The organism is Micromonospora sp. NPDC050200, assembly GCF_040656135.1.
Taxonomy (GTDB): Bacteria; Actinomycetota; Actinomycetes; order Mycobacteriales; family Micromonosporaceae; genus Micromonospora.
Genome location: NZ_JBFALG010000049.1, coordinates 1 through 50,356, shown reverse-complemented (window position 1 = coordinate 50,356; position 50,356 = coordinate 1). Strand labels below are relative to the sequence as shown.

The 50,356-nt window shown below is 72.5% G+C and carries 48 protein-coding genes and 2 pseudogenes; 25 read left to right on the top strand and 25 right to left on the bottom strand.

Going from position 1 to position 50,356, the window contains the following annotated elements; genetic code table 11:
• On the top strand, positions 1-432 hold a 432-nt coding region (locus AB0I41_RS26420; protein ID WP_357112798.1), incomplete at its 5' end, for an IS30 family transposase.
• 16 nt (positions 433-448) lie between these two features.
• On the opposite strand, the pseudogene AB0I41_RS26415 reads toward AB0I41_RS26420, so the two are convergent.
• From AB0I41_RS26415 to AB0I41_RS26400, 4 genes and pseudogenes are all read right to left on the bottom strand, one after another.
• A pseudogene (locus tag AB0I41_RS26415) lies at positions 449-1,072 on the bottom strand (FAD-dependent monooxygenase); the annotation flags it as partial.
• A 284-nt stretch (positions 1,073-1,356) separates the two neighbouring features.
• The gene (locus AB0I41_RS26410; protein ID WP_357112795.1) at positions 1,357-1,749 is read right to left on the bottom strand and encodes a hypothetical protein; all 393 of its coding nucleotides are present in this window, start codon (positions 1,747-1,749) and stop codon (positions 1,357-1,359) included.
• 52 nt (positions 1,750-1,801) lie between these two features.
• The gene (locus tag AB0I41_RS26405; RefSeq protein WP_357112792.1) at positions 1,802-3,133 is read right to left on the bottom strand and encodes a hypothetical protein; all 1,332 of its coding nucleotides are present in this window, start codon (positions 3,131-3,133) and stop codon (positions 1,802-1,804) included.
• Positions 3,130-3,873, bottom strand: coding sequence for a TnsA-like heteromeric transposase endonuclease subunit (locus AB0I41_RS26400; RefSeq protein WP_357112789.1), 744 nt, complete (start codon positions 3,871-3,873; stop codon positions 3,130-3,132). Before AB0I41_RS26400 ends, AB0I41_RS26405 begins: the two co-directional genes overlap by 4 nt.
• Positions 3,874-4,096: 223 nt before the next feature.
• Here AB0I41_RS26400 and AB0I41_RS26395 point away from each other — a divergent pair, with 223 nt between their 5' ends.
• Positions 4,097-4,879: a transposase family protein gene (locus AB0I41_RS26395; RefSeq protein WP_357112786.1), complete on the top strand. Its 783-nt coding sequence runs from the start codon at positions 4,097-4,099 to the stop codon at positions 4,877-4,879.
• Between the two features lie 14 nt (positions 4,880-4,893).
• On the opposite strand, the gene AB0I41_RS26390 is transcribed toward AB0I41_RS26395, so the two are convergent.
• A complete protein-coding gene (locus tag AB0I41_RS26390) occupies positions 4,894-6,162 on the bottom strand; it encodes a pectin acetylesterase-family hydrolase (protein ID WP_357112783.1) in 1,269 nt (422 codons plus the stop codon).
• A gap of 100 nt (positions 6,163-6,262) precedes the next feature.
• Here AB0I41_RS26390 and AB0I41_RS26385 point away from each other — a divergent pair.
• A pseudogene (locus tag AB0I41_RS26385) lies at positions 6,263-6,946 on the top strand (transposase family protein); the annotation flags it as partial.
• Between the two features lie 348 nt (positions 6,947-7,294).
• Here the strand turns inward: AB0I41_RS26385 and AB0I41_RS26380 are convergent.
• Positions 7,295-8,080: an alpha/beta hydrolase gene (locus tag AB0I41_RS26380; RefSeq protein ID WP_357112781.1), complete on the bottom strand. Its 786-nt coding sequence runs from the start codon at positions 8,078-8,080 to the stop codon at positions 7,295-7,297.
• Positions 8,081-8,291: 211 nt separating this feature from the next.
• Positions 8,292-9,362, bottom strand: a complete 1,071-nt coding sequence (locus tag AB0I41_RS26375; RefSeq protein WP_357112778.1) for a CapA family protein — start codon at positions 9,360-9,362, stop codon at positions 8,292-8,294.
• Positions 9,363-9,455: 93 nt separating this feature from the next.
• Between AB0I41_RS26375 and AB0I41_RS26370 the strand changes: the two genes are divergently transcribed.
• The 3 genes from AB0I41_RS26370 to AB0I41_RS26360 all read left to right on the top strand — a co-directional run bounded on the left by AB0I41_RS26370 (position 9,456) and on the right by AB0I41_RS26360 (position 11,785).
• Positions 9,456-10,283, top strand: coding sequence for a hypothetical protein (locus tag AB0I41_RS26370; protein WP_357112776.1), 828 nt, complete (start codon positions 9,456-9,458; stop codon positions 10,281-10,283).
• A 96-nt stretch (positions 10,284-10,379) separates the two neighbouring features.
• Positions 10,380-11,357 carry an ornithine cyclodeaminase family protein gene (locus AB0I41_RS26365; RefSeq protein WP_357112774.1) on the top strand — a complete coding sequence of 326 codons (978 nt, stop codon included), beginning with the start codon at positions 10,380-10,382 and terminating at the stop codon, positions 11,355-11,357.
• The gene (locus AB0I41_RS26360) at positions 11,354-11,785 is read left to right on the top strand and encodes a hypothetical protein (protein ID WP_357112771.1); all 432 of its coding nucleotides are present in this window, start codon (positions 11,354-11,356) and stop codon (positions 11,783-11,785) included. Before AB0I41_RS26365 ends, AB0I41_RS26360 begins: the two co-directional genes overlap by 4 nt.
• Here AB0I41_RS26360 and AB0I41_RS26355 read toward each other — a convergent pair.
• The 4 genes from AB0I41_RS26355 to AB0I41_RS26340 all read right to left on the bottom strand — a co-directional run bounded on the left by AB0I41_RS26355 (position 11,705) and on the right by AB0I41_RS26340 (position 15,712).
• Positions 11,705-12,646, bottom strand: coding sequence for a sensor histidine kinase (locus AB0I41_RS26355; protein WP_357112769.1), 942 nt, complete (start codon positions 12,644-12,646; stop codon positions 11,705-11,707). The genes AB0I41_RS26360 and AB0I41_RS26355 overlap by 81 nt on opposite strands.
• Complete coding sequence (locus tag AB0I41_RS26350) at positions 12,643-12,924, bottom strand: hypothetical protein (protein ID WP_357112766.1); 282 nt, start codon at positions 12,922-12,924, stop codon at positions 12,643-12,645. Before AB0I41_RS26350 ends, AB0I41_RS26355 begins: the two co-directional genes overlap by 4 nt.
• A complete protein-coding gene (locus tag AB0I41_RS26345; protein WP_357112764.1) occupies positions 12,921-14,153 on the bottom strand; it encodes a GAF domain-containing SpoIIE family protein phosphatase in 1,233 nt (410 codons plus the stop codon). The genes AB0I41_RS26350 and AB0I41_RS26345 overlap by 4 nt, the downstream gene beginning before the upstream one ends.
• Positions 14,154-14,494: 341 nt before the next feature.
• Complete coding sequence (locus tag AB0I41_RS26340) at positions 14,495-15,712, bottom strand: S8 family serine peptidase (protein ID WP_357112762.1); 1,218 nt, start codon at positions 15,710-15,712, stop codon at positions 14,495-14,497.
• Between the two features lie 290 nt (positions 15,713-16,002).
• On the opposite strand from AB0I41_RS26340, the gene shbA reads away from it, so the two are divergent.
• Both shbA and AB0I41_RS26330 read left to right on the top strand, forming a co-directional pair.
• Entirely contained in the window at positions 16,003-16,575 is a 573-nt protein-coding gene (gene shbA / locus AB0I41_RS26335; protein ID WP_357112759.1) for an RNA polymerase sigma factor ShbA, read from the top strand.
• On the top strand, positions 16,572-17,711 hold the full coding sequence (locus tag AB0I41_RS26330; RefSeq protein ID WP_357112757.1) for an anti-sigma-D factor RsdA: 1,140 nt from the start codon (positions 16,572-16,574) through the stop codon (positions 17,709-17,711). Before shbA ends, AB0I41_RS26330 begins: the two co-directional genes overlap by 4 nt.
• Positions 17,712-17,812: 101 nt before the next feature.
• On the opposite strand, the gene AB0I41_RS26325 is transcribed toward AB0I41_RS26330, so the two are convergent.
• A complete protein-coding gene (locus tag AB0I41_RS26325) occupies positions 17,813-18,964 on the bottom strand; it encodes a hypothetical protein (RefSeq protein WP_357112754.1) in 1,152 nt (383 codons plus the stop codon).
• Positions 18,965-19,362: 398 nt separating this feature from the next.
• Here AB0I41_RS26325 and pip point away from each other — a divergent pair, with 398 nt between their 5' ends.
• A complete protein-coding gene (gene pip, locus AB0I41_RS26320) occupies positions 19,363-20,376 on the top strand; it encodes a prolyl aminopeptidase (RefSeq protein ID WP_357112752.1) in 1,014 nt (337 codons plus the stop codon).
• A gap of 24 nt (positions 20,377-20,400) precedes the next feature.
• On the opposite strand, the gene AB0I41_RS26315 is transcribed toward pip, so the two are convergent.
• Both AB0I41_RS26315 and AB0I41_RS26310 read right to left on the bottom strand, forming a co-directional pair.
• Positions 20,401-21,087 (bottom strand): CatB-related O-acetyltransferase, encoded by a 687-nt coding sequence (locus AB0I41_RS26315; protein WP_357112749.1) that lies wholly within the window; start codon positions 21,085-21,087, stop codon positions 20,401-20,403.
• A 43-nt stretch (positions 21,088-21,130) separates the two neighbouring features.
• A complete protein-coding gene (locus tag AB0I41_RS26310; protein WP_357112746.1) occupies positions 21,131-22,468 on the bottom strand; it encodes a serine hydrolase domain-containing protein in 1,338 nt (445 codons plus the stop codon).
• A gap of 187 nt (positions 22,469-22,655) precedes the next feature.
• Between AB0I41_RS26310 and AB0I41_RS26305 the strand changes: the two genes are divergently transcribed.
• Positions 22,656-22,835 carry a hypothetical protein gene (locus tag AB0I41_RS26305; RefSeq protein WP_357112744.1) on the top strand — a complete coding sequence of 60 codons (180 nt, stop codon included), beginning with the start codon at positions 22,656-22,658 and terminating at the stop codon, positions 22,833-22,835.
• Positions 22,836-22,847: 12 nt separating this feature from the next.
• Here AB0I41_RS26305 and AB0I41_RS26300 read toward each other — a convergent pair whose 3' ends face one another.
• The 5 genes from AB0I41_RS26300 to ccsA are packed head-to-tail and all read right to left on the bottom strand — an operon-like array spanning position 22,848 to position 27,438.
• Positions 22,848-23,801: a cytochrome c-type biogenesis protein gene (locus AB0I41_RS26300; RefSeq protein ID WP_357112741.1), complete on the bottom strand. Its 954-nt coding sequence runs from the start codon at positions 23,799-23,801 to the stop codon at positions 22,848-22,850.
• A complete protein-coding gene (locus tag AB0I41_RS26295) occupies positions 23,798-24,349 on the bottom strand; it encodes a TlpA disulfide reductase family protein (RefSeq protein ID WP_357112739.1) in 552 nt (183 codons plus the stop codon). Before AB0I41_RS26295 ends, AB0I41_RS26300 begins: the two co-directional genes overlap by 4 nt.
• A complete protein-coding gene (locus AB0I41_RS26290; RefSeq protein ID WP_357112736.1) occupies positions 24,346-26,274 on the bottom strand; it encodes a cytochrome c-type biogenesis CcmF C-terminal domain-containing protein in 1,929 nt (642 codons plus the stop codon). The genes AB0I41_RS26295 and AB0I41_RS26290 overlap by 4 nt, the downstream gene beginning before the upstream one ends.
• Complete coding sequence (locus AB0I41_RS26285; RefSeq protein ID WP_357112735.1) at positions 26,264-26,674, bottom strand: cytochrome c maturation protein CcmE; 411 nt, start codon at positions 26,672-26,674, stop codon at positions 26,264-26,266. The genes AB0I41_RS26290 and AB0I41_RS26285 overlap by 11 nt, the downstream gene beginning before the upstream one ends.
• The gene (gene ccsA, locus AB0I41_RS26280; protein WP_357112732.1) at positions 26,671-27,438 is read right to left on the bottom strand and encodes a cytochrome c biogenesis protein CcsA; all 768 of its coding nucleotides are present in this window, start codon (positions 27,436-27,438) and stop codon (positions 26,671-26,673) included. Before ccsA ends, AB0I41_RS26285 begins: the two co-directional genes overlap by 4 nt.
• 130 nt (positions 27,439-27,568) lie before the next feature.
• On the opposite strand from ccsA, the gene coxB reads away from it, so the two are divergent.
• From coxB to AB0I41_RS26215, 13 genes are all read left to right on the top strand, one after another.
• Complete coding sequence (gene coxB / locus AB0I41_RS26275) at positions 27,569-28,615, top strand: cytochrome c oxidase subunit II (RefSeq protein ID WP_357112729.1); 1,047 nt, start codon at positions 27,569-27,571, stop codon at positions 28,613-28,615.
• A 16-nt stretch (positions 28,616-28,631) separates the two neighbouring features.
• Positions 28,632-30,560, top strand: coding sequence for a cytochrome c oxidase subunit I (gene ctaD, locus AB0I41_RS26270; protein ID WP_357112726.1), 1,929 nt, complete (start codon positions 28,632-28,634; stop codon positions 30,558-30,560).
• 114 nt (positions 30,561-30,674) lie between these two features.
• Positions 30,675-31,301, top strand: coding sequence for a heme-copper oxidase subunit III (locus tag AB0I41_RS26265; protein ID WP_357112723.1), 627 nt, complete (start codon positions 30,675-30,677; stop codon positions 31,299-31,301).
• A complete protein-coding gene (locus AB0I41_RS26260) occupies positions 31,301-31,696 on the top strand; it encodes a hypothetical protein (RefSeq protein WP_357112721.1) in 396 nt (131 codons plus the stop codon). The genes AB0I41_RS26265 and AB0I41_RS26260 overlap by 1 nt, the downstream gene beginning before the upstream one ends.
• Positions 31,693-32,580 carry a cytochrome c oxidase assembly protein gene (locus AB0I41_RS26255; RefSeq protein WP_357112718.1) on the top strand — a complete coding sequence of 296 codons (888 nt, stop codon included), beginning with the start codon at positions 31,693-31,695 and terminating at the stop codon, positions 32,578-32,580. Before AB0I41_RS26260 ends, AB0I41_RS26255 begins: the two co-directional genes overlap by 4 nt.
• Positions 32,580-32,966 carry a c-type cytochrome gene (locus AB0I41_RS26250; protein ID WP_357112716.1) on the top strand — a complete coding sequence of 129 codons (387 nt, stop codon included), beginning with the start codon at positions 32,580-32,582 and terminating at the stop codon, positions 32,964-32,966. Before AB0I41_RS26255 ends, AB0I41_RS26250 begins: the two co-directional genes overlap by 1 nt.
• An 18-nt stretch (positions 32,967-32,984) precedes the next feature.
• Entirely contained in the window at positions 32,985-33,800 is an 816-nt protein-coding gene (locus AB0I41_RS26245) for a c-type cytochrome (RefSeq protein ID WP_357112713.1), read from the top strand.
• A complete protein-coding gene (locus tag AB0I41_RS26240) occupies positions 33,797-34,666 on the top strand; it encodes a Rieske (2Fe-2S) protein (protein WP_357112710.1) in 870 nt (289 codons plus the stop codon). Before AB0I41_RS26245 ends, AB0I41_RS26240 begins: the two co-directional genes overlap by 4 nt.
• On the top strand, positions 34,663-36,423 hold the full coding sequence (locus AB0I41_RS26235) for a cytochrome bc complex cytochrome b subunit (RefSeq protein WP_357112708.1): 1,761 nt from the start codon (positions 34,663-34,665) through the stop codon (positions 36,421-36,423). Before AB0I41_RS26240 ends, AB0I41_RS26235 begins: the two co-directional genes overlap by 4 nt.
• A gap of 303 nt (positions 36,424-36,726) precedes the next feature.
• On the top strand, positions 36,727-38,496 hold the full coding sequence (locus AB0I41_RS26230) for a thiamine pyrophosphate-dependent enzyme (RefSeq protein ID WP_357112705.1): 1,770 nt from the start codon (positions 36,727-36,729) through the stop codon (positions 38,494-38,496).
• On the top strand, positions 38,493-41,624 hold the full coding sequence (locus AB0I41_RS26225; protein ID WP_357112702.1) for an FAD-binding and (Fe-S)-binding domain-containing protein: 3,132 nt from the start codon (positions 38,493-38,495) through the stop codon (positions 41,622-41,624). The genes AB0I41_RS26230 and AB0I41_RS26225 overlap by 4 nt, the downstream gene beginning before the upstream one ends.
• Positions 41,625-41,629: 5 nt before the next feature.
• Entirely contained in the window at positions 41,630-42,709 is a 1,080-nt protein-coding gene (locus AB0I41_RS26220; RefSeq protein ID WP_357112699.1) for an enolase C-terminal domain-like protein, read from the top strand.
• Between the two features lie 139 nt (positions 42,710-42,848).
• Positions 42,849-43,289: a PPC domain-containing DNA-binding protein gene (locus tag AB0I41_RS26215; protein WP_357112697.1), complete on the top strand. Its 441-nt coding sequence runs from the start codon at positions 42,849-42,851 to the stop codon at positions 43,287-43,289.
• Positions 43,290-43,298: 9 nt separating this feature from the next.
• On the opposite strand, the gene AB0I41_RS26210 is transcribed toward AB0I41_RS26215, so the two are convergent.
• On the bottom strand, positions 43,299-45,071 hold the full coding sequence (locus tag AB0I41_RS26210; RefSeq protein WP_357112694.1) for a glycoside hydrolase family 15 protein: 1,773 nt from the start codon (positions 45,069-45,071) through the stop codon (positions 43,299-43,301).
• Between the two features lie 556 nt (positions 45,072-45,627).
• Positions 45,628-45,837 (bottom strand): hypothetical protein, encoded by a 210-nt coding sequence (locus tag AB0I41_RS26205; RefSeq protein ID WP_357112691.1) that lies wholly within the window; start codon positions 45,835-45,837, stop codon positions 45,628-45,630.
• A gap of 315 nt (positions 45,838-46,152) precedes the next feature.
• Between AB0I41_RS26205 and AB0I41_RS26200 the strand changes: the two genes are divergently transcribed.
• Positions 46,153-46,884: an FkbM family methyltransferase gene (locus tag AB0I41_RS26200; RefSeq protein ID WP_357112800.1), complete on the top strand. Its 732-nt coding sequence runs from the start codon at positions 46,153-46,155 to the stop codon at positions 46,882-46,884.
• 52 nt (positions 46,885-46,936) lie between these two features.
• Here the strand turns inward: AB0I41_RS26200 and AB0I41_RS26195 are convergent, their stop codons facing one another.
• The 4 genes from AB0I41_RS26195 to AB0I41_RS26180 are packed head-to-tail and all read right to left on the bottom strand — an operon-like array spanning position 46,937 to position 49,956.
• On the bottom strand, positions 46,937-47,563 hold the full coding sequence (locus AB0I41_RS26195) for a response regulator transcription factor (protein WP_357112688.1): 627 nt from the start codon (positions 47,561-47,563) through the stop codon (positions 46,937-46,939).
• Positions 47,560-48,837 carry a histidine kinase gene (locus tag AB0I41_RS26190; RefSeq protein ID WP_357112685.1) on the bottom strand — a complete coding sequence of 426 codons (1,278 nt, stop codon included), beginning with the start codon at positions 48,835-48,837 and terminating at the stop codon, positions 47,560-47,562. Before AB0I41_RS26190 ends, AB0I41_RS26195 begins: the two co-directional genes overlap by 4 nt.
• 10 nt (positions 48,838-48,847) lie before the next feature.
• Entirely contained in the window at positions 48,848-49,030 is a 183-nt protein-coding gene (locus tag AB0I41_RS26185; RefSeq protein ID WP_357112683.1) for an abscisic acid-deficient protein Aba4 family protein, read from the bottom strand.
• Entirely contained in the window at positions 49,027-49,956 is a 930-nt protein-coding gene (locus tag AB0I41_RS26180; RefSeq protein WP_357112680.1) for a hypothetical protein, read from the bottom strand. Before AB0I41_RS26180 ends, AB0I41_RS26185 begins: the two co-directional genes overlap by 4 nt.
• 14 nt (positions 49,957-49,970) lie before the next feature.
• Between AB0I41_RS26180 and AB0I41_RS26175 the strand changes: the two genes are divergently transcribed.
• Complete coding sequence (locus tag AB0I41_RS26175; RefSeq protein WP_357112677.1) at positions 49,971-50,339, top strand: hypothetical protein; 369 nt, start codon at positions 49,971-49,973, stop codon at positions 50,337-50,339.
• Positions 50,340-50,356: the final 17 nt, after the last annotated feature.

Genomic DNA, 50,356 nt, shown 5'->3' with positions numbered 1-50,356 from the left:
GCAGGTCAGAGCGCGGTGGCGACGCTGGTCGAGCGGACCTCGCGGTTCGTGGTCCTGGTCCCGCTGACCGGCCGGGACGCGTTGACCGTCGGCGATGCGATCATCGCCGCCGCCGGGACCCTCCCGCCGCAACTGGCCCGGTCACTGACCTGGGACTGCGGGTCAGAGATGGCCGGCCACGCCCGGATCACCGCCGCCGGGCTGCCGGTGTACTTCGCCCGCCCGCACTCACCCTGGCAACGCGGCAGCAACGAGAACGCCAACCGGATCCTGCGCGAGTACTTCCCCAAGGGCGTCCCCATCACCTCCGACCCCAAATATCTGGCCATGGTGGCTTCCGAGATCAACGACCGACCCCGTAAGATCCACGACTGGAAGAAGCCCTCCGAGATATTCACCGAACTCGTCGAGGCAAATGCTTCCACCGACTGAACTCGCCGACCTCTTCGCCGAAGGGCCGGAGCCAGAATGGCTGATGGGTCTCGCGGATTTCGGTCACCTTGGCGGTGATCTCCTCCTGTGGCACGCCCACTTCCATCTCGCCCATCAGCGTCTCGGTCCGCGAGGGCTCGCCGGGGAAGCCGACACCGAGCAGTTTGCGCACCGTACTGCGCCCGCCGTCACAGCCGATGAGATAGCGCGAACGCAGCTGTTCCCCGTCGGCCAGCTCGACGGTCACACCGTCGTCGTCCTGCTCGAAGTCGGCCACCGCACAACCGCGCCGGACCTGCGCACCCAGTTCGATCGCATGTTCTTCGAGCAGATGTTCGATGACCGGCTGCGGGATGCCCAGCAGATAGGCGTGCGCGGAATCCAGGCCCTTGGGCGCGGGTTTGGGGATGGCGGCGAAGAAGCCGCCAGCCGGACGCTGTCTTCCGTGTTCGCGAATGCGATCCAGCAGTCCGCGCATTGCCATCAGCTCGAGACTGCGAATATGCAGACCGACGATGCGGACGAACGACTTGGGCTCGGTTTCCTTCTCCAGGACGAGTACCCGCACGTCGTGCAGCCGCAGTTCGGCGGCCAGCATCGCACCAGTCGGCCCGCACCCGGCAATGATCACGTCGAACATGAGGGGCGCGCGATCGGCGCCGGAGGCCGGCGAACAGAGTCCGGAGACGTCGCCCACGGTGAAGTCGCGCTCGACCATATCGTTCGACGACGGCTCGGCGGTGAACTGCGGAGAGTGCATAGGTGTTGCCTTTCGGGAGTGCCTTGTTGGCGAGGCGCTCCCGGCGACACCTACATCAATCGCCCGACCGTGACGGGAAGGGGGAGCACCCACATCGATACAACGTTCATGGGTCTCACCTCCTCAGGTGGTGTCACGTCAACTGCAAGCTACAAGCCCGGGCATCATCCCGTCCAGTCCTTTCCCCGCCACGTGATCACGACTCCAAACGGGCCCGTGCGGCGGCGATGCTGATCAGGGTTTGCCATCACCAGGCCATGGCTGTTCTTTCCCCTTCGTGCGGTTGGCTTCTTCCGGGTCAGCTTTTCGATGAGCGGGCCGGTGGCGGGGATGTCTCCGGCGCGGAGCGCGGCATAGATGCTCCGGTCGGGCTCGCTGCTGTTTTGCCAGCGCCAGCTGGGCAGGTCGTCTGTTCCGGCCCATGGGAAGAGCGGGTGGTGCCGGCGCAGGAGCTGCCCAGGTTCGGGGTGGTCGAGGTAGCGGGCGGCGTGGATGAGGAAGACCATCGGCGTCGGGTCGCCGGTGCTGCCGCGCGGTGTGAGCAGCAGCTGCGGCATGCGGGCGAACAAACTGGCGAGCGCGATGGTCTCCGGGTAACGGACGACCTGGTCATCGACTCGGGGCAGCAGCTCGCTGCGCTCGCGCCATCGCAGGACGATGTGGTCGGACTCGCCTCGGCGCCGTGGCCAGCTCCGCCACCCGATCGAGCGGAACGACCGCTCGACGATGCCCTTGTCGGTCGGGGTGCCCGGCCCGGACCGGCTCGACCGTGATGCCCAGCCGGGAGCAGGCGCGCACGAACGTCTCGGAGACGAACACCGCCCCGCGATCGGTCACGATCGTCTCCGCGACGATCACCGGCCGGGCCGCGGCGTGTTCCAGCCGCGCGTCCAGCGCCAGCATCCGCGCGTGCGGGATCCGCGAGCGGGCCATCGACAGCGCCTCGGCCCAGCCCGGCCGCATCGGCTCCGGGCCCAGCATCTTCGCCAGCAGCAGCGCCGCGTCGACGGCCTTGGTGCCCTGCGGGCGCAGCACCGCGGCGCAGATCGAGCGGGTCGCGACGTCCAGCACCACCGTCAGCTCCACCCGGCCGGGCACCCCGTCGTCCAGCAGGGCCATCACGTCCAACGGCGACGTGTCGATCTGCGCCAGCTCGCCCGGGCGCACCGCGACCGTGCGCGTGAACGGGCGCTCCGACCGGTTCGCCTGCGTGCGGCGCGTGGTCGCCTCCCCGAAGGTGTGCCGGCCAGCATCCATCCCGGCGAGCAGCCGGTAGAACGTCGCCGGCGACGGCATCGGCACCACCCCGACGCCGTGCCGCTCGGCAAGCAGCTGCTCGACGCGGCGCCGCAACCGGGAGCGGGTACCGGTCGACTCGCCGGTCTCGGCGTCCATGACCGCCGCCACCGCGGCGACCACCCGATCATCGACGCGCCCATACGGGCTCGCCGCCCGGGTGCCCCGGTGATCGACCAGACCCCACAAGCCCTGCTCGCGATAGCGCAACCGCATCCGTTTGACCGTGACCGCGCTGGTCGGCTGCCCGGCCGTACTCAACTCCGCAGCCTTCGCCGTGTCCCGCTCGGCCAGGGTGTGCCGGGCCGGATCGTAGGGCTCGCGCGGCCGGGCACCTTGCGGCGCGCCCGGCGGCAGGCCGGTCTGCGCCTCCACCACGTGCCGCTCCCACTGCCGGGCCCGCTCGATCACCGTGGCCCGCAGCGCCTCCAGCAGCCCGAGCGGATCCAGCCGCGCCGGCGGGACGCTGGCCTCCAGCAGCTCGAAGCCCGGCGCCGCGAGCACATGCGTCAGCAGCAGCACCTGCTCGCTCCCGGCGTCGTCGACCAGCCGCACCCGGACACCGTCAATCCCGCCAACACTCACCGCCCGGCCCTCGAACAGCACCCGGTCGCCGACGCGCAGCGCCGCCCGCCCGCCGCTCACCGGTCCGCCGCCGTCACCAGCGATGCCTCCGACAACGGCACCGCCAGATCGACGCCCAGCCAGCCGCACCACAGCAGGTGGAACACCGTCGGCAGGGTAGCCAGCGCATCACCCAACCGCTCGGCGCCGTCCATCAACGGCAGCGGATCGGCGAACACCACGCCCGCGGCCGCCGGGCGCAGACAGCGCGGATGCCGATACCCGGCCAGCCACCGCACGCTCGCCATCAGCACCGCATCCGGCTCGTGCACCAGCCGGTACTCCCAGCCGGCCTCGGCGCACGCCCGCCTGGTTGTCGCGAACACCGCGGCGTCCTTGGGCCGTACGCGCGTGGCCGGGCGCACGTCGATCACCACCCCGGTGCCATCCGCCAGCCGCGCGAAGAAGTCCGGCGCGTGTGAACGCCGCCGGCCCGCGTCGTCGTCCAACAGCAGCCAGAACGGTTGCGACGAGATCGCCACCACCACCGGGTCGAAGTCCAGCAGCGTCAAGTGATTGCGCTCCAGCCACGACTCGAAACCGACAAGGGCGCCCGTCGTGGCCGGCCACCACAGGCCGGTGTTGTTGCGCTGCCCCCGGTACACCGGGAACGACCGCACCGGCGGCACCGCCTCGAACGCCACCGCGGCCGCCGCCACCAGGCCGTCGTGCCGCTCCTGCCCGTCCGCGCCGACGTACCCGACCGCGAACCCCGACAACGACGCTGGCGCCAAGCCGCGCACCGCCACCAGACCGCCCAACCCATCATCCCCGGCCCCAAGATCCGGCACAGGCTATCGACGGCCCTCGACAAGCCCGCGGGCCGGGCGGATCAGAACCAGTGAGACGGATCAGGTACGGAGCCCTTTTCATCGTGATCATGCTGGTCAGGGCGGGTGCGAGTACCCCGGAGATCGATGACGGCGAGGCTCCAGGTAGGACAGCAGTCGACCAAGATCCGATGCCCCGACCGGGAGCCTCGCCGTGCTGTCTTACCCCGCCACGATCCCGCTGTCCAGCCGAACCCTGAACCACCTCGCCGAGCTTGTCCGTAACCACCGCCGGCAGCGTCGATCCCGGTGGCGGCGCCTGGCCCCAGGCCGGCAAGCCCTACTCACCCTCGCTCACCTGCGCAACGGCGACACCTACGCCCGCCTCGGAGCCGGGTTCGGCATCGGCGTCGCCACCGCCTGGCGGTACGTCCGCGAAGCTGTCGACCTGCTCGCCGCAGCCGCCGACGATCTGGCTACTGCGATGGACCGCATCCGCAAGCTGGCGTACGCGATCCTCGACGGCACGCTGATCCCGATCGACCGGGTCGCCGACCAGAAGCCCTACTACTCGGGGAAACATAGGCGGCACGGCGTGAACGTGCAGGTCATTGCGGATGCATCAGGTCGCCTAGTCTGGGCATCGGCCGTGCTGCCCGGTACCACCCATGACCTGAGCGCCGCCCGCGTTCAAGGCATCATCGACGCGCTGAGCAGCGCCGACGTGATGACGTTCGCGGACAAGGGCTACCAGGGAGCCGGCGGGAGCGTGCGCACGCCGTTCAAGCGCCACCGGTACCGGCCGAAGCTGTCCCGCCGGCAGAAGGCCGTCAACCGCGGACACGCCCGTATCCGCGCCCGCGGGGAGCGCGCCATCGCCACGCTCAAGTGCTGGAAAGTCCTGACCAAGCTGCGCTGCTGTCCCCGCCGCGCGACCGCGATCGTGCAGGCCATCCTCGTCCTGCACCGCGTCGAGGCCAGCCGCTACTCAGGATGAAAAGGGCTCAATGGTCAGCCACGGCCGACATCGGCTGCGGGCTTCCCGGCGACCAGCCCGGCGACCCAGTCTGACAGAGCCACGCCATCCACATTCTCGGTGTAGAAATCCTCGTTGTCCACGACCATGTGGTCGTCACCGGGTTCCGTGTACGTGTGCAGGGTTACGCCGGCCTTCTCGATCTGCGCCTCGGTGGTCCGCAGCAGCGTCGCGACGTCGTCGGACGGGGTGCCGGCGAGCTTGAGGTGGAACTTTTGATTCTCGTCCTGCAAGTGGTCGATGCGGGCGAAGACGATGTCGGGGTGGCGCTCGGCGGTCGCGATGAAGAACCCCGGCATGCTCGGGTCGGCGGGGAGGGCCTTCGCGTTCCATGCCTTGCCGGTCAGGACCTTGTTCATCTGGGGTACGTCGGGGTACGAGCCCGACGAGTCCGAGATCGACGTGACGTGTGCCGTGGGCAGGCGATCGGCCACCAGGCCCGCGTAGAGCGGGGCGGACACCGAGCCGGCGCTGCCGCCGATTACGACCACGTCGGTGGCCTGCGGGAAGGACTTGACCAACTGGGCGAGGGCGGCGGTGCCGTTGGCGTACCCGTAATGATGGATGGTCAACCCGGGGGCGTACGTCGTGTCGGCGTCGCCGAGATGCACGTCCGCCGTGCAGTACGGGACGTACACGAACGAGTAACCGGCGAACGGGTTGCGCGCGTTCTTGGCGTCGAAGATGCCGCCCTGGTCCGGCGGCTCGACTGTGGTCTGGTAGTGGTTGCCGCTGTCCTTCGCGCACGTCGCGGCCGACCAGCACGCCCCGCCCCCGTCCAGGAAGAGCACCACCTTCTTCGGGTCGCCGGTCCGGACGTAGAAGTTGTACTTCGACCCGTCAGCGCACTCGCAGTCGCCGCCCGGCGTCTTCGTCTCCCAGCCCGCCGCGGCGGCGTCGTCGCCGTCGGCGTGCGGTGCGGCGTTCGGCCCGGCCGTGCCGAGGAAGTGCTGGCAGGCGTCGCGCGCCGCGTTCACCTTGGAGTCCGACTGGGCGGGCATGCCGAGCGAGATGCCGCCGTCGGGCTGGACCGTCGGGTCGGGCCAGTCGGTGATGCCCTGCTCACGCATGCAGGCGGAGAACTTCTTCGCGTCTGCGAGCGCCGCCGCCTGGTCAGGGGCGCCGGCAGAGGCGGTGGCGACGGCGTTGGTCGAGGTCGGCGCGTCGTCGCAGGCGGCGGCGGACACCGCCACGCCCACGGCAAGCAGCACGGCGATCCCTCGACGGCTCAGGCATCCAGTCATGGAACAGAGGTTAGGCAGACCCCCTCGGCGGCACATCGCTCACCGGATGTATTCTCCGGCCCGCGTCATCCCTCCGATGTAGTCCGCGCGGCTTGGCCGGCGCTGGCGCAGGCTGCCCGCGCACCAGCAGGCGCTGATGGCCTTGGCCCACCTGCGCAACGGCGACACCCTCACCCGCCTCGCGGCCGGCTTCGAGGCGTCGGTCACCACCGTGTGGCGGTACCTGCGCGAGGCCGCCGATCTGCCCGCCGCCTGCGCCAACGACCTCGCCGCCGCGATGCGCCGCGCCGTCCGGCTGGCGTACGCCATCCTCGACGGCACGCTGATTCCCATCGACCGGGTCGCCAACCAGCGGCCCTACTACTCCGGCAAACACAAGCGCCACGGCGTGAACGTGCAGGTCCTCGCCGATGCCGCCGGAAGGCTGGCCTGGGCATCGCCCACACTGCCCGGCTCGGTCCACGACCTGACCGCCGCTCGCACCCACGTCCTGATCGACGCCCTGACCAGCGCTGACGTGCTGACCTTCGCGGACAAGGGCTACCAGGATGCCCGCGGCACCGTCTGGACCCCGTTCAAACGCCGCCGCACCCGCCTGTCCCGCCGGCAGAAGTCCGTCAACCGGCACCACGCCAAGATCCGAGCCCTCGGCGAACGTGCCGTCTTCACCCTCAAGACCTGGAAAATCCTGACCAACCTACGCTGCTGCCCCCGCCGGGCCACCCCGATCGTGCAGGCCATCCTCGCCCTTCAAGCCGCCGAAGACGCCCGCTACCCACGATGAAAATGGCTCACGGATCAAGTCCAGTGAGAAGAGATCAGCTCCACTGAGAACCAACAACCCAGACGCTTCGCAGCCTTCGACAGTCGAAGAAATTCCACATGATCATTCTATGATCACTAAAGGATTCTCAATCAAATTGGTCAGCCTGATCAGCGGCGCCGCCAGTGGATCGGCAGACGCTTCACGCCGCGCTGGAAGTTCGAGCGCAGGTAGGCGGGTGCGCCCGCGTACGTGACGCTCGCGGTGCGGGCGAGCAGCGCCTCGAACAGCGCACGTAGCTGGCTAGCAGGTCGTACGGGACGCCGTCGACGTAGGTGCGGGGATCGACCAGGGACGCCGGATCGACGTTCACTGCCCGAGAAACTCCTCGAGCACCGTGGCCAGCCGTACCGGGGTCTCGTACATCGCGTAGTGCCCCGCGTTGGCGAGCACCTCGAGCCGTGCGTTGGGGTAGTGGCGCATCCAGGTCTCGCGCATCGTGTCGGCGCCCAGCGCCGGATCGTGCTCGCCGACGACGGCGAGCGCCGGTACCGGGTTGCCCTTCACGTCGTCAGTGAAGTCGGTACGCGCCCAGGCGGTGAGGTAGGCGCCGAACGCCTCCCGGGTGGAGTGCTCGAGGGAGAACCGCACCATCTCGTCCAGCCAGCGGCCGGACAGCCGATTGCCGGTGGTGAGGTCGATGATGGCGCGCCGGTTGTCCGGGTTGGCGGCCGCACCGTCGAACAGCGCCCAGCCCTGCAGGTCGAAGGGCACCCCGCCGGCCGGGACCGGGCTGATGCCGACGAGGCGTTCCACCCGCCCGGGGGCGTCGGCGAGTACCCGTTGGGCGGCGCTGCCGCCCATGGAGTGCCCGACCACCGAGAACGTGTCCCAGCCTAGGGAGTCGGCGAGGTCCAGGGCGTCGCGGGAGATCTCGGCGATGCTGTGCTCGCCCGTAACCCCGGTGCGCGCGCCGTACCCGCGGTAGTCCAGGAACGCCCAGGTGAAGCGCTCGGCGTCGATCAGTTCCGGCAGCCAGCCCCAGCCCTGTGACGACCCGAACCACCCGTGCAGGGCCAGCACCTTGCGCGGCCCGTGACCGACGCTGACCGGACTGGTGCCGGAGTCACCGGCGCTGATCTGGCTGATCGTCATGACGGCGACCCCTTCCGCTGTCGCGGCGCTGCCCTGCGAAGTGAACGAACCTGAACACCAACGAGGTGAACGCTGGCGATGTGGAAGCGACCGTAGCCTGCGCGCGGACCGAACGGAAGAGTGGCCGTCGGCCGTGACAGCTTCGGCCGGCGGGCATGAAGGTCCATCAACCCGGCCGCGGGCAATGCCTTCCGTGTTACGAGAACGTCCTTCAGTCGGTGGGGGACGCGGCGAGGCCGGTGCAGCTACGCAGATTCGCGTACTCGCGGAGGATGCGGGCCGCGTCCTCCCCTCCGGCGAGCTGGGGCTGGCCGGTGCGCCGGGAGATCAGCGCCGGCATCAGCTCCGTCCCCACGATCTTCGAACCGTGCAGGGTCACCCGCAGCACGCCCGTGTCGTTGCTGTAGGCGTCGTCCCGCCACCACAGAAAGTTGCCCAGTCCGTACTGGACGAAGGTCCCGCCGATCCAGCCGTCACCGAGCATCAGATGGGCATGGGTGCCGACAATGATGTCAGCGCCCGCCTCGGCCATCTCACCGGCGAACCCACGCGCCTCGTCCGGTGGGCACGCGTTGCCCTCCGTGCCCCAATGGACGTAGACGACGACCACGTCGGCCTGCTGCCGCGCGGTGCGCACCGCTGCGACCGCGCGGGGCAGGTCCCTCGTCATGCCGATGCCGGCCCGGGTGTCCGTGGCCTTCCACTCCGACCACAGCTCGTCGACCTGGCTGAAGGCGAGGAACGCGATTCTCGTACCGTTGATTCGGGTGATCCACGGCGCGTACGCCGCCGCCGCATCGACGCCCGCTCCGACGGCCGGCACCCCGGCGGCCTTCGCCGCCTCCACGGTGTCGGCCAGGCCCACCCGCCCATAGTCCAACGCGTGATTGTTCGCAATCGACACGACATCGACCCCGGCCGCCTTCACCGCGTCGTACGTGCTCGCCGGCGCCCGGAAGTGGAACTCTTTTGGCTCCGGAGTGCCACGCGTGGTGACCGCGGTCTCCAGGTTGACCATCGCGAGGTCCGCGGTGGACAGCGCCGACGAGATCGACCCGAACGCGGTCGCCGGGTTGTCCAGCAGGCCAGCGGTACGGTCGGCGAAGTGCACGTCACCCGCGAAGGCCAACGTGATCTCGGCCGGTCCGGCCGGCGACGAGGGCGCTGCCACCGAGGCGGAACGGGCGGGCGCACCGGCCGGCGGGGTCGGCCCGGTACGGCATCCGGTCGCCGTCAGGGTCAGGGTCGCCGCCAGCGCGACGAGGGATCGTGCCCACTTCACCTCCGGCAGCGTACGGCGTATGGCCTGGTCCTGGGCCTACTTGGCGGAGTTGGTCAGCACGTTGTCCGTCACGTGACGTCCATGATCCGGGCCATGACGTCACCGGCCGGCTTCGGTCAGCTCGGCGAGCGACGGTTCGCGTTGGCCGGCGGCCGGTTCGGGTACGCGGGGCGGATGGCGGAGCTGCTTGAGGACGGGGACATCTACTTCCTCTACCGACCGCGGGTGGGGGAGAGGCACGTGGACTCTCTCGATGAGGTGCAGCGGTTGTTGGTGGTGATGCACCCGTGGCAGGGGCGGCACCTGCGACTACTGGTGGTGGGGCGCAAACGTCTGCCCGGCATCGATGAGCACGACCGCTTCTGGGCGTTCGTCGACGAGGTGGTGGATCGGCCTGAGCAGCTGCACAAGACCCTGCAGGCGCGCAGGTACCGGACGAGGACCCGCGACGAACGGGAGCAGCCCCCGGCGAGGCCTGTGGCGGAGGGCGCGTACGTGATCGCCCGGCACGACGACCACACCCATCTGGCGTACGAGCTCGAACTGCCGTTGCGTCCCGGCCCGGCCCAGCACGAACTGGACATCGAGTCGGAGGCGAGCTACATCGTCACGGTGAAGAACCCGCAGGCACCATCCCCGCCCGGGGTCGGGCTGCGCGGGTCCCGGAAGGTGAAGCTGCCCGCGGCGCTGCAGGGCAAATTCCACGGCCGACGGTTCGCTCCGCTCGACCCACCCGGATTCCTCGACCACCCCGGCACCGAGATTGTGCTCGTCGGCGCGGCCCACGACGCCTCCGAGGAGTTGCGCATCGACCTGGACGCCGAGGTCGAACGAGCCGAGCAGAGCACCATCTTCGGGGATCTGCGAATCGGGCGCCGGGAGCGTCCGGTCGCCCCGCTCTTCGAGGGTGAATGGGCCTGAGCCCCTCCACTACGGGGGTGAGGTAGCAGACCGGGCCCGCTGCGACGCCTCTAGCCTGCAGGGGTCCTCTTCATCCGTCCGCTGCCGGAGGCCACCATGACCGATCCGACCTTTCCGGCTGCGTCCTTCGCCGGTATGCGTCTGATCTCCGAGGATGCCGTTGCGGAGACCTCGATCCGGGTCGCGGTGGACGCCCTGGAAGCTGCTCTTCGTGATGGGCTCGACCCGGAGCGGGAAACGCCCCGCTCGCGGATGAGCACGCAGGCCGGCGAACTGCTGATCATGCCCGCCATCCGGGGCGGCTACTCGGGCTGCAAGCTGCTCAGCAGCACCCCCGACAACACCCGCCGCGGCCTGCCGCTCATCCAGGGAGTCTTCGTTCTCTTCGAGGGCCCGGGGCAGCGCCCGGCGGCGCTCATCGACGGCACCGCCCTGACCAACCTGCGCACCCCCGCGGTGTCCGCACTCGCGGTGCGCCACCTGCTACCCGGCACGACTGGCGACCCGCTGCGGCTCACGGTGTTCGGCACCGGCCCCCAGGCGCGTGCCCACGTCGAGGCGATGCTCGCCCTGCACGAGATCAGCGAAGTCTCCCTGGTGGGCAGGATCAGCCCGCGGCGCGACCGGCTCGCCGCGCGGTTCGACGGGACCGGCGTTCCGGTCCGGGTGTGCGATCCAGGCTCGTCCAACGAGGCGGTGATGCGGGCGGACGTCATCTGCTGCTGCACCAGTGCCTCGACGCCGCTCTTCGACGGCGCCCTGGTCAAGGACGACGCCGTCGTCGTCGCGATCGGTTCGCACTCGCCGGGCAGGCGCGAGGTCGACGACCGGCTCGTCGCCCGCTCTCGGGTTGTCGTCGAGTCGCTTGCGAACACCCGTCAGGAGGCGGGTGACATCGTCATACCGTTGGCTGCCGGCGTCGTCCGCGAGGAGGACTTGTGCCCGCTGCGCGACGTGGTGACCGGTCGAACGCAGTTGCCCGGCGGGGGACCACGGCTGTTCAAGGGGACCGGCATGCCATGGCAGGATCTGGTCGTCGGCGTCGAGATCTACCGGACCCACCTCGCTCGGTGATCCCCGACGGGTTCCGCGACAGCGGCCTCGTCGCCCCTGACCCGGCCCGAGCCGCCGCTGATCAGGCCGTGGGCGCCTCCTGTCCGGGCCGCAAGCCCACCGACGCCACGCTCATCGACCCGGCTGCGGCCTTCGGGGCGGTGCTCGCCGCCGACCTCGACGCGGAACTGGCCGAGCGGGTGGCCTGGCGCAACGCCGCCGACCTCCTCGGCCTCGACGTGTTCTCTCCGGTGCTGCTGATCTGGAGTTGTGGCGGCTGCGATGTGCCTCGGTCCGGCCGAACCGACAGCGGGGACCTGCGCGCGGAGTCCGACGACGCCTCCGCTCTCCCTGCCGTCCGGCGGGCGTCAGCGGTGCATGTGAAGGCGGATCGTGGTGGCACCGGGCCTGGTGTGGATGCGTACGAGATCGCAGAGTTGGTTGACTAGGACGAGTCCTCGGCTGCCGGGCTGCCGCGGCGGCACGGGAATCCGCCCGGCGAGCGGGTTCGTGATGTGCCCGGTGTCGGTGAGCTGGCAGATCAGCCGCGTCGGGTCGGTCCAGACCGCGAGGGTGCCGCCGGCGGCCGTGTGTTTGACCGTGTTCGCAGCCAGTTCGTTGACCGCCAGGGTCAGGTCGGAGGCGCGGTCCGGGGTCAGGCCGGCCGCGATGGCCTCGGCGGTCACAACCCGGCGGATGGTCGGGAGGGCAGGTAGGTCGATGGTGATGGTGGTCGCGTGGGCGGGCGGGTCCTGCAGCGGCAGGTTGAACCCGGCGGCAACCGCGACTGGGTCGCCGTAATGCGGGCTCCTCCGCACCACGCCGCCCGTCTGCAGGATCGGATGGGTGCGGTGGGCGTCCTCGAGCCAGCTCCGGTCCAGGCGACTGGTGTCGTAGGGGCAGAGGATGGTGGCCCGCCGGCCGGCGAACGCCGCGTTGATCAGGGCCTCGTGCTGGGCGCAAGCGGGGTATTCCGTCGCGGTACGGCCGGCCCAGATGGGTTCGCCGATGATGCGTACCCGCATGCCGGGGTGGGCGGCGGCGAAGGCGAGCAGGACGCCTGGAATGATCCGCCCGGGGTTGCGCCCGGCAACGCTCATGTCGTGCAGTTGGACCCTGTCCGCGTCGATGCCGAGCGCGGTGCGGATGTGGTCGAGGTTGCCCCGGGGTACGGCCGCCATGACCGGCTCATCGGCGGCCAGGCCGGCTTGGATGAACGGCACCGTGCCGGCCAGGTACTCCTCGCGGTCGGCGTAGAAGAGGGCGGGATGAACAAACCCGTCAGTGGTGGTGGCGACGGAGATACTCATGCGGCGGCCTCCGAGGTGCGTGGTACGGCCGCGTCGCCGGGCCACAGCAGGGTCAGTCCGGGGACCTCGACGGCGCCGGTCAGGTGCAGTGTACGGGCGACCTCGCTGGCGCAGCCGGTGAGAGCGCACCAGGTGAAGGCTGCCGTTGCGGTTGGGCAGCAGGTCACGGCGGCGGCATGGACGAAGATCAACCCGTGAAGATCCAGCGGTGCGGAATGGGCCACCGAGGTGACGTTGCGACGCGCGCGGGACGACGACGGCCAGTCGGCCCGGTTCACCCCTCGTGCTGGCGGGGTGGGCACGGGCGGGTTGAGTGGATGGCGAGTAGGGCGATGTCGTCGGTGGCCTGTTCGACGGCGAGTGTTGTCATGATCCGAGCGCAGACGGTTTCGGCGGGACCTGGTTCGACGGCCGAGCAGAGCCGTTGGATGCCGACGTCGATGATCTCGCCGCGGCGTTCGACGAGCCCGTCGGTATAGCAGACCAGTACCGACTCGGACGGAAACGCGACCTCGGTGTGCCGGCGGGCCCGTTGATGCGAACCCGTACCCAATGGAAGATCAACTGGAATGTTCAGAGTGTTGGCCGGCTGTCCTGGTGTGGCAAGGATGGGCTGCAGGTGTCCGGCCAGGGACATCCGAATGGTGGCGCGGTCCGGGGAGATCATGGCGTAAAGGACCGTGGCGAGGTTCCCGGCCTCGAAATGGTGGATCTTGCGGTCGAGCAGGGTCAGCGCGTCGGCGGGATCGTCGGAGACCAGGGCGTAGGCGCGCAGCGCGCTGCGGAGGCGTCCCATCACGACCGCAGAGCCCAGTCCGTGACCGGACACGTCGCCGATGACGACGCCCAGCCAGCCGGAGGGGAGGGTGAACACGTCGTACCAGTCGCCGCCGACGCCGGCGTCATGGCCGGGCACGTAGCGGGCGGCCATGTCGACAGCGGGCGCATCGGGTAGGTAGGTGGGTAGCAGGCTGCGTTGCAGGGCGAGAGCGGCGGTGCGGTCGATGCTGCTGGCCCGGGTCTGGCTGGCCAGGCTTGCCCGCTCGGCGGCGAGTTGGAGCAGTTGCACGTCGTCGTCGGTGAATTGGTGCGAGCTCAGGCAGCCGACGTGCAATACCCCGGTCACCTCGCCGCCGGCGAACATGGGCACACCCAGTAGCGAGCGGATCCCCCTGTCGAACAGGATCAGGTCATCGGGGGCGGTGACCTCGTCCAGTACGACCGGTTGCTTGTCCCGAGCGACCCGCCCGGCGAAGCCCCGGCCGACGGAGATCCGAGCGCCTTGCCGGACCTCTTCCTCCAGCCCCTTCGCCGCAGTGGCCACCAACTGCTTGGCGTGCACGTCCATCAGCAGGATGGCGGCGGTGTCAACCCGCATCACCTCTTGGACCCGGTCGAGGAGCTCTTTGAGGAGGTCGTTGACGTCAAGCTGGGACAGCGCCGCGTCGGTGACCGCTTCGATACGGCGTAGCCGCTCGTCGCTCCCGCTGCCCTGCACGTCAATCACGTGCAGAAGCGTAGTCCCTCCCGGGCCCAGGGTCGCTCTTCAGGAGCGTCCCTGGCCGGACCAGGCCGTCGAGCACCCGCCAGCCACGTGCGACAAGGCGCATGGGGCATGGCCTCGGGATCCGTGGCTCCCCCGACGTAGCGGCCCGCCGGTCGGCAGTCGGGGGACGTTCCACGGTGCAGGAGCTCGCTTCCGGGTGAGGGGGAGTGGTGATCGGGCACCCGGGAGATTTGCCCGCAAGGGCACTTTTGTGGACGAACGTGGAGGACGGGCACTCGCCGAGTCCGGACCCTGGTGCGACCGTCCCGGCCCGGATCCGGGCCGGGACGGTCGGCCGTCGGTCAGAAGGTGGCGACGTTGAGCAGCTTCTCCTGGATGCCGTCCGGGTCGCCGGCCGGCCAGCTGTAGTTGGTCGTACCGTCTGCCTGAAGGGCCGACTTGACGGCGCTCGGGGTGGCGGTGGGGTGGGTCGCCTTGTAGAGGGCGGCGCCACCAGCGACGTGCGGGCTGGCCATCGAGGTGCCGGAGATGGTGTTGTAGCCGCCGCCCTTCCAGGTGGAGTAGATGCAGACACCTGGCGCCATGAGGTCGACGTCCGCGCCGTAGTTGGAGAAGTCGGCAATGGTGTCGTCGACGTCGCTGCGGCAGGTGGGCGCCGCGCCGCCACCGGGGAGGCCGTTGAAGTCGGCGAGGGCGCTGACGGTGATGACCTCGTCGTACGCGGCGGGCACATGGTTGGCGGCGTTGTCGGTCTCGTTGCCGGCGGCCACGACGTACGTCACACCGGCCGCGACCGACCTGCAGATCGCCTCGTGCATGGCGTCCTTGTTGCTGCCGCAGGCGCTGTCGGAGCCGGAGCCGCCCAGGCTCATGTTGGCGACCTCGATCTCGCTGGCGTGCGCCGTCACGTAGTCGATGCCGCAGATGATGTCGGAGAAGGTGCCGCTGCCGGCGTTGTTGAGCACGCGGACCGGCCAGAGCCGGGCGCCCGGGGCCATGCCGACCACGCCGGCGCCGTTGTCCAGCGCGCCGATGGTGCCGGCGACGTGCGAGCCGTGCCCGTTGCCGTCGCCAGCGCTGGCGCCGGTGGAGCAGTTCTTGGCTCCGGCGGTGTAGACGTTCAGGTCGGGGTGGGTCAGATCGATGCCGGTGTCGATGACGGCGACGTCGACGTTCACCCGCTCGTCCGCGCCGTTGATCTTCGCGGTCGGGCTCAGCTCGGCGTCGGCCCGGTTGATGCCGGTCGGCGTGGTCTGGGCGTTGGCCGTCGCCACCCCGTCGGCCTGGACGAACAGCACCCGCGGGTCCCGGGCGATGCGGGTGGCGGCGGTCGCGCTCATCCGGGCCGAGTAGCCGCGCAGGGCGTGCTCGTAAACGTGGCCGACGGTGGCGGCGTTGGCCCTGGCCTGCTCCGCGGCGACCGACGACGAGTTGGCGTCGGCGCGGAGGACGACGATGTAGCCGCTGTCCGCCTCGGCGCGGGGGGCGGCGGTGGCGCCGGTCGCCGAGGCGGCGACGACGATGCCGGTCAGCATCGCGACGCCCAGTGTCTTGCGCATGGGTGTTCCTCTCCACGTGCGGTAGGGGCGGTTGGCCCATGCCGAGGTTGCCGCAGCCGGAACGTCCGAGCCAGAGGGGTGAGGCATCCGTTATTGGAAATATATAAATCAGGGCAAAGCGGCGCACAACTCCGGACCCGGTGTTCAGTGGGCCGGGTGGGCGGGGCGGATGACTCTCCTGCCGGGTTATCGCCGGATGTCGGTGCGGTGTTTCATCACCGACTTGTAGGCGGCAGGATGCCGGACGGCTACCGTCGATCCAGCTCCACCGAGAAGGGCCCGCGACCGCGATGGACACACCGCCCCCCGATGTCGTACGTCGCGCCGCCGCCGGTGACCCGGGCGCCGTCACGGAGGTCCTGACGCGGATCAGGCCGATCGTCGTGCGCTACAGCCTGGCCCGGCTGGGACATGTCGGCGCCGGTGGCGCCACCGCCGAGGATGTCGCCCAGGAGGTCTGCCTCGCCGTGCTGCGCGCCCTGCCCCGCTTCACCGACCAGGGTCGCCCCTTCCTCGCCTTCGTCTACAGCATCGCCGCCCGCAAGGTCGTGGACGCGTGCCGGGCCGCGAGCCGGGACCGCGCGGAGAGCGTCGCGGACGTTCCGGACGCCCCGGACCCCACCCCCGGCCCCGAACTGCGCGCTCTCACGGCCGACCTGGGCGCCAGGCTCAGCGGGTTGCTGGCGCAACTGCCGGCGACGCACCGGGAGATCCTGGTGCTGCGGCTGGCAGTCGGCATGACCGCCGACGAGGTCGGTACCGTGCTCGGTATGACCGGAGGCGCGGTACGGCTGGCACAGCATCGCGCGCTGACCCGGCTGCGCGCCATCGCCAGCGACACCCTTGCCCGGGTCATCACGTGACCGCCGACCTGCCCCCGCCGTCGGACCCGGTCCTGCGGGACGACCGGCTGCTCGACGCGCTGGTCCGCAGCGAGCCGCCACCTCCCGAACACCCCGCCGACGACCCGGTGACCGCCCTGTTGGCCGACTGGCACACCGAGCTGGTGGCTCGGGCGGAGCAGGTGGAGTCCACGATGGAGCAGAGTCGGTCCGGGGAGGGGACGGGCGGGCCGGCAGCTCCGCCGTCCGCACCACCCCCGGCCCGCCCGGCGCCGGTGCTCCGGCAGCGGCCCGCCGCAACCGCCGGGCCCGCTGCTCCGGGACGGCCCAGGGGACGGCGGCGGACGGCGCTCGCCGGTGCGGCCCTCAGCCTGATCACCGTCGTCGGCGGCCTCTGGCTGGGCGCGGCCCGGGCCGAGCCAGGCGGCCTGTTCTGGCCGGTCACCGAGCTGGTCAACGCCGACCGGGCCGAGTCGCTGGTCACCCAACGGGAGGTCGGACGGATGCTGGACGAGGCGCGGCAGGACCTCGCCGACCACCGGTACGACGACGCCCGCCACCAACTGGAGCGGGCCGCGGTCCTGCTGGGCACCCTCGGCGACGACGACATCGTCACTCGGCTGTGGGGCGACATCGACGAGCTCCGGCGCCTGCTGCCGCCCCGAGCCCCGACGGCCCCGTCGAGACCCGGCCCGGACATCGGAACCCGCGCCGTGCCGGTGCCGTCCGTGACGAACACCGCCACGTCCACCGTCCACGAGCCCCCGTTGACCGATCCGTCGTCGCCGCACACCCCAACCCGGCCGGCGCCGACCGCACCGGCCACTGCGGGGCAGCCGACGAAGCCGACCGGAGGGGCGTCGGCCAGCCGACCGAGCACCCCAGCGGCGGACCGGCAACGGCAGTTGCCGCCGGCCCCCACCGCCCGGCGGCTCGGCGCAAAACCCCACCGGGACGGCGTGACCGTAGCCCGCCGCCCGGCGACCGGTCCGAACTCCGGCCGCCCCACCGTCCCGGACCGCGCTGTGGCCGGCAGGACCGGACCGCGCCACGGCATCCCCGACCGGGCCGGGCGCGGTCAGCCGACCACCATGAACCTGACCGGGCCGGAACAAAGGCCGGACGACCAGGCCGCCGACCGCCCGGTCGGCGGTTAGTGGTTCGCCGCCGCCTTCCTGACCCTGTCGTACGAGGCGGTGCGGATCGAGTTGTCCGGCCCGCCGCCCCAAGCGGTTGCCGACCTGCTACGCCCGCCACGCTACGCCCGCCACGACCTCGGCCGGCTGGCCCGCCGGTGAATCTTCGGCACCGACTGGCCCGGAGTGCCCGGATCGCGGCCAACGCCCACGCCGTCGCCGGGCCCGGGCTGCCTGCGACGGGTCTCGGCGGAGACCACCCAGAGCAGCACCAGGTTCACGGCGAGCGCGGACACGGCGGCGAACTGGTTGACCGTGAACTTGAAGATCTGTGCGAAGAGCAGATCCACCAGCAGTGCGAGGTGGAACGCGCGAAGCGCACGCCGGCGGTCACGCCGCAGGAGCGTCGCGCCCCGAACCCCGAGCAGGGCGGCGGCGAGGGACGCGCCGATCACCACCAGGTCCGCACCGCGCTCCGGTGCCCGGGCCAGCTCCCCGGTCGCATGCTCCAGCGCCGCGCCGGTGAGGGTAACGACGGGCTGCACGACGAGGTACACCGCGACCAGGACCACCGGCCACCGGCGGGTCAGCAGCCGGTCGGCTGCGGCGCGGACACGCTGCACCGTGCGCTCCCGGCGCGCGTCCCAGCGGGATTCCCGAGCGGGTAGGGCGACGAGCAGCCCGACCACCGCGACGTCGACCGGATCGGCCGAGTGCTGGAGCGAGCGGACAGCGGCTGCGCGTGCCGCCGGGCTCACTCCGGAGGTGATTCCGGCCAGCGCCAGCTGCAGCGCCGCAGCTGTGCGTTCCTGAGGGGAGGGCGTGCCACGCCCACGCGACCACTGCAGCAACAGGACCAGTCCCGCGAAGACCAGATATATGAGACCGGCGGCGGGTTGGTAGAAGTAGTCGGTCCGCGCGGTGACGAACTTGCCGATCTCGTCGATGAACAATCCGAACCCGATGCCGCCGAGCACGGCCACCCAGGTTCGTGCCGACCGGCCGAGGAACGCGATCGCGACGCACAGGCCCGCCGCCATGAGCAGACCGCCCCACAACACGTGTGCGATGTGCAGGCTGCCAGTGCCGAGCTGCGGGTAACCGGTCAGCTCCAGATACGCCCGGGTCGCCAGCACCGTGCCGATGCCGGACAGCACGAACGCCCTCAGATGCCCGGCGGCGTCAGGTGCCCGGACCAGCCGGCTGACGCGACACAGCAGCGACCGGGCGGCGGAGTTACGCACCGACCGGTCGCGGGTCGACGACTGGCGCACCGTCCACCCGCTGCGGGCTGGCGTGCTGAAGAAAACGAACCTCCAGCGTCCGGTTCATCACGCGTCTCCTCGTCCCGCTTGTTACGACGGCGCTGCTCAATGGCCGGTCGGTAACGCTACGCGACCCCGGGCCGATCCGTCAGGAAGCGTGTCGACCCGGGCTTACCGTGCCCGCGCCGGGTGGTGACGGTCGGCGTACGCCGGGACGCCGCTGCCGGCAGGACGACTGCCCGACGGCCTTTCGTGAACAATGGTGCGTGTCGTCGATTGATGCGAGCGGTACCGGGAGAAGGTGCGATGAGAGCGATCGTGGTGCGGGGCGGGATCGGCGGGCTCAGCGCGGCCGTCGGCCTACGCCGTCATCCCGTCCAGGAAACATCGGTGATGGAGGTTCTGCGGTGACCACCGCCAACGGCCTGTACCCGCCCGTCGAGCCCTACGCCCGGCACCGGATCCCGGTGGGCGGCGGCCATGACCTCTATGTGGAGGAGGTCGGCAGACCGGATGGCATCCCGGCGGTGTTCCTGCACGGTGGCCCGGGCGGCGGTCTCGTCGAGGGGGCGAGGCGGTTCTTCGACCCGGACCGCTATCGGGTGGTCCTGTTCGACCAGCGTGGCTCGGGGCAGAGCACGCCGCTGGGGGACCTCCACGACAACACCACCTGGCACCTCGTCGACGACCTGGAGGTGATCCGCCGGCGACTGCGCGTCGAGTCCTGGCTGGTGTTCGGCGGCTCGTGGGGCGCCACGCTCGGCTTGGCGTACGCGCAGACCCATCCGGCCCGTGTCACCGGCCTGATCCTGCGCGGCATCTACCTGATGCGCCGCAGCGAGCGGGAATGGTTCTACCAGCACGGCCTGAACCATCTGCAGCCGGAGGAGTGGGAGCGCTTCACCGCCCCGATCCCGCACGCCGAGCGCGACGACATGCTGGCCGCCTACCACCGGCGCCTCCACGGCGCCGATGTCGAGGAGGCTCGGGTGTGCGCCGCAGCATGGGGCCGATGGGAGGCGGTGAACTCGTCGCTGCGGTGTGATCCGGACGTGGTCGCCCACCTGACCCAGGACGAGCGAGCTCTGCCGATGGCACGGATCCTTTCCCACTACGTGCTGCACCGGGGCTTTTTCGACAGTGAGACCCAACTGCTCGACGGCGTCGACCGGATCCGTCAGGTGCCCACGGTGCTGGTCCAGGGGCGCTACGACCTCTGCTGCCCACCGGTCACCGCGCACGACCTGGCGCGGCGCTGGCCCGAGGCGGAACTGCGGATCGTGCCCGACGCCGGTCACTCCGCCCTCGAACCGGGAATCACCCGCGCGCTCGTCGCGGCGACCGACCGGTTCGCCGACCTGCTCGCCGCGCCGCGCGATCCTCAGCTCGCCCAGCCGGGCCGGACCGGACCCGGCTCGTAGACGAACACGACGAGCTGCGCCAGGTCACCCGCGTGCAGTTTGGACGTCGCCCGGTTGGCCTGGGTCTTCACGGTCGGGTGCCACAGCCTCGAGGTCGTCGATGCTGCCGGACATGATCGTGCGGATGTGCTCGGTGATGTGCTGAACCGGCCAGTCCCACCAGGCCAGCGCCAGAAGGCGGGCGACGTCCTCTCCGCTGTAGCGGCGGCGGATGAGCCTGGCCGGGTTGCCCCCGACGATGCCGTAGTCGGGGACGTCGTCGACGACGACCGAACCGGAAGCGATGATCGCTCCATTGCCGATCCGGACGCCGGGCATCACCAAGGCGCGATATCCGAACCAGACGTCGCTGCCCACCACGGTGTCACCCCGTCCGGGCAGGCCGGTGATGAGATCGAAGTGCTCGACCCAGGAACCGCCCATGATCGGGAAAGGGAAGGTCGAGGGGCCGTCCATGCGGTGATTGGCGCCGTTCATGATGAACCGCACGCCCTCGCCCAGTGCGCAGAACTTCCCGATGACCAGCTTCTCCGGCCCATGGTGATACAGCACGTTGTGGGTCTCGAAGGCGGTCGGATCATCCGGGTCGTCGTAGTAGGAGAACTCCCCGACCTCGATCAGCGGAGAGGTGACCAGCGGCTTCAGCAGCACCACGCGCGGCTGTTCGGGCATCGGGTGCAGCACGCTCGGATCGGCGGGAACCTCTGGCATCAGGAATGGCCTCTCGGGCTACGGAGTGGCGTAACCGCTGCCGTCATCTGGTGCTGGTGGCCGACAGGACAGGCAGGCGGGTCAGGGCGTTGGCGGTCGCGACCCGCACGGGGTCGGGGTTGGCCCAGCTCCAGTTCGGGTGGGCCCGGTTGGTGAGGAGGACGAACACGGCCCTGCGGGCGGGGCTGACCAGAAGCGATGTGCCGGTGAAGCCGGTATGCCCGAACGTGGTGGGCTTGCTGAGCTGGCCCATGAACCATGGTTGGTTCAGCACCACGCCGAGTCCGTGGTCGGCGGTCCGGTTCGGCCGTTCCGGGTCGACGGCGGGTAGTCCGGCGTTGGCGTTGGTCAGCATCCGGCGGACAGTGCCCTCGGCCAGGATCCGCTGTCCGCCGTAGGTGCCGCCGTCGAGCAGCAGTTGGCCGATGACGGCGACCTCCTGGGCGGTACTGAAGATGCCGGCGTGCCCGGCGATGCCCCCCAGATGGTTGGCCACATCGTCGTGCACCACGCCACGCAGTAGCCCGCGGGAGGACCGGGCGTCGGTGGCGACCATCCGGGTGGCCCGGTCGGTGGCGCTGAGCCAGGTGCTCGGGTTGAAGCCGGTCCAGCGCAGGCCGAGGGGGTCGGTCAGCCCGGTCTTCAGCGCCTGGTCGAGGCGCTGGCCGGTCACCTTCTCCACCAGCTTGCCGACGACCATGAGGCCGACGCTCGAATAGCGGAACACCTTTCCCGGCACGGCGCCGCTGACCAGCGGAGTGGCCAGGACAGCCTGCCACTTCTCGGCCAGGGTGGAGTAGCCGGTCACCTTGGCGCCGACGGGGAGACCGCTGGTGTGGGTCAGCAGCATCGCCACGGTGACGGCCGACTTGCCGGTACCGGTGAACTCCGGCAGGTAGGTCACGACCGGCGCGTCGAGGTCGATGCGGCCCCGGTCCACCTGTTGCAGGGCGAGGATGGACGTGTAGACCTTCGTGATCGAGGCGAGGTCGAAGATCGAGTCGGTACGCATCCGGACCCGGTCGGCGGCGGGAAGGAGGGTCGGCCCGGCACCGAAGCGGAGGGCCTCGCCGACGGCCACCTGCGCGTACGGCTGCCCGCCGCTGAGAGCCAACGCCACCGCCCCGGCGTACATCGGGTACGCGGGATTCTGGCTGGTCGGCTTCAGGTAGCCGCTGAGCACGGTGGTCAGCCGCTGGGTGACCGGCGACGTGCGGACCACGGGCCCGGCTGCCGCCGCGCCGCCCTGGCCCGCCGCCGAAGCGCTCGGCGTCTGCCACGAGTTGGCCTGCTCCGCGGACGGCTCCGCCCGGCAGCCGGCGAGCGCCGCGGTGGCGGCGGACAGCCCCAGCCCGAGCATCGAGCGACGATTGATCGGCACGCGGCGATCATGCCATCTCGCCTGCTGAAGAGACAGGGTCGCCCTGCGCCCGGCGATTCGTGACCGCCACCTCGACCCCTGCCGTCACGGTCGTCACCGGCCGCCCGGCGGCGGCAGAGGCGTTTGATCGCCCGCCCCCCGGGTAGGGCGCGGCTACGACATCCGGCAGGAGAGCGGCGGTGCAGCGATGAAGGGTCGGTTCGGTGACGTGGTGGTGGGCGCGGCCGGCGACGTGGCCGGCACGGTGGTCGACCCGCGGCAGGGGCTGAGCAAGCTCCGCGCGGCGCTCTCCGGCCGGGCGGCCGTCATGCTGGCGGCCGGCCTGGCGCTCGGTTACCTGTTCGCCAGGTCCCGCCGAGCTTCCTGATCCGGCCCGGCGTCAACCGGTGGCGCCTGCCGGGCGGGGGGTCGGTGTCCCGCCCACCGTCGGGGGCGCCCCGGCCAGCAGCCGCCGGATCTCGACGGCGGCCGGGTGCTCGGGGGCGACGGCCAGGAACTGGCGCAACGTGCCGGGTGCGTCGGCGGGACGGGTGCCGCGCTGGGCGAGGCCGAGCACGAGCAGGCCGTCGGGGGAGTCGGGGGAGCGGGTCAGCACGTCCCGCGAGGTCCGTTCCGCCCCGGCCGCGTCGCCCGAACGGAGCAGCGCGAAGGCGAGCCGCAGCCGGAGAGCGTCGTCCGGGCGGTCCCGCAGCGCCTCCCCGTACATCTGCGCGGCCGCAGCGTACCGCTGCTGTTGTTCCAGGTCCTGGGCCAGCCGCACCGCGACGGCGACCGGGTCGGCCGGTGCCGCCGGCGCGGGCCGGTCCAGCTGGCGGGCGGCGACCGCCACCGAGGCCATCGTCGCGACCAGGCCGAGCGAGGCCGCCCACCAGGCCCGCCGGGCCGTGCGGCCGGGAGGTCCGGACCCGGCCGGTCCGGCCGCCGCCGGGGGGCAGGTGGCCGGCCCGCCGCGGGAGCGCGCGGTCCGCACGGCGGCGTAGCCGACCCCCAACAGCACCAGCACGGGTACGGCCCAGAGCAGCAGGAACACGCCGCGGGCCGGGGGATCGGCCAGCACCTCCTCGCCGTAGCGCTGGACGAACCAGCGCCGGATCTCGTCCGGGCTGCGCCCCTGGGCGACCTGGTCCGCCACCACCTGCCGCATCGACGCCGCGATCGGCGATCGGGAGTCGACCACCGACTCGCCCTGGCAGGCGGGGCAGCGCAGGCTGGCCGCCACCGCCTCCACCGGATCGGGCCGACCCGCCGGGCCGGTGGACCTGACCAGCGCCGTGCCGGCCCCGGCGAGCAGCGCCACCAGCACCAGCGCCCCGAGCACCCGTCGCCACCTCATGCCGCCCCCAGCAGCGGCGTCACCTGCTGCTCCAACCACCGCGCGGTGACCACGCCCCGCTGGCGGGCGACGATCCGGCCCTGCCGGTCCACCACGAACGTCTCCGGCACCCCCCGCACCCCCCAGTCGACCGACCGGGTGCCGTCCGGGTCCGGCAGCACGACCAGCCCGGTCGTACCGGTCTCCTTCAGCAGCGCGCGGACCGCCTCGGGACCGTCGCGCACGTCCAGGCCGACCAGCCGCACACCCCGGTCGGACCAGCGTCGTTCGGCCTCGGCCAGCAGCGGCAACTCGTCCCGACAGGGTCCGCACCAGGAGGCGAAGACGTTCACCAGCACCACCTGGCCGCGGGCGTCGGCCAGGTCGAACCGTCCCCCGTCCAGGGTGGTGCCGGCGAGCGCGGGCGCCGGTCCGCTCGCGGCGTCCCCGGTCGCCGGGTCGGACGTCGGACGCAGGGCGAGCGCGGCGCCGACGGCGAGGGCCAGCGTGAGCGCCGCGGCCACCGGCGGCCGGCGCCACCACGGCCGGGGGATGCCGGACCGGCTCACGCCGGGACTCCGGCACCGACGGGCACGGCGGATGTCCCGGCCTTCGCGCGCCGGCCACGGCGGGCAGCGCCGCCGGCCAGCGCGAGCAGCCCTCCGCCGGTGATCAGCGCACCACCGCACCACAGGAGGCTGACCAGCGGGTTCACCGCCAGCCGCAGGGTGGCGCTGCCGCCGTCGGCGGCGACCGCGAGCAGCGTCACGTAGGTGTCCCGGCGCAGGCCGGTGTCGATCACGGGGACGGTGACGGCGGTGTCCCGGGCCGGGTGGTAGCGCAGTGCCGGGGCGACGTTCCGTTCCCGGCCGTCCGCCTCGACGAGGCGGAGCCGGGCCCGGACCGCCATGTCACCCCCGCCGGCGGAACGCTCGACGGAGAGCAGGCGGACCGACGCGTCGCCGGCCCGCAGCGTCTCGCCGATGCGCAGGCTCCGCTCGCCGGACTGACTGTAGGCGGAGGAGCCCGCGACCCCGACCGCGACCAGGGCGAGCCCGGCGTGGGCCAGCACGCTCGCCCACCGGACCGGCCGGGCGGCTCCACCACGCCGCCCGGTCACCTGGCCGGCGGCTCCGGCCAGCACGAACGCCGCCGCGCCGAAGGCGGTGAGCGCGGGCAGGCCGGGTCGGCTGAGCAGCCCCACCACGGCCATGGTGGCCAGCGCCGCCGCCCCCGGCAGGGCCAATCGCCGCAGCGCCTCGGCGCGGTCACGGACCCGTAGCGCCGGGGGCACTCCCATGAGCAGGAGCAGCACGATCGCCAGTGGGACCGCCGTGCGCTGGTAGTAGCCCGGTCCGACCGAGGCGCGGCTGCCGGTCAGGGGTTCGGCGAGCAGCGGGAAGACGGTGCCGATCAGCACCGCAGCGGCGATGGTGGCCAGCAGGACGCCGTTGACCAGGACGGCGGTACCGCGGGACAGCAGCGGGTCGGCCCGGCCGGGCGCGGGCCGCCGCGGTCCCCGGCCGGCCAGCACGGCGGACGCCAGCACCGCCAGCAGCACCAGGCCGAGCAGCATCGGCCCCAGCGGGGAGTCGGTGAAGGCGTGCACGCTGGCCACCGCGCCGGAGCGGGTCAGGAAGGTGCCGAGCAGCACCAGCAGGAAGCTGGCACAGGCCAGGGCGCGGTTCCAGCCGGCCCGCCGGGCGGGCCGGCCGAGGGTCGTGTGCAGGAAGGCGGTGGCGGTGAGCCAGGGCAGCAGGGAGGCGTTCTCGACCGGGTCCCAGGCCCAGTAGCCGCCCCAGCCCAGCACCGCGTACGACCACCAGGCGCCGAGCCCGATGCCGGCGGTCAGCGCCGACCAGGCCGCCAGCGTCCACGGCCGTGCCAGGCGCAGCCAGTCCCGCCCCTCCCGGCCGGCCAGCGGCGCGGCCAGCGCGAGCGCGAACGGCACCACCAGACCGAGGTAGCCCGCGTAGAGCAGGGGCGGGTGCACACCCATGGCCGGGTGCTGCTGGAGCAGCGGGTTGGGTCCGGGGCCGTCGAGGGGTGCCGGGTGCACCGCCCGGAACGGGTTCGCCGCGACGTGGGAGAGCACGAAGAAGAACGCGGCCACCGCGCTGACCAGCACCATGGTGTACGCGTGCAGCCGGGTCGGGTAGGCGCGGCGGGCGAGCAGTGCGGCGTATCCGCCGAGCACCAGCAGCCAGAGCAGCAGCGACCCGTCGAGGGCCGACCAGAGGCTGGTGACCGTGTAGAAGACGGGCACCTGCCGTCCGCCGTTCTCGGCCACGAACCGGACGCCGAAGTCGTGCCGCAGCAGCGCCGTCTCCAGCACGGCACAGGCCGCGACGGCGCTGAGCAGGCCGCCGGTGGTGGCCAGGCGGGCCGGTCGCGCCGGAGCGCCGACGAGCGCCACCCGCAGCCAGAGCAGCGCGGCGAGCGTGGCGCAGAGCAGCCCGGCCGCCAGGGTGGCGGTGCCGAGGTCAGCGAGCATCCGGCGGCTCCGTCGGGGCGGCGGACGGACGGTACTCGTTGCCATGCCGGACCAGCACCTGGTCGGCGCGGAAGATCCCGTCGACGGCCAGGGTGCCCTCGACGACGGCGTTCTCGCCCTCCCGGAAGGTCTCCGGGGGCACCCCGCGCTGTCGTACGGCGATCTCCCGGCCGCCCGCCGCGAGCCGGAACACCACGAGGTCGCCGTCGCGTCGCAGCGATCCGGGGACCACCTCGCCGCCCAGCCGGACCCGCTCCCGGGTGGCCGTCGGGTCGGTGAGCACCTCGTCCGGGGTGCGGTAGTAGGTGAGCGTGTCCCGCAGCGCGCTGGTGACCAGCACCCCGCCGGCGGCCAGGAGCACACCGACCAGGGCGATGCGGCCGGTCCGCCTGCGGATCATCGGGCCCTTACCGGCAGGCGCCCGCCGGGGTGGGACGGCGCGGCCGGGGTCGCGGCGAGCCGGCGCTCGAGCCGCACCACCCGGTGCAGCAGCACGGCGGTCGCGGCGGCGGTCGCGGCGGCCACGGCGAGCAGCAGCGCCAGCGCCATCCGCGGGTCGATCGGTGGGCGTTGCGGGGCGAGGATGGTGGCCTGCTGGTGCAGCGACCGCCACCAGACGACCGAGAAGTGCACCACCGGGACGAGCAGGAAGCCGGCGACGCCGAGGACGGCCGCAGGCCGGGCCACCCGGTGGTCGGCGGCGTCGCGGGCGCCGGTCCGCTCCGCCGCCGTCCGCCGCAGCGCCAGGTAACCGGCGTACGCGAGGAGCAGCAGCGCGGTGCTGACCAGCCGGGGATCCCAGGCCCACCAGGCGCCCCAGACCAGCCGGCCCCACAGCGATCCGGTGCCGATGGCGAGCGCCGTGAGCACCACCCCGATCTCGGCCCCGGCCCGGGCGAACCGGTCCCAACGCAGGTCGCCGCCGATCAGGTACGCGCCGCTGGCGGCCAGTACGACGGCGAACGCCGCGTACGCCACCCAGGCGGCGGGCACGTGCAGGTACATCAGTCGCTGCGCCGCTCCCTGGAGCGCGTCGACCGGCGCCAGGAGGCCACCGGCCAGCGCCGCGGCCCCGGCGAGTCCCCCGGCGGCCCAGGCCAGCGTGCGGCGGGCAGCCGCCCCGCCCGCGTTGTCGGCGATCAGGTCCACGGTGGAGGCTCGCATGATCTCCCTGTCCGCGCCGTCGGCGCTTGCCCCGTCCTCGAGTCACGACTGTAATCCGGCATAGGGGCATGCACCTCTCTATCGCTGATAAACCCCCGTATACCCGCTCAAGTGCCTATGGTCGGTGCCGGTGGACACGACACGCGAAGCGACGAACGCCGGCCCCCGGCGGGTCCGGCGACGCCGCCGGAACGGGCGGGTCGCCCGGACGACGCTGCTCGCCGGGGTGTTCCTCCTCGGCGGCTGCGCGGGTGACGGCCCGTCGGCACTGGACCCGGCCGGTTCCGGTGCGGCCCGGGTCGCGAACCTGTGGTGGCTGCTGTTCTGGATCTCGGTGGCGGTCTTCGTCGAGGTCATGGCCCTGCTGGTCTGGGCCATGGTGTTCCGCCGGGGCCGCGACACCCGGGTCCGGCACGGACAGCCGCTGCGCTTCGTGGCGGTCGCCGGCGCCGGCCTGCCGCTGGTGATCCTGGTCGCCGTCTACGCCGCCGGCCTGCGCGACCTGGCCGCGCTCGGCGAGGCCCCGGGCCCCCGGGCGCCGACGATCGAGGTCACCGGCCACAAGTGGTGGTGGGAGGTGCGGGTGCCGGGGATCGACGGCGCCACCGCCAACGAACTGCACATCCCGGTCGGGGAACGGGTCCGGGTGCGGCTGCACACGGCCGACGTGCTGCACAGCTTCTGGGTGCCGCAACTGATGCCCAAGACCGACCTGATCGCCGGCGAGGTCCGCGAGACCTGGCTGCAGGCGGAGCGGGCGGGCCGCTACCGCGGCCAGTGCGCGGAGTACTGCGGCACCCAGCACGCCCACATGGCGTTCCTGGTCGTGGCGGAACCGCGCGCCGACTTCGAGGCCTGGCTGGCCCGGCTCGGTTCGACCGCCCGCCAGCCGGAGACCGACGCCCAGCGGCGCGGTCAGCAGGCCTTCGTCCAGGGCACCTGCGCCGGCTGCCACGCCATCCGGGGCACTCCGGCGGACGGACGGATCGGTCCCGACCTGTCGGACGTCGGGTCGCGGTGGAGCATCGGCGCCGGGGCGGTGCCCAACGACGGCGGGCACCTGGGCGGCTGGATCGCCAACCCGCAGACCGTCAAGCCGGGCAACAACATGCCGCCGCAGCCGGTCGACGCGGCCCGGCTGCCCGATCTCGTCGCGTACCTGCAGTCGCTGAAGTAGCCGGGGAGGAGGGGAGATGTCCACGACCGCCACACCGGTCGACGGCGCCGGCCAGGAGGACCTGGCCCGGCTGGCGGAGCACTGGGCGGAACGCCCCGGGCTGCGGTCGTGGCTCAGCACCGTCGACCACAAGAAGATCGGGCGGCGCTACCTGGTCACCGCCTGGCTGTTCTTCGCGCTCGCCGGGATCAGCGCGTTGGTCATGCGCACCCAGCTCGCCCGCCCGGAGTCCCGGCTGCTCTCGCCGCAGGAGTACAACCAGCTCTTCACGATGCACGGCACCGCGATGATCTTCCTGTTCGCGACGCCGATGCTCTTCGGCTTCGGCAACTTCCTGGTTCCGTTGATGATCGGCTCCCGGGACATGGCCTTCCCGAAGCTGAACGCGCTCGGCTACTGGGTCTTCCTGTTCGCCGGGCTCTTCATGTGGGCGAGCCTGCCTTTCGGCGCGGCCCCGAACGGCGGCTGGTTCGCCTACGTGCCGCTGACCGGGGAGCAGAACGACCCCGGCCTGCACATCGACGTCTACACCCTCGGGTTGCTCTTCCTCGGCATCGCCACCACCGCCGCGTCCATCAACTTCATCGTCACCGCGCTCAAGCTGCGCGCCCCCGGCATGTCCCTCACCCGGGTGCCGCTGTTCGTGTGGGCCATCGTCGCCACCGCCTTCATGGTGATCTTCGCGCTGCCCGCGCTGAACGTGGACAACGCGATGCTCTTCCTCGACCGCCGGTTCGGCACCCACTTCTTCGACCCGGAGGCCGCCGGGAACGTGCTGCTCTGGCAGCACCTGTTCTGGATCTTCGGGCACCCGGACGTCTACATCATCGTGATGCCGGCGCTCGGCATCGTCTCGGCGGTGCTGCCCGCCTTCACCCGCCGCGGTGTGGTCGGCTACGCCCTGGTCGCGCTCTCCATCGTGTCCATCGCGATCATCTCCTTCGGCGTGTGGGTGCACCACATGTTCGCCACCGGGCTGCCGCAGCTGTCATACAGCTTCTTCAGCGCGGCCAGCACGGTCATCACCATCCCGTCCGGCATCCAGATCTTCGCCTGGCTGGCCACCATGCTGCTCGGCCGGGTGGTGCTCCGCGTTCCGCTGCTGTTCCTCATCGGGTTCATCGTGACCTTCGTGCTGGGCGGCCTCACCGGGGCGATGTTCGCGCTGACCGCGTTCGACCAGCAGGTCACCGACTCGTACTTCGTGGTGGCGCACTTCCACTACGTGCTGATCGGCGGGGCGGTGTTCCCGATGCTCGCCGGCGCCTACTACTGGCTGCCGAAGATCACCGGCCGGATGTACCACGAGGGGTTGGGCCGGTGGGCGTTCTGGCTGGTCTTCGCCGGCATGCACGTCACGTTCTTCCCGATGCACCTCTACGGCCTCTTCGGCATGCCGCGGCGGGTCTACACCTACCGCAGCGAACCGGGCTGGGACGGGTGGAACCTGGTCAGCACCGCCGGGTCGTACCTGCTCGCGATCGGGCTGCTGCTCGTGCTGGTCGGGGTGGTCCACGCCGTCCGGCGGGGCAGACCCGCGCCGCCGGACCCGTGGGGCGGCGACAGCCTGGAGTGGTCCACCGACTCGCCGCCGAAGCCGTACAACTTTCCCGTCCTGCCCCAGGTGCACAGCCTGCACCCGACCTGGGACGACGCCAGCCGGTCCTCGATGGGCGCCGACGCCACCGAGGACCGGATCCTCGCCGACGGACGCAGGACGCTGCTCACCAGCGAGCTGGACGCCCGGCGCGAGCGGGCGGCGGAGATGCCCGAGCCGTCCCTGCAACCGCTGCTGCTCGCGCTGGAGCTGCTCGTCTTCTTCACCTCGATGCTCCTCGCCTGGTACCCGATCGCCGCCGTGGCCGTACTGGCGGTGGCCGCGACCCTGGCCGTCTGGCTCTGGCCGCCGCGGCGCCCGGACCGGGAACTCGGGGTGAGCCCGTGAGCGCGAGGAGTGAGCCGGGTTTGCGAGCCCCGCAGTCGCGAACTGAGGTGGCGGCGTGAGCGCGAGGAGTGAGCCGGGTTTGCGAGCCCCGCAGTCGCGAACTGAGGTGGCGGCGTGAGCGCGCGGGAAGGCATCGCGGCGGCCACCGGCACCGAGGCGCTCACCACCGAACTGCCGGTCGGCCGCTCCACCGGCTGGTGGGGCATGGTGCTGGTCGTCGCCACCGAGGCGACCCTCTTCGCCTGCCTGCTCGGCAGCTACTACTACCTGCGCTTCCAGCACGGCTCACCGTGGCCCCCCGACGGCATCAGGGAACCAACGCTGCTGCGTCCACTGGTGATGACCGTGGTGCTGCTGCCCAGCAGCCTCCCGATGATCTGGGCCGAGCGCGGCATCCGGCACGGGCAACGCTGGCGGCTGCACTCCGGCCTGGCGGCCACCCTGCTGCTCGGGGCGACGTTCCTGACCCTGCTGGCCACCGAGTACGCCGAGACGCTGCGCGAGTTCACCATGACCACCGACGCCTACGGCTCGCTGTTCTATGTCATCACCGGCTTCCACGGCTTGCACGTCCTGGTCGGGCTGACCATGATCTGCTGGCTGCTGGCCGCCTCGCTGCGCGGCGGCACCTTCGGCGCGTACCGCCACGACCGGGTGCGCAACGTCGCCATCTACTGGCACTTCGTCGACGTCGTCTGGGCCGCCATCCTGTTCACCATCTACCTCTCGCCGAGACTGTGATGGGCGCGCATCCCGGCCCCCGCGCCCGGCTCGCCGGCGGGCTGCTGCTCTGGTACGCCGTCCTCGGCGGGGCGCTGGCCTGGGCGGTGCACCTGTTCGGCGCCTGGGGCGTGGACGAGCTGACCTGTGCCGGCGGCTCCGACCGCGTCGGCGCGGTTCCCCTGCGCCTGGTCGTCGCGCTGGCGGTGGTGCTGCCCGCGCTGGCCACCGTCGGCGCGCTGCTGGCCGCCGCCCTCGTCTGGCGGCGTACCACCCCGCCGCGGCCGGGGGAGGACCGCTCGCTGGGGCGCAGCCGGATGCTCGCCGTGCTGGGGATCTGGTCGAACCTGCTCTTCCTGACCATCATCGTGCTGGGCGGAGCCGCCCTGCTGGTGCTGCCGCCATGCCAGCGGTGAGCGCGAACGGCGGCCCGCCGGCCGACCCGTCCGTCCTGGCCGGGCTGCTGGCCATCCTGCTCGCCGCGGCGGTCGCCCTGCTCGCCGCCGGCTACGGGCGCGGGGTGCACGAGCTGTGGGCCCGGCGCGGCGCGGGCGGGGTGCTGCCCGGCTGGCGGGTCGCCGCGTTCGCCGGCGGACTGGTGATCGCGCTGGCCGTCCAGAACGGACCGGCGGCCGGGTTCGCCGAGCGCTCCTTCACCGGCCACATGACGCAACACATGGTCCTGATGCTGGTCGCCGGGCCGTTGCTCGCCGCCGGCGGGGCCGGGCTGCCGCTGACCCTCGCCTGCCCGGTGCCGCTGCGCCGGCGGCTGGCCCGACTCCGGACCAGCCCACCGGCCCGGTGGCTGCGCCGACCGACCATCGCGGCGTTCGTCGCCGGCGGCGGGCAGACGCTGGTGCTGTGGTTCTGGCACCTGCCCGGGCCCTACCTGGCCGCGCTGGAGCAGCCCGCCCTGCACGCGCTGGAACACGCCTGCTTCCTCGGCGCCGCCTGGCTGCTCTGGGCGCCGGTGCTCGGCGTGGCCCGGCACCGGCTGCCCACCCCGGCCGCGATGTTGCTGCTGGTCGGCACCATGCTGCCGGCCTCGGCCCTGGGCGCGGTGCTCACCTTCGCGCCGCAGCCCGTCTACCCGCTCCGGGTGCTCGGCCCCGACCCGCTCGCCGACCAGCAGCTCGCCGGCCTGCTGATGTGGGCCCCGATGGACGTGGCGGTGCTGATCGCCACGCTGGCCGTCTTCCTGCGCTGGCTGCTGAAGCTGCAGGGGCAGCGGCCGGACCGGGTGACCTCCCCGGAACCGGGCGGAATGGTGCCGGTGGCGCGTACCGAGGGGGTCGGGTGATGACGACGCGGATCCGTACCCGGTGGGCGCTGCTGGCACTGCCCGTCCTGCTCGCCGCCCCCGGCTGCGCCAGCACCGACCCGCCTCCGCCGCCCGAGGTACGCGCCGGCCGACCCGCCCGGGGCGCCGAACTGATCGCCCAGTACGGCTGCGGCTCCTGCCACACCATCCCCGGCATCGACCAGGCGAACGGCCTGGTCGGGCCGCCGCTGAACCGCTTCGGCGCACGCTCCTACATCGCCGGCGAGCTGCCGAACAACGGCGACAACCTGCGGCACTGGATCGCCAACCCGCAGTCGGTCGAGCCGGGCACCGCCATGCCCGACCTCGGCGTGAGCCCGATCGACGCCCAGGACATCGCCGCCTACCTCTTCACCCTGGACTGAGCCGTGCGGCAGCGAGCGGTGAGTGGACGAAAGCGGCGCTGGCATCCGCGCCGCATGCTCGCGGTCAGCGCCGTGCTCCTGCTCGGCACCGGGCCGGCGGCGCTGGCCGCGAGCCCGACGCCCGACGGCGCGGCCGGCGCCGCACCGACTGCCGGCGGCGCGGCCACCGGGCAGCCGACACCGGCGCCGAGCGCCGGTGACCGTGGCGCCGAGCTCTACCGGCAGCAGTGCGCCAGTTGCCACGGCCAGCAGGGCCAGGGCACCCAGCGCGGACCATCCCTGGTGGGCGTGGGGCCCGCCTCGGTGGACTTCCAGCTCTCCACCGGCCGGATGCCGATCCCGTACGAGATGCGGCAGCCCCGGCGATCCGAGCCGGTCTTCTCGGCCGGCGAGATCGCCGCCCTGGTGGACCACGTCGCCAGCTTCGGCGGCGGCGGGCCGCGGATCCCGCAGGTCGCGCCGGGCAGCGCGAGCGCCGGACGGGAGATCTTCGCCGCCAACTGTGCCCCCTGCCACGGGGCGACGGGCTCCGGTGGCGAGCTGACCGACGGCTGGATCGTCCCGCCGTTGTACGAGGCGACGGCGGTGCAGGTCGCCGAGGCGACCCGGGTCGGCCCCGGACTCATGCCGGTGTTCCCCAGCCAGGTGCTGACCGACCAGCAGGTCGACGACGTCGCCAGCTACCTGCGGCAGTTGCGGACCGAGCGACTGGACCGGGGCGGGAACCCGCTCGGGCGGCTCGGTCCGCTGGCCGAGGGCCTGGTCGCCTGGATCGCGGTGCTCGGGCTGCTCGTCGCGGCGGTCCGCTGGCTGGGCAGGAGGGCGGGGGAGTGAACGAGAGCCGCCGGCCCGTGCCGGCCGACCCGCCGGGGGTGAGCCGGCGGATCGTGCTCGCCTTCCTGACCAGCGCCGCCGGCGCCGTCGGGTTCGCGGTGACCTATGGACTGGGTGGCCACACCCAGTGGGAAGGCGTCTGCCTCGCGGTGGCTTTCGCCGGGCTGGCGGTCGGCCTCGCCGTCTGGGGCAGGCGCCTGGTACCGGTCGGCGGCTACGTCGAGGAGCACGAGGGGTTCACGTCGGCCCCGACGGAGCAGGCGATGACCGCCGCGGTGCTCGCCGCGCCGGACAGTCCGGTACGGCGGCGCGGCCTGCTCGCCGCGCTCGGCGTGGCGCTGACCGCACTCGGCGCCGCGGCGCTGTTCCCGCTGCGGTCGCTGCTGCCGGGGGACCGGGCCCGCCCGGTCGAGGCGTTGAAGGAGACCCCGTGGGGGCCGGACGTCCGGCTGGTGACCAGTGACGGACGCCCCCTGCGGCCCGAGGACGTGCCGGCGAACACCATGGTCGGGGTGTTCCCGGAGGGGCACCTGGACGCCGGCGACGCTCCCGCGTTCGCGGTGCGACTGGAGCCGGAACGCTTCGCCCGGCCACCCTCCGGCGGCCACCTCGCCGGGCTGGTGGTCTATTCGTTGCTCTGCACCCACGCCGGCTGCCCCGTGCGGGTCTACCTCAAGGGCACTGGACGGTTGCTCTGTCCCTGCCACCAGTCGTCGTTCGACCTGTTCGCCGACGCTCGACCGATCGCCGGCCCGGCCGCCCGGTCGTTGCCCGGCCTGCCGATCGAGGTCGGGCCGGACGGGTTCCTGCGGGCCAGGGGTGACTTCACCGGCCCGCCCGGTGCCGGCTTCTGGAGCCGGCCGTGATTCTCGACCGACTCGCCCGGGCGTTGGACGACCGGCTCCGGCTCTCCCCGATCACCCGCCGGGGCCTGGCCAAGGTCTTCCCTGACCACTGGTCGTTCATGCTCGGGGAGATCGCCCTCTACTCGTTCGTCGCGCTGATCCTCACCGGCGTCTACCTGACCTTCTTCTTCGACGCCAGCTCCGCCGACCGCGTCTACCACGGCTCGTACGCGCCGTTGGACGGCAGCACCACCTCCGCCGCGTACGCCTCCACCGTGCGGCTGAGCTGGGACGTCCGAGCCGGGATGTTGATCCGGCAGACCCACCACTGGGCCGCCCTCGTCTTCGTCGCCGCGATCGTGGTGCACCTGATCCGGATCTACTTCACCGGAGCCTTCCGCAGGCCCCGGGAGCTCAACTGGCTGGTCGGCGTCACCATGCTGGCCCTGGCCCTGGCCAACGGCTTCACCGGCTACTCGATGCCGGACGACCTGCTCTCCGGCCTCGGGCTACGGATCATCGTGTCCGTGGTGGAGTCCATCCCCCTGGTCGGGGTGTGGCTGGCGTCGCTCGCCCTCGGCGGCGAGTTCCCCTCGGACGTGATGATCCCTCGGTTGTTCGTCACCCACGTGCTGCTGGTGCCCGCCGTCCTCGTCGCCCTGGTGTCGGCGCACCTGGCGATGATCGTCCGGCAGAAGCACAGCCAGTTCCCGGGTCCCGGGCGGACCGAGCACAACGTGGTCGGTTCGCGGTTGTGGCCCAGCTACACGCTGCGCTCGCTGGCGCTGTTCGCCTGGGTGCTGGCGGTGCTCTTCGCGTTGAGTGGGCTGGTGCAGATCAACCCGATCTGGCTCTACGGCCCGTTCGAGCCCGCCCAATCCACCATGCCCGCCCAACCCGACTGGTACGTCGCCTGGGGCGACGGCGCCCTGCGGCTCTTCCCGCCCTGGGAGATCCGGATCGCCGGCCACCTGGTGCCAGGGCCGTTCTTTCCCGGTGTCGTACTCGGCGGGCTGACCTTCCTGGCGCTGTACGCCTGGCCGTTCGCCGAGCGGCTGCGGACGAAGGACCGGCGGCAGCACCACCTGCTCGACCGTCCCCGCGACCACCCGGTCCGCATCGGTGTCGGGGTCGCCGCGCTGACCTTCTACGGCGTGCTGGTGATCGCGGCCGGCGACGACATCATCGCCCGGCTGCTGCGGCTGCCGATCTACGACGTGCTGTCGGTACTGCGGGTGCTGGTCCTCGTCCTGCCGGTGCTCGCCGGGGCGCTCGCGTTCCTGATCACCCGGGCCCTGCGCCGCAGCGGCGCCGGCGGGGTCGGCGCGCTGACCCGGGCGGACCTGAGGACCGTACGGGGGCCGAGCGCCCCAGCGGACGGCCACGACGAGCCGGAGCTGCCGGCGCCGGACCGGCCGGGGGAGCGGATCGAGCTGTGGCCGGAGGGCGAGGTGTGGCGCTGGCGTTACCGGGACTCCTCCGGCGCGGTCAGCCTCCTGGGTAACCGGGCGGTGCTGACCGAGGAGGAGGCGGCGTCGGCCGCCCGGCTGGCGTATCCCGGGGTCGACCGGGTGGTGGTTCCCGGGCCGCCACCCGCCGCGCCGCCGGGGCGGGTCCGCGCCGCGCTGCGTCGCTGGGGTGATGTCGCCATGGGGGTGTCGCTGCTGGTGGCGGCGCTGCGCCAGCGGCGCGACCGGCGCCGGCCCCCGGCCGACCGTGACCCGCCGCCCGGCGACCGGGCCGACCCTGAACCGGCGGAGGGATCGGGACCACCGTGACGTGGCTGGTGGGCGATCCGAGCACGCTCGGCGGGGGTGGTGCAGCTGGCGGTGCTGGAAAAGCGGGGTCGCCTGTCCGTCCTCGCCCGGAAGGCGCCGTGATGCCGATGCGCGCGGCGATCCGAGGCGGGGGTGTGCCGCTCCGGCCCGCTACGGCGGCGTAAATCATGCCGGTGTGCCGGGTTTGTCGGGACCGTCGCCGGGTAGCCGTGGCGACATCAGGCCCTGGGGCGAGTGTCCGGTTCCGGGCCGCCTCCCACCGCCGGGAGCGGACGGCCGACCGTCAGGACGAGGAGGAGAGACGTGCAGGAGATAGTGGGCGAGAGCCTGGCCCGGCGGCTGGTCGAATGGGGGGTCGACACGGTCTTCGGCCTCCCCGGCGACGGCATCAACGGCCTGATGGAGGGCTTCCGGCGGCAGCGGGAGAAGCTGACGTTCGTGCTGGTGCACCACGAGGAGGCGGCGGCCTTCATGGCCACCGGCTACGCCAAGGCGACCGGGCGGCTGGGGGTCTGCGCCGCCACCTCCGGCCCGGGCGCCATCCACCTGCTCAACGGGCTGTACGACGCCAAGCTCGACCACGTGCCGGTGCTGGCCATCACCGGCATGCAGGAGACCTCGGTGCTCGGCGCGCACTACCAGCAGGAGGTGCACACCGCGCTGCTGTACCAGGACGTGGCCGAGGCCTACAACCTGATGGTCACCAACCCGCAGCAGATGCCGGGCGTGCTCGACATCGCCATCCGGCACGCGCTGGCCAAGCGGAGCGTCGCCCACCTGACCTTCCCCAACGACGTGCAGGTCGCCGCGGCGGGGGAGGACCCGTACCGGCACGTCAGCCCGGGAGAGCCGCCGATGAGCAGCCCGGTGGTGTCACAGCCCGCGGTGCCGGCGGAGCAGGCCGACCTGGTCCGTGCGGCGGAGGTGCTCAATGCGGGGAAGAAGGTCGCGATGCTGGTCGGGGTCGGCGCCCGGCACGCCCGCGCCGAGGTCCTCGCCGTGGCGGAGGCGCTGGCCAGCCCGATCGTCAAGACGCTGCCCGGCAAGATGGTGGTCCCCGACGACCACCCGCTCACCACCGGCGGCCTCGGCCTGCTCGGCACGAAACCGAGCGAGGAGTTGATGGAGGAGTGCGACACGCTGCTGATGGTCGGCACCTCCTTCCCGTACGGGAAGTACCTGCCGTCGCCGGGGCAGGCCCGGGTGGTGCAGATCGACATCGACGCCAGTCTGATCGGCATGCGGCTGCCGGTGGACGCCGCGGTCACCGCCGACGCCAAGCTGGCGTTGCAGCAGCTGTTGCCGATGATCGAGGCCCGCGGCGACCGGTCCTTCCTGACGACGTACCAGCAGAAGCGGGACGCCTGGCGTGCCGACATGGTCGCCCTGCAGGACCCGTCCCGCGACCCGATCGCCCCGCAGTACCTGATCAGCTGCGTGGACCAGGCGGCCACCTCCGACGCGATCCTGACCTGCGACTCCGGCACCATCGCCACCTGGGCGGCCCGGCACTGGACCATCCGCGGCGGGCGCGAGTTCTACCTCTCCGGCAACCTCGCCACCATGGCGCCGGGCCTGCCGTACGCGATCGCCATGCAGCACGCGTACCCGGGCCGGCAGGTGATCGCGTTCGTCGGGGACGGCGGGTTCGCCATGCTGATGGCCGAGTTCCTCACCGCCGTCCGGCACGAGCTGCCGATCAAGGTGATCATCAACAACAACAACGCGTACGGCCAGATCCTCTGGGAACAGGTCATCCTCGGCTACCCCGAGTACGCGGTGCGCCACCGCCAGCCGGAGGCGGACTTCAGCGCCTGGGCCCGCGCGTGCGGCGCGTACGGCGCCAAGATCACCGACCCGAAGGCAGTGCCCGGGGCGATCCGGGAGGCGCTGGCCCACCCGGGTCCGGCGCTGGTCGACTGCGACGTCAACCCGTACGAGCCGCCCATGCCGGGCAAGGTGAAGTACGACCAGGCCAAGCACTTCACCGAGGCGTTCCTGCGCGGCCAGCCGCACCAGGTCGCCACGCTCGCCACCGTGGCCCGTGACAAGATCAACGAGCTGCGGTCATGAGCCGGCGGGTCACCGGCACCGCGGGACGGACCGCGCCGACCACCAGCGTGCTCCTGCCCGAGCCCGTCCTGCGCCCACCCGAACCAGCGCACGACATCGACCTGGCGGCGCTCGCCGCCGAGCTGAGCGCCGGGGTCGACGGGGAGGTCCGCTTCGACGCCGGCTCCCGGGCGGCGTACGCCAGCGGTGGCTCCAACTACCGGCAGGTGCCGCTCGGCCTGGTGGTGCCACGTACCGTCGAGGCGGCGGTGGCCGCCGTCGACACGTGTCGGCGGCACGGGGTGCCGGTGCTCTCCCGCGGCGGCGGTACCAGCCTGGGTGGTCAGGTCACGAACGTGGCAGTGGTCATCGACTGGTCGAAGTACTGCAACCGGCTGCTGGAGGTCGACCAGCAGTCGGGCACCTGCCTGGTCGAGCCGGGGATCGTGCTCGACACGCTCAACGACCTGCTGGCACCCCACGGGTTGGAGTTCGGCCCGCGGCCGTCCACCCACGAGAACTGCACCATCGGCGGGATGATCGGCAACAACTCGTGTGGGTCGACCGCGCAGCGCAGCGGCAAGGTGGTCGACAACATCGTCGACATGGAGGTGCTGCTCTACGACGGCACCCGGATGTGGGTCGGGGAGACCACGGACGAGCAGTACGCCGAGATCCAGCGCCGGGGCGGCCGCCGGGCCGAGATCTACCGCCAGCTCCGGGCCCTGCGGGACGAATACCTGATGGAGGTGCGCACCCGCTACCCGGACATCCCGCGCCGGGTCTCCGGCTACAACCTGGACAGCCTGCTGCCGGAAAAGAACTTCCACGTGGCGCAGGCGCTGGTCGGTTCCGAGGGGACGCTGGTCACCGTGCTGCGAGCCCGGCTGAAGTTGCTGCCGGTGGTGCCGGCCAAATCCCTGGTGTTCCTGTTCTACCCGGACATCGCCGCGGCTGGCGACGACGTGCCGCGCATCCTGCGGTACGACCCCATCGCGGTCGAAGGACTCGACGACAAGCTGATCGCCTTCGAGAGGCGCAAGAACCTGCATCCGGAGGCTCTGCACAAGCTGCCCGAGGGCGGCGGTTGGCTGATGGTCCAGTTCGGCGGCGCGACCACCGCCGACGCGGACGCCGCCGCCGACCGGATGATCGACGCGCTGCGCCGCGACGGCGGGCCGGCCGTGCACCGGTTCGACAACCCGGCGGACGAGGAGCAGATGTGGCTGGTCCGGGAGTCCGGGCTCGGTGCCACCGCGCGGGTGCCCGGCGAGCGCGACACCTGGGAAGGCTGGGAGGACTCGGCGGTCCCGCCCGACCGGCTGGGCGGCTACCTGCGTGACCTCGACCAGCTCTTCCGGGAGTACGGCTTCGAGCAGGCGTCGCTGTACGGGCATTTCGGGCAGGGGTGCGTACACACCCGGATCCCGTTCGAGATGACGACGGCGGCGGGGGTACGCCAGTTCCGCTCGTTCATCGAACGCGCCGCCGATCTGGTGGTCTCGTACGGGGGGTCCCTCTCGGGGGAGCACGGCGACGGGCAGGCCCGGGGCGAACTGCTGGTGAAGATGTTCGGCGACCGGCTGATCCGCGCCTTCGGGCAGTTCAAGGCCATCTTCGACCCCGACGACCGGATGAACCCGGGCAAGGCGGTGGCCCCCTACCCGCTGGACAGTCACCTTCGGCTCGGCGTCGACTACAACCACGGCGACGTGCAGACCCGGTTCCGCTACCCGGACGACTCCGGCAGCTTCGGCCGCGCCGTGCTGCGCTGCGTCGGCGTGGGCAAGTGCCGGCGGGAGCACGGCGGGGTGATGTGTCCCTCCTACATGGTCACTCGCGAGGAGGAGCATTCCACCCGCGGCCGCGCCCGGCTGCTGTTCGAGATGCTCGACGGCACCGCCCGAGGCGGGGTCATCGGCGACGGCTGGCGCTCCGACGCGGTCCGCGACGCCCTGGACCTCTGCCTGGCCTGCAAGGGCTGCAAGGCGGACTGCCCGGTCAACGTGGACATGGCGACCTACAAGGCGGAGTTCCTGTCCCACCACTACGCGGGCCGGCCGCGCCCCCGATCGCACTACTCGATGGGCTGGCTGCCGGCGGCGGCCGCCGTGGCCGCGATCGGGCCCCGGGTGGTGAACGCCCTCGCACAGGCGCCCGGGCTGAGCCGGCTCGCCAAGGCGGTCGGCGGCATCGACCAGCGCCGCGACATCCCGCCCTTCGCCCCCGAGTCGTTCCAGCGCTGGTTCGCCCGCCGGACCCCGGGCGGGGACGGGTCGCGCGGCGAGGTGCTGCTCTGGCCGGACACCTTCACCAACCACTTCCACCCGGGCATCGCCCAGGCCGCGGTCGAGGTGCTGGAGGCGGCCGGCTGGCGGGTACGCGTACCGGACCAGCCGGTCTGCTGCGGGCTGACCTGGATCTCCACCGGTCAGCTCGGGGTCGCCCAGAAGGTGCTCCAGCGAACCGTGGACGTGCTGCGCCCGCACCTGCGGGCCGGCACCCGGGTGGTCGGGCTGGAGCCGAGCTGCACCGCCGTGTTCCGCAGCGACGCCCACGAGCTCTTCCCCAGCGACAAGGACGTGACCAAGCTGCGCGAGCAGACCGTCACGCTCGCCGAGCTGCTGCACGACCACAGCCCGGGTTGGCGCCCGCCGTCGGTGCCGGCGCACGCGCTGATCCAGACGCACTGCCACCAGCACGCGATCCTCGGCACCACCGCCGATCAGGCGGTGCTGTCGGCGTCCGGGGTCCGGGCCGACTTCCTCGACTCCGGCTGCTGCGGGCTGGCCGGCAACTTCGGTTTCGAGCAGGGGCACTACGAGGTCTCCGAGGCGTGCGCCGAACGGGTGCTGCTGCCCGCCGTCCGCGACGCCGCCGACACCGACGTCATCCTCGCCGACGGGTTCAGCTGCCGTACGCAGGTGGAGCAGAGCGCCGCCGGCGGCCGGTCCGCGATCCACCTGGCCGAGCTGCTCCGCGCCGGACTGCGCGGCGGGTCCGTGCCGCCCCGGCCGGAACTGAGCTGGGCCGACCGGCCCCGGCCACCGTCCCGGGCCGCCCGCTGGGCCGCCGCCGGTCTGGTCGGGCTCGCCGTGCTCGGCCCGGTGGCCGCGCTCGCCGCCCGGGCCGGCCGCAGGGCACGGTGACCGGAGTGCGGCTGACCGCCGAGGCGTACCAGGTGCCCACCGACGCGCCGGAGGGCGACGGCACCCTGGCCTGGACCAGCACCACCCTGGTGCTGGTCCGGGCCGAGGCCGACGGCCACGCCGGGATCGGCTGGACGTACGGGCCGGCGGCCGTGGTGCCGGTGGTGGCGGACCTGCTCGCCCCGGTGGTGGCGGATCTCGACCCGGACGACGTGCCGGCGGTGTGGACGGCGATGCGGCGGCGGCTGCGCAACGCCGGCCGGCCCGGCATCGCGGGGCTGGCGCTGTCCGCCGCCGACTGCGCCGTCTGGGACCTCAAGGCCCGCCGGCACGGCCTGCCGTTGGCCCGGCTGCTCGGCGTCGCCCGCCGGGAGGTGCCGGTCTACGGCAGCGGCGGCTTCACCACCTACGACGACGCGCGGCAGCACCGGCAGCTCGCCGGCTGGGTGCACGTCGAGGGCATCCCCCGCGTGAAGATCAAGATCGGGGAGTCGTGCGGGACCCAGGTGGCCCGGGACCTGGCCCGGATGGCGGCGGCCCGGCGGACCATCGGCGACGACGCCGAGCTGTACGTCGACGCCAACGGCGGCTACCAGCGCAAGCAGGCGATCCGGGTGGCCCACGCCGCCGCCGACCTCGACGTGCGCTGGTACGAGGAACCGGTCAGCTCCGACGACCTGACCGGGCTCGGGCTGATCCGCGACCGGGTGGTGCCCGACGTGACGGCCGGTGAGTACGGCTACGACCTGGTCTACTTCCACCGCATGGCCCCGTACGTCGACTGCCTCCAGATCGACGTCACCCGGTGCGGCGGGATCAGCGAGTTCCTCCGCGCCGCCGCGGTGGCCGCCGCCGCCGGGCTGGAGGTCTCCGGGCACTGCGCGCCGCACCAGCACCTGCCGGTCGCCGCGGCCACGCCCAACCTCAGACACCTGGAGTGGTTCCACGACCACGTCCGGATCGAGTCGATGCTGTTCGACGGGGCGGTGCCGGCCACCGGCGGCAGCGTCCCGGTGCCGCTGGACCGGCCCGGCAACGGCCTGGAGTTCCGGTCGGACGACGCCCGCCGGTACCGGGTGGCCTGAGGTGGACCGCGCCGACGCCGCTGCCCGCCGGCGCCGCCGTCGACCGGCGCCGGCCCCCCGCTGCCGTGGCCGACGCCAGCATCGCCACCGGCTGGGCGGTGGTCGGCCGGCGGACGGCCCGAACGACCGAAGGAGAACGATGAGAGCCGAGGAGCTGCACCACCCCACCGGACGGGTGCTGGTGGTGGTCTGCGACAAGGGGGAGGAGCCGGTCAGCGTGCTCGGTGGCGCGCTGCACCGCCACGGGCTGCGTGCCGGACGGGTCACCGCGGTCGGCGGGTTCCGGGAGGCCGACGTCGGCTGGTTCGACCCGGAGCGCGGCGAGTACCGCCGCATCCCGGTGCGGGAGCAGGTGGAGGTGCTGTCATTGCTGGGCGATGTGGCGGCCCGCGACGGCGAGCCGGTGCTGCACGCGCACGCCGTGCTGGGCCGCGCCGACGGCAGCACGGTGGGCGGACACCTGCTCCGGGCCCAGGTCTGGCCCACCCTCGAGGTGATCGTCACCGAGGTCGCGCCGGAGCTGGCGAAGCGGGTCGACCCGGAGACCGGGCTGGCCCTGATCGCCGGCCCCGGTCGCTGACCGGCGGGCTCACCGGCAGGGGTCGACCTGACCCAGGGTGACGGCCGTCTCCAGCATCAGCGCGTGCACGAACCCCTGCGGCAGATTGCCGCGTAGCTGCCGCTGGCGGACGTCGTACTCCTCGGTGTAGAGGCCGGGCGGGCCGCACGCGGCCCGGTTGCGCTCGAACCACCGGTTGGCCCGCACCGCGTCGCCGGCCTGCCAGGCGGCGAGCGCCGCGGCGAACCCGCACAGCAGGAACGCCCCCTCCGCGTCGCCGAGCGGCCGGGGGTCGGGCCGGAACCGGTAGAGGTACCCGTCCGCCGCCAGTTCCGCCAGCACGGCCCGGCGGGTCTGCTCGGTCCGCGGGTCGTGCGGCGGCAGCGCGCCGCGGATCCCCGGCAGCAGCAACGCGGCGTCGACCCGGACGTCGTCGTACGCCCGCTGCCAGTGCCCGTCCCGGCTCAGGCCGTGCGTCGCGGCGTCGGCGAGGATCCGGTCGGCCAGGGCGGACCAGCGTGCGGCCTGGTTGGCCGGAGCCACCCGGGCCGCCGCCCGCAACCCGGCCACGCAGGTCAGCTTCGAGTGTGTCCACTGTCGCGCCGGCAACTCCCAGATCCCTGAGTCCGGCTCCGACCAACGTCGCTCGACGACCGCCGCCGCCACCTCCATCGCGCGGTGTGCGTCGCCGTCCAGCCGGCCCAGCCGGTCCGCCGCCGCGAGCACCATGAGCACCTCGCCGAACGGGTCGAGCTGGAACTGATCCCGCACCCAGTTCCCGGTGCACACCCGGGCACCCGGATAGCCGGGCAGGTGGTCCAGCCGCTGCGGGTGCGGCACGGGCGTCCCGTCCACGGTGTACGCGGGAGCCATCCGGTCCCCGTCGGCCAGCAGCCGTGCGGTCAGGAAGGCGACCGCGTCGTCCAGCAGGTCGTACCGGCCGACCAGCGCGGAGGCCTGCCCGGCGAAGGACTGGTCGCGGATCCACGCGTACCGGTAGTCGTAGTTGCGGCCGGCCATCGCCCGTTCCGGCAGGGCGGTGGTCGCCGCGGCGACCATGCCTCCGCCCGGCCGGGTCATCCCGCGCAGCACCGCGTACGCCAGCACCGCGTCCCGCTCCGCGGCGCCTGCCAGCGACGGCACGACCGACCCCCAGTGGTGCTCGGTGATCCGCCACAGCTCGTCCGGCGGGTCGCAGGGCCGGTCCAGCGGGGCCGTCGACACCTCCAGCACCAGGTCGTGCCGGCCACCGGCCGGGACGGCCAACTCGCCGGCCAGGAACTGCTCCGGACCGGGCCGCAGGTCCGCCCCGCCGTGGAACCGTAGGTGCAGCCGACCCGTGCGGGCGAGCCACCGGCCGTCGTCCCGGGCGACGTCGCGGACGGGCTCCCGACCGAAGTCCGCCCGCGGGTCCAGTACCACCCGGAGAACCGCCGGGCGGTCCAGGGCGCGGACCTGGCGCAGCAGCACCAGCCGGTGCGGGTCACCGGGGAAGACCAGGGCCTCCCGGGACTCGACGATCCCGTCCACCGTCACCCACCGGCTGAGCCAGATCAGCGATCCGGGCTCGTAGTGCCCACCCCAGACGAAACGGGCGGTCGGGGTCAGCAGGTAGCGGCCCGCCCCGCCGAGCAGCGAGCTGAACACGGCGGAGTCCGACCAGCCGGGGGCACAGAGCCAACCCACCTCGCCGTCCGGGCCGACCAGCCCGCCCCGGTGCCCGTCGGCGAGCAACGCGTAGGTGCGCAGCACGGCCGGCGGCGCCGGGGCGTCCGCGTGCCCGTCCCGGTCCGCTGGCGACATGCCGCCTCCCGCCCCTCGCGTCGCTCGACGCGGTCCGCGCCGGTTACCCCGGCACGTAGGTCCGACACGTGCTCGCCTTCGTGCGGGGCCTGGCGGACCCGCCGTCGATGCCGGCCCTCGACCGCCCGGCACCGGCTGGTCGGCGCCGCCGGACTCACCGGCGCGGCGCTGGCTGCCCTGGCCTGGCGCCGGGGTTGACCGGGCGGCCCGCCGGCCCGTACCGGCCCAGCCGATGGTGTCCCGGCCGCCGAGCGACCGACAACGGAATCGTGACGCCGGGTGCCGGTGCCCCGAGGGGCACCGGCACCCGGCGTTCCGGCAGGGTCAGGTCTGGTTGCCCGGCACGTTCTTGTAGTCCTGCGGGCTGCCCCCTTCGGCTTCGGGTACTTCCGGGTCTGGCCGCCGCCGCGGTTGGCGTTCGCCGTGCCGCCCAGTGCGGCGACCATCTGGTCCTTCGTCATCTGGTCGGTGTTGTCGATGCCGGCCCGCTCGGCCTGCTTCCGCACCTGGCCGGCGGTCATCTCGGACAGATCGCGCCGTGGTTCGTCTCCTCGCGTCAGTGGGTGGTCTGCAGCGCCCGGTAGGCGGCGGCCGGATCGGTGGTGAAGCGCTCGCCCCGCTGGTCGAGCTGGCGGAAGCCATCCAGCAGTTCCCGCGACTCCACCTCGCTGAGCTCGTTGTCCGCCTGTTGGTCGCGGCTCAACCCGCGCTCGAGCCACCGGACGATGTCATGCCAGTTGTGCCAGTCACCGAGCCGGTAAACCACCTCGATGTCCGACTGCTGGTAGTCAATCGACGTCTCCTCTCGCCGTCGGGACCTGATCGGTCACGGTTACCCGCCGAGGCGCGGGAGCAGCGCGGACACCACCGTGAGACGGTGACGAGCCGGCCACCAGGCGTACGAACGGGCCCGAGCCGACCCGGACGCGCGACTTCGGACCGACCCGGCTGGCAGAGCACGCAACGGTCCGGTGCGGTGCCGGTTTGTCGGGAAGTGGGCGTTCCCGGTCCCGGTGCGGGCTAGGGTCTTCCGGTGTGGGCCCGTACCGGCGCGGTTGAGGCACTCAAGGCTGATCCGGCGATGTCGTCTCTTCGCCGCTCGCTGGAGTTCTACTACGGTGATCCGGCGCGCGAGGCGGCGATGGACGAGTTGTACGCGCGCTTCGTCGAGGCGGGTGATCTCGTGTTCGACGTCGGGTCCCACGTGGGCGACCGGACCGGCAGTTTCCGCCGGCTCGGGGCGCGCGTCGTGGCCGTGGAGCCGCAGCCCCTGTGCCTGCGCGCCATGCGGACCATCTATGCCGGCGAGGACGACGTCATGCTGGTCGAGGCGGCCTGCGGGGCGTACGACGGCAGCGTCCGGCTGCACGTCAACTCCCGCAATCCCACGGTGACCACCGCGTCCTCCCATTTCCTCGATGCGGCGGACGGCGCGGATGGTTGGGAGGACCAGGTGTGGGACTCGACGGTCGAGGTGGCCTCGACCACCCTCGACTCCCTGATCGGCCGTCACGGCACGCCGACCTTCGTCAAGATCGACGTCGAGGGGTTCGAGGAGGCGGTTCTGGCGGGGCTGAGCCGCCCGCTGCCCGCGCTGTCCTTCGAATTCACCACGATCGAGCGTGCGATGGCGCTGCGGTGCGTCGACCGTCTCACGGCGCTCGGCTTCGACGCTTTCAACATCGCGTTCGGCGACGACATGGCCCTGGCCCTCGGGGAGTGGCAATCGGCGGCGGAGATGGCGGAGCATCTCCGGTCGCTGCCCCACGAGGTCAACTCCGGTGACGTCTACTGCGTGTCACCGCGACCCTGACCCGGTCGTGCTCATCCATGGCAGTCGGTCCGCCGAGCGCGGGGGGTGTCGCTCACGCGCCGCGGGCGAACAGGGCCAGGCGTACCCGGTTCGGGCTGTTGGTCTTGGTCATCAGGCTGGTGATGTGGGTCTTGACCGTGGTGACGCCGATGTGGAGCCGCTCGGCGATCTCCGTGTTGGACAGACCCTCGGCGACCAGGTCCAGCACGTCCTGCTCGCGTGCGGTCAGTCCCTGGGCCGGCTGCGGCGTCTCCGACCGGGCGTGCACCGCGCGCTGGACCAGGCGTTGCAGCACCTCCTGGCTGAACGGGCTGTCGCCCGCGGCGGCCCGGCGTATCCCGTCGAGCAGGTCGGCGGGCGGTGCGTCCTTGAGCAGGAACCCGCAGGCGCCGGCGGTCAGCGCGGGATAGAGGTGGTCGTCGTCGCCGAACGTGGTCAGCACCAGGACACGGGTCGCGGGGCGGTCGGCGAGGATACGGCTGGTCGCGGTGATCCCGTCGACGCCGGGCATGCGCAGGTCCATGACGACCACGTCGGGGACGAGCCGCGCGGCGAGGGAGATCGCTTCCCGGCCGTTGTCGGCCTCGCCGACGACCTCGATGTCGGGCTGGGCGTCGCAGAGCATGCGCAGGCCCGCGCGGATGAGGTGCTGGTCGTCGACCAGCAGGACGCGGATCACGCCGGCTCCGGCGCGGGCGGTGCGGCCGGGGCCTCGCGTTCGCGGGGCGGTGACGGGGCCGGCGTGACGGCGGGCGGGAGGGGAGAAGCCGTCGGCGCGGAGGCGGAGACCGCGGCCGGGAGGACGGTGCGGGCCCGCCAACCCGCGCCGGTCGGACCTGCCTCCAGCCGACCGCCGAGGACTTCGACGCGCTCCCGCATGCCGGTGATGCCGTGGCCGCCACCGGACGGCAGTTCCGCCGGCACCCATCCGCGCCCGTTGTCCGAGACCTCCCAGTGGACGGCCCCGTCGACGACGGAAACCGACAGCCGTGCCAGCGCGGAGGTGCCGGCGTGCTTGGCCACGTTGGTCAGCGCCTCCTGGGTCAGTCGCAACACCGCCAGGCCCCGAACCGCATCGAGTGCACCGACCGCCGGGTCGATGTCGGCCTCCACGGTGACACCGGCCTGACGGGCCCGATCGACCGCCGCGCCGAGTGCCGCGGGAAGCGCCGACGGCTCGATCGCGGTCAGCGCCGCGTCGCCGCGTACCCCGTCGGGGTCGCGCAGGACCGCGACCAGTCGGCGCAGATCCGCCAGGGCCGCGCTCCCCGTGCCGTGCACGTCGTCGAAGACCTCGCCCACCCGCGGATCCAGGTCCGTCAGCACGTGCCGGGCCACGCCGACCCGCAGCACCATCGACGCCACGTGATGCGCGACCACGTCGTGCAGCTCGCGGGCGATGGCGCTGCGTTCGTCGGCGCGCGTGGCACGGCTCTCCGACTCGCGCCGGCGCTGCTCCGCCGCCGCCCGCTCCTCGGCCTGCCGGGCGAGTTCCCGGGTGGTCCGGATGACCAGACCGAGCAGCAGCGGCACGCCGACCTCCACCGTCAGGCCGAAGACGCCGGAAAGGATCCGTCGGAACGGGTCGCCGATCGAATTGGTCAGGTCGACCGTGGCCAGCAGCCCGGCGGCCAGCCAGATGACCCGCGGCCGGGGCGCCCACATGGCCAGCTCGAGCAGGGCCCAGCTGGCGCCCACCTGGTTGATCGTCGTGTCGTCGATGACCTGGATCGCGACCGCCAGCAGCGCGGCCTGCCCCACCAGGTTGCCCAGCGGCCGGCGGTGGAACCCCAGCGCGACGGCGAACGCGGTCGCCGCGAGGATCCACTGGGTGACCGTCGGCGAGCGTCCGGCCTGGGTGCCGAAGACCAGATAGCCGACGCCACTGAGGTCGAGCAGCAGCATCCGCGCGAGCGTGTCTCGCGCGTCGAACAGTCGTCCCACCCACCCCACGCCGATCAGCCTAGGCGCTGCGGCTCGCGGACCGGAACGACCGCCGGCCGGACGCACCTGGCCCGGATCCCGAGGTAGGTGGCCAGGCCGAGTGGACGATGCGGGCGGTCCGGGACCAGTGCGGCAGCAGGATCATCAGCGCCCAGAACGGCGCGGCCACCGCGAACGTCAGCGTGAACAGCGTCCCGGTCATGCGGCCAGCGCCAGTTCCGGGCGGCGTCGGCGGGCCACGACCACCCCGGCGGCGGCCGCGGTCGCCACCACCAGGGCCGCCACGGCGGCCAGCGTGAGCGCGTCCGGGCGCAGCAGCGGCTGCCCGCGCAGTGCCTGCCAGGTCAACAGGATCGTGAGTACGCCGTAGGCCCCGCCCGCGACGACCAGCAGTCGCACCTGACTGCGCTCGTCCAGCCGCGTCCCGAGGAACCGGCTCAGCAGGATCGCCAGGATCGGCAGCGACTGCAAGGCGTGCAGGCCCACGAAGTGCCCGATCCGCAGATCCCCGCCGGTGGTGCTCCAGCCGACCAGCGGCAGCCCGGGCCCCCCGTCCGGTACGCCCACGGAGTGCGCCCCGCTGATCCCCTCGATCCCGGCCTCCTGGCTGGGCAGCACCATCGGTACCGCCGCCAGCATGCCGAGCAGGGACAGGCCGAGCCCCAGCCCGACCGCGTACGCGGCGGCCCGGTCCGCGATCGGCTGACGCAGCACCACGATCCCGATGACGAAGTGCGCGGCGAACAGCACTGTGATCATCGCGCCCATCGCCTGGAACAGGGCGGCGTTCAGCGGGGTCGTCCCGTTGTAGTGGCTGGTCGTGCCGCGCAGCACCTGCCCGACGATGATCACCATCTCGGCCAGCGACATCGCGACGATGACCGTGCCCGCCCACTCCGCGATCCGGCTACGTCGCGGCAGGAGGGAGAGCATCCACGCGAGGGTGGTGCCGTACAGCACGAAGGACACGGAGAACTTGAACGGCTTGAGCCAGATCGGAACGCCGGTGAGGACGCGCGGGTCGGCGAGGATGCCGACCGCGGAGACGACGGCGAGTACCGCCATCGCCGAGACGAAGACCATCATGGGGCGGTGCCAGTGTGCCGCCCGGCGCAGTGCTGTAGTCATGCCTGTAGATGCTGGTGACCCAGCCTCCGGACCGCGCCCGACCGCAGGCCCCGGTTGTGGCCGGCGGTCGGAGCGCCGTCTCCTCCCTGGGGAGGAGGCGGAACTTCGGTCGGGCGCTCTTCGCTGGCACCGTCGGCTACGCCGCCGCCGACGCCAGCCGCGACACCGACCTGACCGGCCCCACGGTCGGCGTGGGGGACACCACTCCCGGGGACGGCACCGACGACACCACCACGACAAACCTCGGGACCGCCCAGCACCACCCGCGCGACGAGTTGGGGGCGATGGCGGGGCCGCAGGTCGCGAGGATGCCTGGTGTCGCGGCCCGCGACCCGACGCTCTCCCCGGCGTCGGGCCGCGGGCCGCGTGCGTACGACGACTAGCCGGCCCGCCCTGCCGC

What these genes read in the sequence shown, in the direction of transcription:
- AB0I41_RS26200 (WP_357112800.1), top strand. Translation starts at nt 46,153, where the DNA reads ATGTCGTCTCTTCGCCGCTCGCTGGAGTTCTACTACGGTGATCCGGCG.
- AB0I41_RS26300 (WP_357112741.1), bottom strand. Translation starts at nt 23,801, where the DNA reads ATGAGGTGGCGACGGGTGCTCGGGGCGCTGGTGCTGGTGGCGCTGCTC.
- AB0I41_RS26410 (WP_357112795.1), bottom strand. Translation starts at nt 1,749, where the DNA reads ATGCCGCAGCTGCTGCTCACACCGCGCGGCAGCACCGGCGACCCGACG.
- AB0I41_RS26370 (WP_357112776.1), top strand. Translation starts at nt 9,456, where the DNA reads ATGACGTCACCGGCCGGCTTCGGTCAGCTCGGCGAGCGACGGTTCGCG.
- AB0I41_RS26260 (WP_357112721.1), top strand. Translation starts at nt 31,301, where the DNA reads ATGGGCGCGCATCCCGGCCCCCGCGCCCGGCTCGCCGGCGGGCTGCTG.
- AB0I41_RS26365 (WP_357112774.1), top strand. Translation starts at nt 10,380, where the DNA reads ATGACCGATCCGACCTTTCCGGCTGCGTCCTTCGCCGGTATGCGTCTG.
- AB0I41_RS26250 (WP_357112716.1), top strand. Translation starts at nt 32,580, where the DNA reads ATGACGACGCGGATCCGTACCCGGTGGGCGCTGCTGGCACTGCCCGTC.
- AB0I41_RS26285 (WP_357112735.1), bottom strand. Translation starts at nt 26,674, where the DNA reads ATGATCCGCAGGCGGACCGGCCGCATCGCCCTGGTCGGTGTGCTCCTG.
- AB0I41_RS26185 (WP_357112683.1), bottom strand. Translation starts at nt 49,030, where the DNA reads ATGACCGGGACGCTGTTCACGCTGACGTTCGCGGTGGCCGCGCCGTTC.
- ccsA (WP_357112732.1), bottom strand. Translation starts at nt 27,438, where the DNA reads ATGCGAGCCTCCACCGTGGACCTGATCGCCGACAACGCGGGCGGGGCG.
- AB0I41_RS26210 (WP_357112694.1), bottom strand. Translation starts at nt 45,071, where the DNA reads ATGTCGCCAGCGGACCGGGACGGGCACGCGGACGCCCCGGCGCCGCCG.
- AB0I41_RS26180 (WP_357112680.1), bottom strand. Translation starts at nt 49,956, where the DNA reads ATGACTACAGCACTGCGCCGGGCGGCACACTGGCACCGCCCCATGATG.
- AB0I41_RS26305 (WP_357112744.1), top strand. Translation starts at nt 22,656, where the DNA reads ATGAAGGGTCGGTTCGGTGACGTGGTGGTGGGCGCGGCCGGCGACGTG.
- ctaD (WP_357112726.1), top strand. Translation starts at nt 28,632, where the DNA reads ATGTCCACGACCGCCACACCGGTCGACGGCGCCGGCCAGGAGGACCTG.
- shbA (WP_357112759.1), top strand. Translation starts at nt 16,003, where the DNA reads ATGGACACACCGCCCCCCGATGTCGTACGTCGCGCCGCCGCCGGTGAC.
- AB0I41_RS26340 (WP_357112762.1), bottom strand. Translation starts at nt 15,712, where the DNA reads ATGCGCAAGACACTGGGCGTCGCGATGCTGACCGGCATCGTCGTCGCC.
- AB0I41_RS26390 (WP_357112783.1), bottom strand. Translation starts at nt 6,162, where the DNA reads ATGACTGGATGCCTGAGCCGTCGAGGGATCGCCGTGCTGCTTGCCGTG.
- AB0I41_RS26215 (WP_357112697.1), top strand. Translation starts at nt 42,849, where the DNA reads ATGAGAGCCGAGGAGCTGCACCACCCCACCGGACGGGTGCTGGTGGTG.
- AB0I41_RS26290 (WP_357112736.1), bottom strand. Translation starts at nt 26,274, where the DNA reads ATGCTCGCTGACCTCGGCACCGCCACCCTGGCGGCCGGGCTGCTCTGC.
- AB0I41_RS26225 (WP_357112702.1), top strand. Translation starts at nt 38,493, where the DNA reads ATGAGCCGGCGGGTCACCGGCACCGCGGGACGGACCGCGCCGACCACC.
- AB0I41_RS26380 (WP_357112781.1), bottom strand. Translation starts at nt 8,080, where the DNA reads ATGACGATCAGCCAGATCAGCGCCGGTGACTCCGGCACCAGTCCGGTC.
- AB0I41_RS26315 (WP_357112749.1), bottom strand. Translation starts at nt 21,087, where the DNA reads ATGCCAGAGGTTCCCGCCGATCCGAGCGTGCTGCACCCGATGCCCGAA.
- AB0I41_RS26355 (WP_357112769.1), bottom strand. Translation starts at nt 12,646, where the DNA reads ATGAGTATCTCCGTCGCCACCACCACTGACGGGTTTGTTCATCCCGCC.